The organism is Pantoea sp. KPR_PJ (assembly GCF_041386365.1).
Taxonomy (GTDB): Bacteria; Pseudomonadota; Gammaproteobacteria; order Enterobacterales; family Enterobacteriaceae; genus Pantoea.
In genome coordinates this window covers 740,853-797,427 of record NZ_JABMIK010000001.1, presented here as the reverse complement: position 1 = coordinate 797,427, position 56,575 = coordinate 740,853, and the positions used below count along the sequence as shown (strand labels likewise).

Annotated in this window: 56 protein-coding genes and 1 pseudogene (2 of these 57 only partly in view); 36 read left to right on the top strand and 21 right to left on the bottom strand. The window is 56.2% G+C overall.

Features of this window, described 5'->3' with window-relative positions:
* The 5 genes from HP564_RS03780 to HP564_RS03760 all read left to right on the top strand — a co-directional run.
* Positions 1-493, top strand: partial view of a FadR/GntR family transcriptional regulator gene (locus HP564_RS03780; protein ID WP_371240290.1) — the 3' portion only. Its footprint begins 203 nt before the window's first position; only the last 493 of its 696 coding nucleotides appear in the window; its start codon lies beyond the left edge, outside the window; the stop codon is at positions 491-493.
* Positions 490-1,371 (top strand): 2-dehydro-3-deoxygalactonokinase, encoded by an 882-nt coding sequence (locus HP564_RS03775; protein ID WP_371240288.1) that lies wholly within the window; start codon positions 490-492, stop codon positions 1,369-1,371. Before HP564_RS03780 ends, HP564_RS03775 begins: the two co-directional genes overlap by 4 nt.
* Positions 1,355-1,972 carry a 2-dehydro-3-deoxy-6-phosphogalactonate aldolase gene (locus tag HP564_RS03770; RefSeq protein ID WP_371240286.1) on the top strand — a complete coding sequence of 206 codons (618 nt, stop codon included), beginning with the start codon at positions 1,355-1,357 and terminating at the stop codon, positions 1,970-1,972. Before HP564_RS03775 ends, HP564_RS03770 begins: the two co-directional genes overlap by 17 nt.
* Positions 1,969-3,117: a galactonate dehydratase gene (dgoD, locus tag HP564_RS03765; protein ID WP_371240284.1), complete on the top strand. Its 1,149-nt coding sequence runs from the start codon at positions 1,969-1,971 to the stop codon at positions 3,115-3,117. The genes HP564_RS03770 and dgoD overlap by 4 nt, the downstream gene beginning before the upstream one ends.
* Positions 3,118-3,268: 151 nt before the next feature.
* Entirely contained in the window at positions 3,269-4,588 is a 1,320-nt protein-coding gene (locus HP564_RS03760) for an MFS transporter (RefSeq protein ID WP_371240674.1), read from the top strand.
* A 52-nt stretch (positions 4,589-4,640) separates the two neighbouring features.
* Here the strand turns inward: HP564_RS03760 and HP564_RS03755 are convergent, their stop codons facing one another.
* The 3 genes from HP564_RS03755 to HP564_RS03745 form a co-directional block, all read right to left on the bottom strand.
* Complete coding sequence (locus HP564_RS03755) at positions 4,641-5,621, bottom strand: LacI family DNA-binding transcriptional regulator (protein ID WP_371240282.1); 981 nt, start codon at positions 5,619-5,621, stop codon at positions 4,641-4,643.
* A gap of 182 nt (positions 5,622-5,803) precedes the next feature.
* Positions 5,804-6,868, bottom strand: a complete 1,065-nt coding sequence (locus tag HP564_RS03750; RefSeq protein ID WP_371240280.1) for a sugar phosphate isomerase/epimerase family protein — start codon at positions 6,866-6,868, stop codon at positions 5,804-5,806.
* A 16-nt stretch (positions 6,869-6,884) separates the two neighbouring features.
* On the bottom strand, positions 6,885-8,123 hold the full coding sequence (locus HP564_RS03745; RefSeq protein ID WP_371240278.1) for an MFS transporter: 1,239 nt from the start codon (positions 8,121-8,123) through the stop codon (positions 6,885-6,887).
* A gap of 267 nt (positions 8,124-8,390) precedes the next feature.
* Between HP564_RS03745 and HP564_RS03740 the strand changes: the two genes are divergently transcribed.
* Complete coding sequence (locus HP564_RS03740; protein ID WP_371240276.1) at positions 8,391-8,555, top strand: hypothetical protein; 165 nt, start codon at positions 8,391-8,393, stop codon at positions 8,553-8,555.
* An 89-nt stretch (positions 8,556-8,644) separates the two neighbouring features.
* Positions 8,645-8,893, top strand: a complete 249-nt coding sequence (locus HP564_RS03735) for a YqjD family protein (RefSeq protein ID WP_371240274.1) — start codon at positions 8,645-8,647, stop codon at positions 8,891-8,893.
* 70 nt (positions 8,894-8,963) lie between these two features.
* Here the strand turns inward: HP564_RS03735 and HP564_RS03730 are convergent, their stop codons facing one another.
* Positions 8,964-9,161 (bottom strand): DUF1289 domain-containing protein, encoded by a 198-nt coding sequence (locus tag HP564_RS03730; RefSeq protein ID WP_371240273.1) that lies wholly within the window; start codon positions 9,159-9,161, stop codon positions 8,964-8,966.
* A gap of 269 nt (positions 9,162-9,430) precedes the next feature.
* Positions 9,431-10,633 (bottom strand): FAD-dependent oxidoreductase, encoded by a 1,203-nt coding sequence (locus HP564_RS03725; RefSeq protein WP_371240271.1) that lies wholly within the window; start codon positions 10,631-10,633, stop codon positions 9,431-9,433.
* 148 nt (positions 10,634-10,781) lie between these two features.
* Here HP564_RS03725 and HP564_RS03720 point away from each other — a divergent pair, with 148 nt between their 5' ends.
* Complete coding sequence (locus HP564_RS03720) at positions 10,782-11,546, top strand: SDR family NAD(P)-dependent oxidoreductase (RefSeq protein ID WP_371240269.1); 765 nt, start codon at positions 10,782-10,784, stop codon at positions 11,544-11,546.
* A gap of 15 nt (positions 11,547-11,561) precedes the next feature.
* Positions 11,562-11,849, top strand: coding sequence for a hypothetical protein (locus HP564_RS03715; protein WP_371240267.1), 288 nt, complete (start codon positions 11,562-11,564; stop codon positions 11,847-11,849).
* Between the two features lie 17 nt (positions 11,850-11,866).
* Here HP564_RS03715 and HP564_RS03710 read toward each other — a convergent pair whose 3' ends face one another.
* Both HP564_RS03710 and HP564_RS03705 read right to left on the bottom strand, forming a co-directional pair.
* Positions 11,867-12,130, bottom strand: coding sequence for a hypothetical protein (locus HP564_RS03710; protein WP_371240265.1), 264 nt, complete (start codon positions 12,128-12,130; stop codon positions 11,867-11,869).
* 97 nt (positions 12,131-12,227) lie between these two features.
* Positions 12,228-13,682 carry a sugar porter family MFS transporter gene (locus HP564_RS03705; RefSeq protein WP_371240263.1) on the bottom strand — a complete coding sequence of 485 codons (1,455 nt, stop codon included), beginning with the start codon at positions 13,680-13,682 and terminating at the stop codon, positions 12,228-12,230.
* 357 nt (positions 13,683-14,039) lie between these two features.
* On the opposite strand from HP564_RS03705, the gene treZ reads away from it, so the two are divergent.
* The 4 genes from treZ to HP564_RS03685 all read left to right on the top strand — a co-directional run bounded on the left by treZ (position 14,040) and on the right by HP564_RS03685 (position 20,991).
* Positions 14,040-15,827: a malto-oligosyltrehalose trehalohydrolase gene (gene treZ, locus HP564_RS03700; RefSeq protein ID WP_371240261.1), complete on the top strand. Its 1,788-nt coding sequence runs from the start codon at positions 14,040-14,042 to the stop codon at positions 15,825-15,827.
* Positions 15,824-18,322: a malto-oligosyltrehalose synthase gene (gene treY / locus HP564_RS03695; protein WP_371240259.1), complete on the top strand. Its 2,499-nt coding sequence runs from the start codon at positions 15,824-15,826 to the stop codon at positions 18,320-18,322. Before treZ ends, treY begins: the two co-directional genes overlap by 4 nt.
* A 64-nt stretch (positions 18,323-18,386) precedes the next feature.
* Entirely contained in the window at positions 18,387-20,462 is a 2,076-nt protein-coding gene (gene glgX, locus HP564_RS03690; RefSeq protein ID WP_371240257.1) for a glycogen debranching protein GlgX, read from the top strand.
* A gap of 343 nt (positions 20,463-20,805) precedes the next feature.
* Entirely contained in the window at positions 20,806-20,991 is a 186-nt protein-coding gene (locus HP564_RS03685; RefSeq protein ID WP_371240255.1) for a general stress protein, read from the top strand.
* Positions 20,992-21,208: 217 nt separating this feature from the next.
* Here HP564_RS03685 and HP564_RS03680 read toward each other — a convergent pair whose 3' ends face one another.
* Both HP564_RS03680 and uraH read right to left on the bottom strand, forming a co-directional pair.
* On the bottom strand, positions 21,209-22,513 hold the full coding sequence (locus HP564_RS03680; RefSeq protein ID WP_371240253.1) for a hypothetical protein: 1,305 nt from the start codon (positions 22,511-22,513) through the stop codon (positions 21,209-21,211).
* A gap of 209 nt (positions 22,514-22,722) precedes the next feature.
* Complete coding sequence (gene uraH / locus HP564_RS03675) at positions 22,723-23,145, bottom strand: hydroxyisourate hydrolase (protein WP_371240251.1); 423 nt, start codon at positions 23,143-23,145, stop codon at positions 22,723-22,725.
* A 282-nt stretch (positions 23,146-23,427) separates the two neighbouring features.
* On the opposite strand from uraH, the gene HP564_RS03670 reads away from it, so the two are divergent.
* The 4 genes from HP564_RS03670 to HP564_RS03655 all read left to right on the top strand — a co-directional run bounded on the left by HP564_RS03670 (position 23,428) and on the right by HP564_RS03655 (position 25,354).
* Complete coding sequence (locus HP564_RS03670; protein ID WP_371240249.1) at positions 23,428-24,045, top strand: TetR/AcrR family transcriptional regulator; 618 nt, start codon at positions 23,428-23,430, stop codon at positions 24,043-24,045.
* 161 nt (positions 24,046-24,206) lie between these two features.
* On the top strand, positions 24,207-24,410 hold the full coding sequence (locus tag HP564_RS03665) for a hypothetical protein (protein ID WP_371240247.1): 204 nt from the start codon (positions 24,207-24,209) through the stop codon (positions 24,408-24,410).
* A gap of 298 nt (positions 24,411-24,708) precedes the next feature.
* Complete coding sequence (ycgZ, locus tag HP564_RS03660; RefSeq protein WP_371240245.1) at positions 24,709-24,948, top strand: regulatory protein YcgZ; 240 nt, start codon at positions 24,709-24,711, stop codon at positions 24,946-24,948.
* A 136-nt stretch (positions 24,949-25,084) separates the two neighbouring features.
* A complete protein-coding gene (locus HP564_RS03655) occupies positions 25,085-25,354 on the top strand; it encodes a hypothetical protein (RefSeq protein ID WP_371240243.1) in 270 nt (89 codons plus the stop codon).
* A gap of 33 nt (positions 25,355-25,387) precedes the next feature.
* On the opposite strand, the pseudogene umuC reads toward HP564_RS03655, so the two are convergent.
* Positions 25,388-26,506, bottom strand: a pseudogene (gene umuC / locus HP564_RS03650) (translesion error-prone DNA polymerase V subunit UmuC); the annotation flags it as partial.
* Between the two features lie 125 nt (positions 26,507-26,631).
* Between umuC and HP564_RS03645 the strand changes: the two are divergent.
* Positions 26,632-27,228, top strand: a complete 597-nt coding sequence (locus tag HP564_RS03645; protein ID WP_371239623.1) for a recombinase family protein — start codon at positions 26,632-26,634, stop codon at positions 27,226-27,228.
* A gap of 117 nt (positions 27,229-27,345) precedes the next feature.
* Here the strand turns inward: HP564_RS03645 and HP564_RS03640 are convergent, their stop codons facing one another.
* Positions 27,346-28,251, bottom strand: a complete 906-nt coding sequence (locus HP564_RS03640) for a LysR family transcriptional regulator (protein ID WP_028722792.1) — start codon at positions 28,249-28,251, stop codon at positions 27,346-27,348.
* A 98-nt stretch (positions 28,252-28,349) separates the two neighbouring features.
* On the opposite strand from HP564_RS03640, the gene HP564_RS03635 reads away from it, so the two are divergent.
* Genes HP564_RS03635 through arsH form a run of 4 tightly spaced genes read left to right on the top strand, consistent with a single transcriptional unit; the run spans position 28,350 to position 31,200 of the window.
* Complete coding sequence (locus HP564_RS03635; protein WP_014606056.1) at positions 28,350-28,877, top strand: GNAT family N-acetyltransferase; 528 nt, start codon at positions 28,350-28,352, stop codon at positions 28,875-28,877.
* A gap of 41 nt (positions 28,878-28,918) precedes the next feature.
* A complete protein-coding gene (locus HP564_RS03630) occupies positions 28,919-30,100 on the top strand; it encodes an MFS transporter (protein WP_371239620.1) in 1,182 nt (393 codons plus the stop codon).
* 48 nt (positions 30,101-30,148) lie between these two features.
* Complete coding sequence (locus HP564_RS03625) at positions 30,149-30,481, top strand: helix-turn-helix transcriptional regulator (protein WP_028722790.1); 333 nt, start codon at positions 30,149-30,151, stop codon at positions 30,479-30,481.
* A 5-nt stretch (positions 30,482-30,486) separates the two neighbouring features.
* On the top strand, positions 30,487-31,200 hold the full coding sequence (gene arsH, locus HP564_RS03620; RefSeq protein WP_028722789.1) for an arsenical resistance protein ArsH: 714 nt from the start codon (positions 30,487-30,489) through the stop codon (positions 31,198-31,200).
* Positions 31,201-31,266: 66 nt separating this feature from the next.
* Here arsH and arsC read toward each other — a convergent pair whose 3' ends face one another.
* The 4 genes from arsC to cadR all read right to left on the bottom strand — a co-directional run bounded on the left by arsC (position 31,267) and on the right by cadR (position 34,194).
* Positions 31,267-31,695, bottom strand: a complete 429-nt coding sequence (arsC, locus tag HP564_RS03615; RefSeq protein ID WP_028722307.1) for a glutaredoxin-dependent arsenate reductase — start codon at positions 31,693-31,695, stop codon at positions 31,267-31,269.
* A 43-nt stretch (positions 31,696-31,738) separates the two neighbouring features.
* Complete coding sequence (locus tag HP564_RS03610; RefSeq protein WP_019106253.1) at positions 31,739-33,028, bottom strand: arsenic transporter; 1,290 nt, start codon at positions 33,026-33,028, stop codon at positions 31,739-31,741.
* Between the two features lie 90 nt (positions 33,029-33,118).
* Entirely contained in the window at positions 33,119-33,472 is a 354-nt protein-coding gene (locus HP564_RS03605) for a metalloregulator ArsR/SmtB family transcription factor (protein WP_028722306.1), read from the bottom strand.
* A 263-nt stretch (positions 33,473-33,735) separates the two neighbouring features.
* Positions 33,736-34,194: a Cd(II)/Pb(II)-responsive transcriptional regulator gene (gene cadR / locus HP564_RS03600; RefSeq protein ID WP_033755771.1), complete on the bottom strand. Its 459-nt coding sequence runs from the start codon at positions 34,192-34,194 to the stop codon at positions 33,736-33,738.
* A 193-nt stretch (positions 34,195-34,387) separates the two neighbouring features.
* Between cadR and HP564_RS03595 the strand changes: the two genes are divergently transcribed.
* On the top strand, positions 34,388-36,904 hold the full coding sequence (locus HP564_RS03595) for a heavy metal translocating P-type ATPase (RefSeq protein ID WP_371240635.1): 2,517 nt from the start codon (positions 34,388-34,390) through the stop codon (positions 36,902-36,904).
* A gap of 312 nt (positions 36,905-37,216) precedes the next feature.
* Here HP564_RS03595 and HP564_RS03590 read toward each other — a convergent pair whose 3' ends face one another.
* Positions 37,217-39,340, bottom strand: a complete 2,124-nt coding sequence (locus tag HP564_RS03590; protein ID WP_371240633.1) for a tyrosine-type recombinase/integrase — start codon at positions 39,338-39,340, stop codon at positions 37,217-37,219.
* Between the two features lies 1 nt (position 39,341).
* Positions 39,342-40,325, bottom strand: coding sequence for a tyrosine-type recombinase/integrase (locus HP564_RS03585; protein ID WP_371239615.1), 984 nt, complete (start codon positions 40,323-40,325; stop codon positions 39,342-39,344).
* 140 nt (positions 40,326-40,465) lie between these two features.
* Between HP564_RS03585 and HP564_RS03580 the strand changes: the two genes are divergently transcribed.
* The 10 genes from HP564_RS03580 (at position 40,466) to HP564_RS03535 (ending at position 49,236) form a co-directional block, all read left to right on the top strand.
* On the top strand, positions 40,466-41,197 hold the full coding sequence (locus HP564_RS03580; RefSeq protein WP_371240241.1) for an SDR family NAD(P)-dependent oxidoreductase: 732 nt from the start codon (positions 40,466-40,468) through the stop codon (positions 41,195-41,197).
* A gap of 374 nt (positions 41,198-41,571) precedes the next feature.
* On the top strand, positions 41,572-42,018 hold the full coding sequence (locus HP564_RS03575; RefSeq protein ID WP_371240239.1) for an NUDIX hydrolase: 447 nt from the start codon (positions 41,572-41,574) through the stop codon (positions 42,016-42,018).
* A gap of 343 nt (positions 42,019-42,361) precedes the next feature.
* Positions 42,362-43,321 carry a LysR family transcriptional regulator gene (locus HP564_RS03570; protein WP_371240237.1) on the top strand — a complete coding sequence of 320 codons (960 nt, stop codon included), beginning with the start codon at positions 42,362-42,364 and terminating at the stop codon, positions 43,319-43,321.
* A 356-nt stretch (positions 43,322-43,677) separates the two neighbouring features.
* Positions 43,678-45,132: an NAD(P)-binding domain-containing protein gene (locus HP564_RS03565; protein WP_371240235.1), complete on the top strand. Its 1,455-nt coding sequence runs from the start codon at positions 43,678-43,680 to the stop codon at positions 45,130-45,132.
* Positions 45,129-45,611 carry a CMD domain-containing protein gene (locus HP564_RS03560; protein ID WP_371240233.1) on the top strand — a complete coding sequence of 161 codons (483 nt, stop codon included), beginning with the start codon at positions 45,129-45,131 and terminating at the stop codon, positions 45,609-45,611. Before HP564_RS03565 ends, HP564_RS03560 begins: the two co-directional genes overlap by 4 nt.
* The gene (locus HP564_RS03555; RefSeq protein WP_371240231.1) at positions 45,608-46,174 is read left to right on the top strand and encodes a peroxidase-related enzyme; all 567 of its coding nucleotides are present in this window, start codon (positions 45,608-45,610) and stop codon (positions 46,172-46,174) included. The genes HP564_RS03560 and HP564_RS03555 overlap by 4 nt, the downstream gene beginning before the upstream one ends.
* 12 nt (positions 46,175-46,186) lie before the next feature.
* Positions 46,187-46,924, top strand: a complete 738-nt coding sequence (locus HP564_RS03550) for an amino acid ABC transporter ATP-binding protein (RefSeq protein WP_371240229.1) — start codon at positions 46,187-46,189, stop codon at positions 46,922-46,924.
* A gap of 19 nt (positions 46,925-46,943) precedes the next feature.
* Complete coding sequence (locus tag HP564_RS03545) at positions 46,944-47,759, top strand: transporter substrate-binding domain-containing protein (RefSeq protein ID WP_371240227.1); 816 nt, start codon at positions 46,944-46,946, stop codon at positions 47,757-47,759.
* Positions 47,760-47,838: 79 nt separating this feature from the next.
* Entirely contained in the window at positions 47,839-48,528 is a 690-nt protein-coding gene (locus tag HP564_RS03540) for an amino acid ABC transporter permease (protein ID WP_371240672.1), read from the top strand.
* A gap of 15 nt (positions 48,529-48,543) precedes the next feature.
* Positions 48,544-49,236, top strand: coding sequence for an amino acid ABC transporter permease (locus tag HP564_RS03535; RefSeq protein WP_371240225.1), 693 nt, complete (start codon positions 48,544-48,546; stop codon positions 49,234-49,236).
* Positions 49,237-49,578: 342 nt separating this feature from the next.
* On the opposite strand, the gene HP564_RS03530 is transcribed toward HP564_RS03535, so the two are convergent.
* Positions 49,579-50,079, bottom strand: coding sequence for a hypothetical protein (locus HP564_RS03530; protein WP_371240223.1), 501 nt, complete (start codon positions 50,077-50,079; stop codon positions 49,579-49,581).
* 533 nt (positions 50,080-50,612) lie between these two features.
* On the opposite strand from HP564_RS03530, the gene HP564_RS03525 reads away from it, so the two are divergent.
* The 3 genes from HP564_RS03525 (at position 50,613) to ampC (ending at position 53,070) form a co-directional block, all read left to right on the top strand.
* A complete protein-coding gene (locus HP564_RS03525; RefSeq protein WP_371240221.1) occupies positions 50,613-51,104 on the top strand; it encodes a lysozyme inhibitor LprI family protein in 492 nt (163 codons plus the stop codon).
* Positions 51,105-51,287: 183 nt separating this feature from the next.
* Positions 51,288-51,626: a cupin domain-containing protein gene (locus HP564_RS03520; protein ID WP_371240219.1), complete on the top strand. Its 339-nt coding sequence runs from the start codon at positions 51,288-51,290 to the stop codon at positions 51,624-51,626.
* A 274-nt stretch (positions 51,627-51,900) separates the two neighbouring features.
* Positions 51,901-53,070, top strand: a complete 1,170-nt coding sequence (gene ampC / locus HP564_RS03515; RefSeq protein WP_371240217.1) for a class C beta-lactamase — start codon at positions 51,901-51,903, stop codon at positions 53,068-53,070.
* Between the two features lie 272 nt (positions 53,071-53,342).
* On the opposite strand, the gene HP564_RS03510 is transcribed toward ampC, so the two are convergent.
* The 3 genes from HP564_RS03510 to HP564_RS03500 form a co-directional block, all read right to left on the bottom strand.
* The gene (locus tag HP564_RS03510) at positions 53,343-54,023 is read right to left on the bottom strand and encodes a VIT family protein (protein WP_371240670.1); all 681 of its coding nucleotides are present in this window, start codon (positions 54,021-54,023) and stop codon (positions 53,343-53,345) included.
* 214 nt (positions 54,024-54,237) lie between these two features.
* Positions 54,238-55,482, bottom strand: a complete 1,245-nt coding sequence (locus HP564_RS03505) for an aromatic amino acid transporter (RefSeq protein ID WP_371240215.1) — start codon at positions 55,480-55,482, stop codon at positions 54,238-54,240.
* 722 nt (positions 55,483-56,204) lie between these two features.
* Positions 56,205-56,575: the end of a zinc-binding alcohol dehydrogenase family protein gene (locus HP564_RS03500; protein ID WP_371240213.1), read on the bottom strand. Its footprint extends 589 nt past the window's final position; the window shows 371 of its 960 coding nt (coding positions 590-960); its start codon lies beyond the right edge, outside the window; it ends in the stop codon at positions 56,205-56,207.

Genomic DNA, 56,575 nt, shown 5'->3' with positions numbered 1-56,575 from the left:
CTTTGTGACGCAGCGCAGCCAGTGGAATTTTCTCGACAGCGATGTCCTGCAATGGTCACTGAAACACGATCAGGATCCTCGTCTGATTGCCGCCATGAACGAGGTGCGCAATCTGGTTGAGCCGCAGATTGCCCGCTGGTCGGCGGAACGTGCCACCTCCCGCGATCTGGCTAACATCGAGGCGGCGCTTAACGATATGGTCGCGCACCATCACGACCGTGAGGCTTTTAACCGGGCGGATATTCGTTATCACGAAGCCGTGCTGGAGTCAGTGCATAACCCGGTACTGCAGCAGCTCAGCGTTGCCATCAGCTCTTTGCAGCTGGCGATATTTGAGCGCACCTACATGCCAGACAGCGGCAATATGCCAGACACCCTGCGTGAGCATAAGGCCCTGTTTGAGGCGATTCGCCATCAAAAGCCCGATGAGGCCGAGCAGGCGGCACTGACCATGATCGCCAGCTCAACACAGCGACTTAAGGACATTCATTGAACAGCTATATTGCGATCGACTGGGGTTCGACCAACCTGCGAGCCTGGTATTACCACGACGGCGTCTGCCAGCAGGCACGGCGCTCTGAATCGGGTATTACGCGTTTAAATGGCAGAACGCCGGCCGAGGTTTTCCATGCGGTCACGGAGGGCTGGCCGGTTGATGATCTGCCCGTGATCATGGCTGGCATGGTCGGCAGCAATGCGGGCTGGATGAATGCCCCCTATCTGCCCTGTCCGGTCTCGCTGGAGGATATCGCCTCACACCTGACCCGGGTAGAACAGCGCGGCTGGATTGTGCCGGGGCTGAGCATTCATGCCGAGGATAATGTGAACGTGATGCGCGGCGAAGAGACGCAGCTGCTGGGTGCCGCCCGGCTGCTTCCCGCCTCCTGTTACGTGATGCCCGGCACGCACTGCAAGTGGGTCAGCGAGGCGCAGCGCCAGATTGTCTCCTTCCGCACGCTGATGACCGGAGAGCTGCACCACCTCCTGCTTAACCACGCGTTAATCGGGACAGGCTTACCTGAGCAGGTTGCAGACGCAGATGCGTTTCGCCAGGGGCTGGAGACAGGCGTGCACGACCGCAGCATTTTGCGTCGGCTGTTTGAAGTCCGTGCGGCGCACGTTCTGGGCGTGCGTCCGCGCGAATCGGTCAGCGAGTTTCTTTCCGGCTTACTGATTGGTCACGAGGTGGCACTGATGGCGGAGACGTTTGTCGAGGAAAAGACGGCCCCCTTAACCCTTATCGCCGGTCCTGCACTGGCCGAACGCTATCTGCAAGCGATGGCGTTGTGCGGCCTGCCAGCTCAGCGGCTGGACAGCGATCGGGCTTTTCAGCACGGGATCAGGAGCATTGCCAATGAACTGGATTACTGAGTTGCCGCTGATTGCTATTTTGCGCGGCATTCGTCCCGACGAGGTTGAAGCGCACGTCGGTGCATTAACTGAGGCAGGTTTTGACGCCATCGAGATCCCGCTGAATTCTCCTGACTGGGCGCGCAGCATAGCCCATCTGGTGACAACATATGGCGACCGCACGCTGGTGGGGGCGGGTACCGTACTGACGCCCGGCCAGGTGGATCAGCTGGCCGCGATGAACAGCAGGCTGGTGGTGACCCCAAATACCGACGCCGCGGTGATCCAGCGCGCCGTGGCGCAAGGGATGACGGTGGCAGCGGGCTGCGCCACGGCCTCAGAAGCCTTTGCGGCGATCCAGGCCGGGGCGCAGGCGCTGAAAATCTTTCCCTCTTCCGCCTTTGGACCGGACTACATCAGAGCGCTGAAAGCCGTGCTGCCTGCGGATGTGCCCGTCTTCGCCGTCGGCGGCGTGACGCCGCAAAACCTTCGTGCGTTTCTGGCTGCGGGATGCGTGGGCGCAGGACTGGGCAGCGATCTTTATCGCCCCGGCCAGCCGGTTTCACGTACTGCAGAGCAGGCACGCGCTTTCGTTGCAGCCTATAAGGAAGCCATATCATGAAAATCACCCGAGTCACCCTCTATCGCTTACCGCCGCGCTGGCTGTTTCTCAGGATTGAAACGGATGAAGGCGTAACGGGCTGGGGAGAGCCGGTCATTGAAGGACGGGCAAGAAGCGTCGAAACGGCGGTTCATGAGCTGTCAGACTATCTCATCGGCCAGGATCCGGCACGCATCAACGATCTATGGCAGGTCCTGTACCGTGGTGGCTTCTACCGTGGCGGCCCTATTCTGATGAGCGCAATCGCGGGAATCGATCAGGCGCTGTGGGATATCAAAGGCAAGGTGCTCGGCGTACCGGTCTGGCAGCTGCTTGGCGGCCAGGTTCGCGACACGATTAAGGCCTACAGCTGGGTAGGCGGCGATCGCCCTGCCGAGGTTATCGCCGGCATTCGTAAAATGCGTGAAATCGGTTTTGACACCTTTAAGCTTAACGGCTGTGAGGAGATGGGCATGATTGAGAGCTCGCGTCAGATCGATGCCGCCGTCAGTACCGTCGCGCAGATTCGGGAAGCATTTGGCAGCGAGATTGAGTTTGGCCTGGATTTCCACGGTCGCGTCAGTGCCCCGATGGCCAGGATCCTCATCAAAGAGCTTGAGCCCTACCGTCCGCTGTTTATTGAAGAGCCGGTGCTGGCCGAACAGGCGGAATACTACCCGCGCCTGGCCGCTCAGACGCATCTGCCGATTGCGGCGGGCGAACGCATGTATTCGCGTTTTGAGTTCAAGCGCGTGCTGGAAGCGGGCGGTCTGGCTATCCTTCAGCCCGATCTCTCCCATGCGGGCGGCATTACCGAGTGTTATAAAATCGCGGCGATGGCAGAGGCGTATGACGTAGCGCTGGCCCCCCACTGCCCGCTGGGCCCGATTGCCCTTGCCGCCTGCCTGCATGTCGATTTTGTTGCGCGCAACGCGGTGTTTCAGGAGCAAAGCATGGGCATTCACTACAACCAGGGGGCCGAACTGCTGGACTATGTTGTGAATAAGGAGGACTTCAGTATCACGGGCGGACACTTCTCACCGCTCAACAAACCTGGTCTTGGCGTGGAAATAGACGAGGCGCTGGTGGCGGAACGCAGTCAGCATGCCACAGACTGGCGCAATCCACTCTGGCGCTTCCCGGACGGCAGCGTCGCCGAATGGTAGCGCGCGTCTGAAACCGGCAGACCCTACAACCTGCTGCCGCATCAGCGGCGTCTAAAACGATAAACACATTACCTCTTAACCTACCCTGCGTGAGCCGTGGGCAAGCCTGCTGCTGCCCAAATCCGGCAAAGCGCCAAACGAGGTCGACATGATGAATACCGATCTGCATGCCTCTACACTCAGGCAGTTAAATACAAAAATAATCCCTTTCATCGTTATCTGTTATTTCGTCGCCAATCTGGACAAGACCAATATCTCTATTGCCGCGCTGCAAATGAATGCTGACTTAGGCTTGTCAGCCAGTATGTATGGCCTGGGCGTCGGTATGTTTTATGTCTCCTATATTTTGTTCGAAATCCCGAGCAATGTGATCATGACCAAAGTCGGCGCGCGCCGCTGGATCGCGCGCATTATGGTGACCTGGGGCATCGTCAGTATGGGCATGGCGTTTGTGAACAGCGCGAATCAGCTTTACGTGATGCGGTTCCTGCTGGGCATGGCGGAAGCAGGGTTTGCCCCCGGCATTATCTACTATATCTCCTGCTGGTTTCCGAAAAGTCACCGCGCTCGCGCCATGTCGTTCTTTTATATGGGGTCGGTTGCCGCGTCCATTATCGGCCTGCCTGTTTCAGGTGCGCTTCTGAATATGAACGGGATCGCTGATATCGCCGGCTGGCGCTGGCTGTTCGCGCTGGAGGGGTTCCCCGCCATCGCGCTCGGCGTGCTGGTGTTATGGCGTCTGCCCGATTCGCCTGACCACGCGGCCTGGCTTTCCCCGCAACAAAAATCCTGGCTGCGCCAGCGTCTGCAACAGGACAATGCCGGGGTCGAAATCAGTGAAAATCACGCGTGGCTGAGCGCGCTAAAAAATAAAACCGTGCTGCTGCTGAGCCTGGTCTGGTTTCTGCAGGCGTTTGGCTCCATCGGCATTACCCTGTTTATGCCGTTGATCGTCAAGAGCATGGCCGCCGGTCAGAGCAATGTCGTTATCGGCCTGCTCTCCGCGGTGCCGTTTGCGCTGGCCTGCCTGTTTATGTATCTCAACGGCCGCCATTCCGATCGCACCCATGAACGCTCATGGCATATGGGACTGCCCCTGATCTTTTCGGGCCTGTCGCTGGCCCTGGCGATCTATTCCGGCAACCTGCTGGTCGCCTATTTTCTGCTGGTGCTTACCGTAGGCTTTAACTTTGCGCTGACACCGGTTTTCTGGGCCGTTACCACGGAAAAACTGGCCGGGGTGGCCGCCGCCGCGTCTATTGCGTTTATCAATACCGTGGCGAATTTTGTCGGTCTGGGGCTGCCCCCCTTGCTCGGCAAAATTAAAGATGTGACCAACAGCTATCACTCTGGACTACTTATTGTGGCCGCCGCGCTGATTATCGGTGGGGTCATCGGCATTCTGATTTCGCGCCCCTCACGCCGTGCACTCAAGCCGCTTTCACGGACCGAAGCCGGTAGCAGACAGTGACAGCAGCACCCGGGAGCAGGTGGCGCTGCCTGCTCCCGACGTGGGGCTTGCACTAGGCGCTGGCACGTTCGATCAGATGGCCCTGCATAATTCTGCGCTCCGGCGCAGAGTCGGGCTGGCTAATTTTTTGCAGCAGCAGCCTGCAGGCATGACGTCCAATATCACGCGAGGGCTGCGCCAGCGTGGTCAGGGGCGGCGAGACCATTTCCGCCAGTTCGGTGCCGTCAAAACCGGCAACGGCTATGTCGTCCGGTACGCGAAGCCCTGCCTGCTGGATGGCCGCCATCGCTCCGGCGGCAAGCGTGTCTGACACCGCAAACACCGCATCCGGGCGTGCTTTCTCTTGTAACAGCGCCATCATGGCTTGCTTACCCGCGCTGAAACTCAGCTCTGTGGCATAGCTGATGGCTTGCCACCTCAGCTGGCAGGCTTCCAGCTGTTGCAGATAGCCCTGCTGACGCAGCCGGGCATATTTATAGCTGAGGTCATGGTTTATGAGCGCAATGCGCTGGTGCCCTTTTTCAGCCAGATAGTTCACCATCCGCTGCGCGGCATCGCTGTCATTGATCCCCACGCAGGAGATATCCCCCGCATCAGCATACTCTGCGCACTGTACCCACGGCGTGCTGGCAATAAGCTGGCTCAGCTCCGGTAGTTTACTGAAGGCATCCATCGTGATGATGCCCTCGACAATTTTTCCGGAAAGCAGTTGCAGGCTGGAGCGGGATCGTGCGATCTCTGAGCCGGAATTACAGAGCAGAATACGGTAGCCGTTCTTTTCCGCCTCCTCTTCAATCCCTTTGACCACCTCAGCACAGAATGGGTTGGAGATATCCGACACCAGAACCAGAATCATAAAACTGCGAGCGGTGCGCAGCTGGCGTGCCAGCAGATTAGGCTGGTAGTTATTCTCTTTGATCGCCAGCAGGACTTTTTCGCGATTGCTTTCCTTTACCGTGCCGCTGTTATTCAGCACGCGTGATACCGTCGCGACGGAAACGCCCGCCAGCCGAGCGATTTTTTGAATGGACATGGCAGCAGCTCAGGCTGTATGAGGTGACAGGCAGGCTATCATAAAACCCGGTGAACAATAAGCGCGCCCGGCGTGCTGGCCTGCATTCGCTATCGCCTCCGCGTCAAGGTTATCCCCCGGTTCAGGCCTCTGCTCTGCTCCGGGGTGATGACATCGCTGCCGGTAAGGGTGACAGACCTCATTTACTTCTCCTGTTGCAGGCCAAGCTGGGCGCGTATATCAGAGAGATCGCCCTGTTGCGCGGCGAACGCGTCGAAGGCGCGATCGGCCACCGGAATAATGTGGCGCTGAATAAATCTGGCACCCTCGCGGGCACCGGTTTCACTCTCTTTCAAACAGCACTCCCATTCCAGCACCGCCCAGCCGTCATAATCGTACTGGGCCAGTTTGCTGAAGATGCCGTTGAAGTCGACCTGGCCGTCGCCCGGCGAGCGAAAGCGACCGGGGCGATCTATCCAGCGTTGATAGCCACCGTAAACCCCGCTGCGACCATTCATCAGATATTCGGCATCTTTAACGTGAAACGCTTTAATGCGCGGATAGTAGCAATCGATAAAGTGCAGATAGTCCATGTGCTGAAGCAGCAGATGGCTGGGATCAAACAGAATGTTGCAGCGCGGATGGTCATCCACCGCCGCCAGGAAGCGCTCAAAGGTGACGCCATCATGCAGATCTTCACCCGGATGCAGTTCAAAACAGAGATCGATACCGTGGCGGTCAAACTCATCCAGTATCGGCCGCCAGCGGCGTGCCAGCTCAGCAAATGCCGCCTCCAGCAGCGCCGGGTTGTGCGGCGGCCAGGGGTAGACATAGGGCCAGGCGAGTGAGCCGGAAAAGGTCGCGTGTGCGGCCAGTCCGAGCTGTGCCGAGGCCACCGCCGCCTTTTTCACGCGCGCAACGGCCCAGGCCGTGCGCGTTGCGTTATCGCCGCGCACAGATGCCGGAGCAAAGCTGTCAAAGGCGATGTCATGTGCCGGATGCACGGCAATAAGCTGCCCTTCAAGATGCGTCGATAGTTCACTGATCACCAGCCCATGGGTCGCCAGCAAGGCGGTGACCTCATCGCAATAGGCCTGACTGGTTGCCGCGCGATCCAGGTCGAAGATAGCGGGATGATGACAGGGAATTTGCAGCGCCCGATAGCCGAGCCCTGCCGCCCACTGCGCCAGCCCCTCCAGCGTATTAAACGGGGCCTGCTGCCCGATAAACTGCGACAGAAAAATGCCTGGTCCCTTGATCGTTTTCACATCCACCTCCCGTTAATCAGGCCGCTTCATCCCGGTATTTAAAGGTGAAGAGGAAAAGAATAGCGATCGCCGCTGCCCCAACGGCCGGGATCCACCAGAAAAGCGCCCAGTTTTCTGCCGTGCCCCGATCGGCCACCAGCCGGTTGTAAAGCGCCCCAGAGAGTTGCGAGCCCAGTAACATGCCGATGCCGTAGGTAAACATCACCACCATGCTCTGCGCCTGGCCTTTGACTTTCTCTCCGGCAATCCGGTCGGTGTAGATAAAGCCCACCACAAAGAAGAAGTCATAGCAGATCCCGTGCAGCAGAATGCCCAGATAGATCAGCGCGCGCCCCTCGTCCCCCATGCCCGTTGCAAACAGCGCATAGCGCACAAACCAGGCCGCCATACCGATTAGCAGCATGTATTTCACGCCAAGGCGACGAAAGAGCAACGGGATGATCAGCATAAAAAAGATTTCAGACATCTGGCCAAAGGACATGGCAGTGCTGACATTGGTGACTCCGGCATCGGCCAGCCACGACGCGGTATAGGCATAGTAAGTTCCCAGCGGAATGGAGATGAGCGTGGCGCACAGCGCAAAGACAAAAAAGTGACGAATTTTCAGCAGTGCAAAGGCATCCGCACAGAAGAGATCGCGTACTTTCAACGGTATCCCTTTGGCCGGTGCTGGCGTGTGGGGCAGCGTCAGGCTGTAAATCGCCAGCACCACCGAGCAGGCTGCGGCCAGGGTGAAAATTGTGGCGCTGGCAGCAATACCGGCGAAGCCGATAAAGATACCCGCCACGATCCAGCCAAGGGTGCCGAATACCCGCACCACCGGAAAACTTTTATCGCTGCTGGCGAGGCTGTGAAAGGCAATGTTATTGGCGAGTGCCAGAGTAGGCATAAAGCAGAGCGTGTAGCCAAACAGCAGTGCCATGAGCAACGCGCCATTTTCAGCCATTAACGCCGAGGGGACAAACCAGAGCAGCACCGCGCCCGCGAGATTCATCACCGCCATCACCTTTTGCGACGGGAAGAACCTGTCTACCAGCATCCCCAGCACGAAGGGAGACAGAATGGAAGCAACTGGCCCCGCTGAAAAAGCATCACCAATCAGCAGTGACATATTGTGCCGGGTCATCACCAGCCCCAGCGTCACCGACCAGCTTCCCCAGATAAAAAACTGCATAAACATCATCAGCGAGAGCCGGGGTATCAGTAACCGCTGCTGTTTCACTATGCTTTCACTCCCCGTGACTGCCGTAGCCATACAGACCTCACTTAAAAAAGTAATCGATTACATATCGTGAAATGCAGGGTAATTGATGCCACATAGCGGCGCTGATGGTGCGATCACAGTTTGCATATTTTCCGTACACACGGCGTTCAGTCTGCCCGGTTTACGTCGTCAGAAAAGCGGATATGCATCTCGCTGCTCAGCGCCCTCCGCCTGACTGAAGCCTTCTCTTACTGCATTTGCTGCCTGCCTGTTTGCCCGCTACGCTTTGAACGAACGTTTTTTCGCCAGGAGAGACAAATGAAACAGCTGGTAATGATTTTTTTGCTGGGTATGGGCGCGCTTGCCGTCACCGCCTGCGCGCCACGTCCGCATGACGCACCGCCGCCGCCACACCCGCCCAGCGGGCAACATCCTCCGGGTGCACCTGGCGGTAGCGGTCCGGTCGGCCAGCCCCAGTCCTGAAGTGAAAAAGGGAATAAAAACGTAAATGCCCAGCATAACCGTCGGGCTTTGCTACGCTTTACAGAGTGCTAACCCAAAGGAGACGAACTATGTCAGGAAAAATCGAAGATACCGTTAAAGAACTTGCCGGTGCCGCTGAGCAGCAGTGGGGCGAAGCCACCGATTCTCCGCGTCATCGCGTTCGCGGTGCAGCGCGTCGTTATTCAAACCAGGCGTCTTACGCTGCGCGCGACGCGGCGGACTGCATTAAAGATCAGGTGCAGTCAAACCCTCTGGCTGGCCTGGCCGTAGCCGGTGCCGTTGGCGTCGTAATCGGCTTCCTGCTGGGTCGTAAGTAATCCAGTTCGCCTCCTCGCATTCTGCGGGGAGGCAGGAAACCGGCGCTTTGCCCCTGCCCGGCTTCCTGTTTCACGACTTATCGTTCGGCTTCCGGTTCTGCCGTAACAGCCTCATCCGGCCTTGCAGCGCGCCTGCAAGGGCTTTTTGCCGGCAGGGGGTCAGCTTACGCCACTTCTGCGCCTCTTCGCGGATGCGTCCGCCTCCTTCACACCAGCCGCTTTTCCCGTTAAACCTGCACAAATCAACACAGGGCGATTTTATTGCCACAGGTCACCTCTTCAGTCAGCCATTCGCTTTCAGCCAGTCAGTCTACATCAGCACATAGACTTTCTGGTATGTGGTACCCACGCTGCCAGTGTTTATCCTCTGCCTCGTCCTCTGTCAGCGTACTGGCTTCTGGCTGACGCTGGGCCTCTCCTGCGTGCTGACCGTTGCGCTTTTTGTGCTGTAGGCGCTTCTGCTTAAGCGCTGTGGGATAAGCCTGTTGTAGCCGCTGCTGCGCATCATTTTTAGGGCGTGTTGCCGCCTGTTCAGCTTCAGCGCGCCCGGATCGCGCGCGGTTTTTCCATACGGAATCCCAGCCCAATCAGGCGACCAATAATAAAGCGCAAAAATGGCCATTTGCGCAGCATACCCGGCATCGGGTTTTTCCCGCCCGCGTCGGGTCTTTTGCGGCTCATTTTGATTTGCAGAAACTGGGTAGCCACGGTAGGAAACTGCCGCCGCTTTTGCACCTGCGCCAGATCGCGCAGTCTTACCTTACCGCGCCGCAGCGGCCCGGTGAGATAGTTGGCGGCCGCCACTGCATCCTGAATCGCCAGATTGACGCCTACGCCGCCGATGGGCGACATGGCATGTGCGGCATCCCCGATGCAGAGCAGACCGGGCCTCATCCACTTATCCAGCCGATCGATCCGAATCGACAGCAGCCGGATCTGCGACCAGTCGCGGAGCATGCCCAGCCTGTCAGCGCTGAAAGGGGCAACGCTGGCAATGCGCTGGCGCAGCGCCTCTATGCTTGTATGTTGTAACGATTCAAACTCACCCTTTTGAATCGTCAGGCCGCACTGCCAGTCATCGCCACGATCGATAACGATGAAATTATTGCGCGGCCCACTGTGGCCCGTGCCCATTACCGGATCGCCCGGCTGCTTCTCCAGCTGAAACCAGATAACATCGCGCGGTGAGCCAAACGACTGGCCCACCAGCCCCGCTTTTTCTCTGACCGCCGAATGGCGCCCGTCCGCACCAATGACCAGCTGCGCGCGAACAGTAAGCGGCTCCCCGTTGTGCTGCGCAGTCACGCCGCACACGCGGCCCTGCTCAACAATCAGATCGCTGAGCACCGTCGACGGCAGCAGCCTGAAGCCCGGAAAGGCCGCGCACTCGCTGGCAAGAAAATTCAAAAAATCCCACTGCGGCATAAAGGCGATAAAGCGGCAGCGCACCGGCAGGCGAGAAAAATCAGCCATCGTCACCTCTTCCCCTCCCATCTCGGCCTGTAGCGTCTCTGCGCGCTGGTGCGGCAGCGCCAGCAGCCTGTCGAGCAGGCCGAGATGGTGCATGACCTCCAGCGTCGAAGGGTGAATGGTGTCGCCACGAAAATCGCGCAGGAAATCGGCATGTTTTTCGATGACCACGACCTGCAGGCCCGCGCGCGCCAGCAGATAGCCGGTCATCAGCCCGGCCGGGCCGCCGCCGACAATACAGCAGTCAGCGGAGAGCGTGTGTAATGACATAAAAACTCCCTGGTTATCGCCTCAGTGTAGGCCAGCCGTCAGCCACTAAACAGCGACAGGTTGCAGGGTTATTGTCGCCCGACTTGAACCTTTCCATCTGGCTGCCAGGCTTAAAGGTAACGTCAATTACCCACACTAAGGAGAGAGCATGTCGAGATTTACCGGAAAAGTCGTGGTGGTGACCGGCGCGGGATCGGGTATTGGTCAGGCGACGGCGCAACAGTTTGCCCGTGAAGGCGCGGCGGTAGTGCTGGTGGGTCGAACCCGGGAAAAACTGGAAAAGAGCCTCAGGCTGCTGGCGCAGGGCGATCATCTGGTTGCGCCGTGCGACGTCGCGGAGGTGGACCAGGTTAAGGCGCTGCGCGACCGCGTAGCGGAAAAATATGGCCGCGTTGACGTGCTGGTGAACAATGCGGGCAGCGTGGTGCAGGGGCGCATCCATGAGGTCAAACCGGACGACTGGCATCAGCTGATGAAGGTCGATCTGGATGGCGTCTACTACTGCATTCACTACTTTATGCCCGATCTGCTGAAAACCCGGGGCAACGTGGTTAATATCTCGTCGGTGTCGGGCCTGGGCGGCGACTGGGGAATGAGCGTCTACAACGCAGCCAAAGGCGCGGTGACCAACTTTACCCGTTCGCTGGCCATGGACTATGGCAGCGATGGCGTGCGTGTTAACGCTGTCTGCCCCGGTTTTACCTTTACCGATCTCACCGCAGAGATGAAAGAGGACAAGACGCTGCTGGAACGCTTCTATGACCGCATTCCGCTGGGCCGTGCCGGCCAGCCTGATGATATCGCCAGCGCCGTGCTGTTTATCGCCAGCGATGATGCGCGCTATATCACTGGCGTCAACCTGCCGGTCGACGGCGGTCTTACTGCCTCTAACGGGCAGCCCAAACAGGCGTAACGCCGAGGAGAGAAGATGAACCAGGACTATCTGATTTTTGGTGCAGGCTATCATGGCGAGGTAAAGAGCCTTGAGGCGGGCCAGGTGGAGATAGAGGTCGAGATTAAAGCGCCCGACGAAACAGAGAGCAGCACCTCGCCCAACCGCGAAGCTCTGCAACACTATACGCTGCCCGTCACCGTCATCGCGGTAGACGGCAAGCGCTATAACGTCGCCACGGAAGAAAATCCGAGCGAAGATGAGGTGAAAGAGGCGGTTACCCGCTGGCAGCCACAGCCGATTCAGGCTGACGAGCTGCTGTAATCCGCCGGGGCGCGGCATCACTCCGGTGCCGCCGCCTCCGCACGCTGTCGCTCTACCAGTACCAGCGGACACTTTTTTACTTTGCAGGCGTGGCTATAGGCCAGCGCACAGACCGAACAGAGATCCCCTTCTGACTCATATTCATACTCCGTAAAATAACGGACGCCAGCACGCTGCGACTGTGCGGCGCGGAACGACGCTTCTGCCAGAATCAGGTCCAGCTCACGGAAGGTCAGCGCGGAGGGATTGTGAAATCCCACTTTGATGCGATAAGTAGCCATAGCAGGATTATTCCCGGACGGGAGCTGATGGGCCAGACGGTAATAGTATTTGGTGTGATAGCTGCGGATTATCAGCGAGATAATCCGCAGCCGGGGCTTATGCCGCGTCGCGTGCGGGCGTCGTGTCTGTTTCGCCAAAACGCTCACGCATCAGCGTTTCGATCTGCTCCAGCGATTTCCCGCGCGTTTCCGGCAGCATGATGGCAACAAACGCCAGCGAGGCTACGTTAATCACCGCAAAGATAAAAAAGGTATTGTTACCCGCCAGTGACAATAGCGGGGGAAAGGCAAAGGCGACCGCCGCGTTACAGACCCACTGGAACGATACCGCCGCCCCGGTCAGCACGCCGCGTACCTTCATCGGAAACAGCTCTGACATCAGCAGCCAGTAGACCGGCGAGATACACATCTGCATAAAGAACAGGAACAGCATAATACAGGCGAGCGCCAGCAGGCTCTGCGTCATGTTCTGCGGCATAAAGACCAGCACCGATCCCAGCGCCAGCTGTGCGGCAATGACCACGCCAAGTCCGGTCATCAGCATCGGACGACGGCCAAATCGCCCGACCGCCCGGATACCCGCCATGACCGCCAGCACAGAGACCACCCCGTTACCGATAGTCGCCGCGATCGAGGCGCTGGTGCCCATGCCGGTCGTTTTCAGAATGATCGGCGTGTAGTACATAAAGGCATTGACGCCGGTAAACTGGATAACAATCCCCATGCCCGCGCCCAGCAGCAGCAGACGTACCACCCACTTCTCGCGCAGCAGCTCGCCAGCCGACGGGCCGCGCGCGGCTTCACGCGCCTGCTTACGCATCGCCGCCATCTCTTTGCGCACCTCACGCGGGGTTTCACGGAGCTTTCTCATGATGCGCATCGCCTCTTTGATGCGCCCTTCCGCCACCAGCCAGTGCGGCGACGCGGGTACAAAAAAGGTGCCGATGAACAGCAGGGCGCCAGGGATCATCGCCAGTGCCAGCATATAGCGCCACATCTTCGGGTCATGTAGCAGGTAGCTCATCAGCGCGCTGACGACATAGGCCAGCAGCTGGCCAGAAACGATCATCAGCTCATTGCGGCTCACTAATGGTGCACGATGACGCGGACCCGCGATTTCGGCAATAAATACCGGAACGGTGGAAGAGCCGCCGCCCACCGCGATCCCCAGCAGTAATCGCATGGCAACCATTACCTCCACGTCAGGCGCAACGGCGGTGCCGATCGCACCCGCCACAAAAATCAGCGCCAGGCTACGCAGGGTAATGCGGCGGCCAAAGCGATCCGAGACGTAGCCGCTGAGAAAGGCCCCCACCGCCGCGCCAAAGATCAGTGACGACGTGACCAGTCCTTCGGTAAAGGGGGTGAGATCCAGACCGCCCTGGTCGGGCGGCAGCGTCATGTAGGGGAGCGCGCCGGAGATAATGCCGGTGTCGTAGCCAAACGCCAGCGCCCCCATCGTCGCCACCAGAACGACAAAAAACAGTCGCTGGCGTACGGTATCGGCTGAGGGTGCGCCGCTGTCGGTTGATTCAGGTTTAGTCTGATCCACATTCACTCCATGAAGGTTAACGCCCTGAATTTGCCCATAATTTAGCCAACCCAGGTAAGAGTACCAAGTATAGATGCACTTTTTAATTTGTGACGGCGATCACCTGTTTTTCTCGCAGTGTTCCTCCTCCCTGCCCGCTCCCTCTCCGGCAACTCTGCCAGCGTGAACTATGATTGATTGGCGTATGGCGTCAGAGTAAGCCAGCGTCGGTCGGCCCGCAGGCTGGCGCGGCAGACCAGCCCTCTCTGCTGATGGCGCTCCATACCGGTTTCCGTCTTACCCTTTGCTTCTGCATCGCCGGCCGCGCGCCGCGCGGTGTGGTTTATCGATCACATTTGATTCAGACGAGGTTATTGAATGGAGTCAGTATCATTTACCAAAAGCTGGGGCGCCGAATATGTCGCCAGCGATGCCGTTCGCTTTCGTCTCTGGGCTCCGGGTCAAAACAGCGTCAGCCTGCGCCTCAATGGGCAAGACACGCAAATGAGCCCGGCAGAGAATGGCTGGTTCGAGCTGCTCTCAACCGGGGTCGCCCCCGGCAGCGAATATAACTTTGTACTGGCCGATGGCACGGTGGTGCCCGATCCCGCCTCACGTGCGCAGAAAGAAGAGGTCAACGGCCCGTCGCTGGTGGTCGATCCTGAACACTATCGCTGGCAGCATACAGAGTGGCAGGGACGTGCCTGGGAAGAGAGCGTGGTGTATGAGCTGCATATCGGCACCTTCACGCCGCAGGGCACCTTTCGGGCGGCCATTGACAAGCTCCCCTATCTGGCCGATCTCGGTATCACGATGATTGAGGTGTTGCCCGTTTCACAGTTTGGCGGCAACCGCGGCTGGGGCTATGACGGTGTGCTGCTCTATGCGCCACACGCCGCCTACGGCACGCCTGACGACTTCAAGGCTTTTATCGATGCGGCGCACGGCCACGGCCTGTCGGTGGTGCTCGATATTGTACTTAACCACTTTGGGCCAGAGGGCAACTATCTGCCGCTGCTGGCACCTGACTTTTTCCATAAAGAGCGCGTTACGCCCTGGGGGGCCGGTATCGCCTACGACGTTGACGCGGCGCGTCGCTATATTGTTGAAGCGCCGCTTTACTGGCTACAGGAGTACCGCCTCGACGGGCTGCGCTTCGACGCCATCGATCAGATTGAAGATACCTCCGCGAAACATGCGCTCATCGAGATTGCTGAACGCATTCGCGCAGCAATTACCGACCGGCCGATCCACCTCACCACCGAGGACAGCCGTAACGTCATTTTTCTCCATCCGCGCGATGAAAACGGCAACACCCCGCTCTTCAGCGGCGAATGGAATGACGATTTCCACAATGCGATTCACGTTTTCGCCACGGGAGAAACCCACGCCTACTATCAGGATTTCACACCCCATCCGGAAAAATATGTGGCACGCGTGCTGGCAGAAGGGTTTGCTTATCAGGGCGAGGTGTCGCCGCACAGCGGCGGGGCGCGCGGCGTTGACAGCCGGGGGCAGCCGCCTGCTGCCTTTGTCGACTTTATCCAGAACCATGACCAGGTCGGCAACCGCGCGCTGGGCGAACGCCTGATCTCTCTTATCGGCGCGGAGCGCAATAAAGTGCTGCTCGCCACGCTTCTGCTGTCGCCCCATATTCCGCTGCTGTTTATGGGCGAAGAGTATGGCGAAACCCACCCTTTCCTTTTCTTTACTGATTTCCATGGCGACCTTGCCAGAGCGGTGCGTGAAGGCCGGGCCAAAGAGTTTGCCGGTCACGCCGGACATGAAGGCGAAAGCGTGCCCGATCCCAATGCCGAAGAGACTTTTATCCGTTCAAAGCTCGACTGGCAGAAGCTGGAAAGTGAGGAGGGTCGCGCCTGGCTGGCGCTGTCGCGCAAACTGCTGGCGCTGCGTCAGCAGCATATTGTACCGCTGCTGGCCTCGGCAGGTGGCCACAGCGGTAAAGTGGAGCACAGCGCAGAGGGCTTTATCCAGGTGAGCTGGCACTTCCCGGCGGGTACGCTGTCGCTGGCTCTCAATACTGGCGAGACGCCGCAGCCGCTGCCCGAACAGCCCGGTGAGACCCTTTTTGCCTGGCCGGAGCAGAGCCGCGATCTGCCGCAAAACGCTATCGTCGTACGCCTGCATAAAGGAGACGCGCAATGACCATTCCCGCTTCGACCTATCGCATTCAGTTCCGAAACGGCATGACTTTCGCGCGCGCGGCGGCGCTGGTGCCCTATATCAAACGGCTGGGCATCACGCATCTTTACGCGTCGCCGATTTTCACCGCCACCCGCGACTCGACCCACGGTTATGACGTGACCGACGCCAATGAGATCGATCCCGCTATTGGCGGCCGTGCCGGGTTTGATCAGCTGGTTGAGACGCTGAAGCAGGCGGGCCTTGAGCTGATCATCGACATTGTTCCCAACCATATGGCCGCCTCGCTGGAAAACGCCTGGTGGCGCGATGTGATTGAGCACGGTGAGCAGAGCCGCTATGCGCACTACTTCGACATCGACTGGTCACGCCGCCTGACGTTACCTTTTTTAGGCGACACCTTTGAAGCGGCACTGGAAAACGGCGAGATTACCCTCAAAGCCGATCCGCAGAGCGGTAAACCGGCACTGGCTTACTATGAAAGTTTCTACCCGCTGTCGCCCGAGAGCTGGCAGGGAAAGGAAGCGGAAGTGCTGGCACTGACCGATAAGGCGCAGATTGCCGCGCTGCACGACCGTCAGCCCTGGCGACTGATGTCGTGGCGCGACGCGCCGCGCGACCTCTCCTACCGTCGCTTTTTTGAAATTACCGGCCTGGCGGGCGTGCGGGTGGAAGATCCCGAGGTCTTTGCCGACAGCCACCGCCTGATTCTGGAGCTGGTGCATTCCGGCGCGGTCAGCGGCCTGCGCGTGGATCACGTCGACGGACTGGCCGATCCCAAAGGCTACCTGGCGCAGTTGAGCCAGCACGCGGGCCCGGCCTGCTATATCACGGTAGAGAAAATCCTCGGCGAAGGCGAGCAGCTTCCGGCGGACTGGCCGGTCTCCGGCACCACCGGCTATGAGTTTATCGCCTCGCTCTCCGACGCGCTGGTGGATGGCCGCCAGGTCGCTGCGCTGCGCCAGGCTTATGACCAGGCGATCGGCGAGCCGGTGGATATGCGCGCTGAACTGCGCGACGCCAAGCAGCTGATGGCGGATAAAAACTTTGAAGGTGAATTCACCACGCTGCTGACGCTGGCGGGCACCATGGCCAGCGCGTCTGAAGTGACGCTGATGGAGAGCGATCTGCGCGCCGCGCTGCGTGAGCTGCTGGTGGCGTTTCCGGTATATCGCAGCTACGGTACGCCTGAGGGAATGCCTGAGGAAGGCACCGCGCTGCTCCAGCGCGTCGCGGAAACGGTGCGTCGCGACGCCCCTGGCCTGCAGCCTGCCGCTCTCGACTTTCTGCTGCGGATCCTCAATGCAGAATGTGATCCGACGCTGGCTCAGCAGGCCACCACTTTCCGAACCCGCTTCCAGCAGTTAACCGGTCCGCTGATGGCGAAATCGGTCGAAGATACGCTGTTTTTCCGCCAGCATATGGCGCTGGCGCTGAATGAGGTCGGCGCGGAGCCGCTGCCGCGCGCCTTTTCACTGGCCCGCTTCCATGACGACATGCAGACGCGCCTGGCGCGCCAGCCTGACGGCCTGAGCAGCACCTCGACGCATGATACCAAGCGCGGGGAAGATGCGCGTGCGCGCCTCTATACCCTGACCGAAGCGCCGCAGCGCTGGGCAGAGAATGTTGCCCGCTGGCAGCAGATAAACCGCGATGCGGTGGTTCAGCTCAACGACGGCCCTGCGCCGGAACCGGCGGTAGAGTGGATGCTTTATCAGGCGCTGGCGGGCGTCTGGCCTGCCTCCGGTGCACCCGATGCCGAGGCGCTGGCGGCCATTGAGCCGCGCTTTATCGGCTTTGTCGAAAAAGCGCTGCGCGAGGCAAAGCTACGCACCAACTGGGCGGATGGCAATGACGACTACGAGCAGGCGGTACTGAATTACGCGCGACGCCTGCTCTCGCCGGCAAACGCCAGCTTTTTGGCGGACTTTAGCCAGGCGCTGCTCCCCTTTATCGCCGCTGGCCTGGTCAACTCTCTCAGCCAGACGGTCATCAAGCTGACCGCGCCTGGCGTGCCCGACATTTATCAGGGCAGTGAAGCGCTGAACTTCAGCCTGGTCGATCCCGATAACCGCCTTGAACCCGATTTTGCAGCGCTGCAAAAGATGCTGGATATCACCAGCGACTTTGCGACGGCGGAAGGCTGGCACAGCGGGCAGCTTAAACAGCAGGTTATTGCGACGCTGCTGCCGCTCCGCCAGCAGCATGCGGCGCTGTTCCGTCACGGCGACTATCTGCCGCTGGTGGTCAACGGCAATGAGGCCTCTCACGCCGTGGCCTTTGCCCGTGCTGATGGCGAACACGCTCTGATTGTGGTGGTTCCGCGCCTGGCTTTTGCCCGCCAGCGCATCAGCGAAGGCACCGCCATTGCCCTTAAAGCCCCGCTGGCGCAGCGCCGCTACCGCAATATTTTCACAGGAGAAATGTGTGACCTGACCGACCGGCTTAGCCTTGTTGCGCTTAACAGCGGCGCTCCGCTGGTACTGATTAGCGCCTGACAGAAAAAAGATGTCATTCATCGCGTTGTGTGTGGATAGCGTTTTACTGAATGGAGAAAGATAAATGTCTCAGGGTACACATTTTGAAATTACCTCAGGTTCGGGCCATCAGTTAGGTGCCAACTATGATGGTGAAGGCGTTAACTTCGCTATCTTTTCTGCCCATGCCGAGCGCATTGAACTCTGCCTGTTTGATGAGAGCGGTCAGAATGAGATCGCCCGTCTGGAGCTGCCAGAGTTTACCCATGAAGTGTGGCACGGCTATGTGCCGGGGCTGAAGCCCGGCGCGCTTTACGGCTACCGCGTTTACGGTCCTTACGATCCGGAAAATGGCCATCGCTTCAATCCCAATAAGCTGCTGATCGACCCTTACGCGCGTGAGCTGGCGGGCGATATCGCGTGGAACGAAGCGCATTTCGCCTACGATCTGCTGCATGAAGATAAAGATTTGACCTTTGATACCCGCGACAGCGCCCCCTTTATGCCCAAGTGCCGCGTTATCGACCCTGACGAATTTGACTGGCAGGACAATAACCGTCCAGATATCGCCTGGCCGAATGTGGTCATTTACGAGACGCACGTTAAGGGCTTTACCCAGCTGAACTCAGCGCTGCCAGAGGCGCTGCGCGGTACCTACGAGGGCATGGGCCATCAGGCCACCGTCGACTATATCAAGAGTCTGGGCATTACCTCGGTCGAGCTGCTGCCGGTGCACTGGTTTCCGGACGATCAGCACCTGCTTGATAAAGGACTGAAAAATTTCTGGGGCTACAACTCTATCGGCTTCTTCTCCCCTGCGCCGCGCTATTACGGTCCGCGCGGTATTCAGGGCTTCCGCGATATGGTGCGCGCCTTCCACGACGCTGGCGTAGAAGTGATCCTTGACGTGGTCTATAACCACACGGCCGAAGGCAATGAGCTTGGGCCGACCCTGTCGTTTAAAGGGATAGATAACTTCTCTTATTACCGCACCCTGCCCGATCAGCATCGTTACTACATCAACGATACCGGCACCGGCAACACGGTGAATACGTCACATCCGCGCGTCTTACAGATGGTGCTGGACTCGCTGCGCTACTGGGCCGAGTCGATGCATATCGACGGTTTTCGTTTCGACCTTGGCACCATTCTTGGCCGCGAGCCGGAAGGGTTTGACCAGCGCGGCGGCTTCTTCGATGCCATCATGCAGGATCCGGTGCTGTCAAAGCTGAAGCTGATTGGCGAGCCCTGGGATATCGGCCCTGGTGGCTATCAGGTGGGCGGCTTTCCGCCAGGCTGGGCGGAGTGGAACGATAAATATCGTGATACGGTGCGCGAATACTGGAAAGGCGACAATGTTTCTACCGACTTTGCGGCCCGTCTGCTCGGCTCCGGCGATCTCTACGATCAGCGCGGTCGTCGTCCCTGGGCCAGCGTTAACTTTATCACCGCCCATGACGGCTTTACGCTGAACGACCTGGTGTCTTACAACGAAAAGCACAACGAAGAGAACGGCGAAGATAACAATGACGGCCACAACGATAACCGCTCATACAACTATGGCGCGGAAGGCCCGACCGAGGATGAAGGTATTAATGCCGTGCGGGAGCGGCAGAAGCGCAACTTCCTTGCGACGCTGTTTTTCTCGCACGGTACGCCAATGCTGCTGGCGGGCGACGAGTTTGGTCGCAGCCAGCTGGGGAACAACAACGGCTACTGTCAGGACAGTGAGATCTCCTGGGTGCACTGGGACAATCTGCCTGCCAGTGCAGAGGCGCTGCGTGAATTCACGCGTCACGTGATCCGCCTGCGTGCAGAGCAGCCGCTGCTGCGCCGCGAGAGCTGGCGCGACGGCATGGAGATTAAGTGGTTCAACGCGGGCGGTGGCTTCCAGCAGGCGGAGCAGTGGGAGGAAGGCTCTACGCTGGGGGTCTATATTGGCCGTCCCGATTTGCAAACCGAAGCGGGCATCTGGCATGACGTGCTGATGCTGATTAACCCCTTTGAAGGTACCGTACCGTTCCGTATTCCGCAGTTTGGCGAAGGCGGTTGGGTGCTTGAGCTGACCACGTCTGATAACGATAACCGTGGGCTGGTCATCACTAAAGAGAAGGATTTTGAGCTGGAAGGCCGCAGCCTCGCGCTCTTCAGACGGCCCTGATTCCGTGCTGTGACAGCCTGTGCCGTGCCCGTTCCGTCGGGCACGGTTTTTTTTCGCCCTTTATACTGCTGAGCTGCCCATAACATTATTTATGTGACATGCTTCACATTTTTACGTCATCTGTTAATTTGTACAACTAACTTCATTGTTGTACAAAAATAAAAAAAATCCCTTTTTGTGCCGGACGATTAGAAAAGAAAACATTAGGAAATCATTATTTCTCTCATTGAAAACCCATAAGTTTCATACAAAATGACACATTGCAAAATATGCCACTCCTCCACATAGTTAATGCGTATTCAGTTTCTTTTTAATTATTTTGTTTTTATAGAGAGGAATTCGTATGACTCAGCATCGTGGTGGAGCAGGTAATTTTGCCGAAAATCTGGAAAGAGCTCGCGAAGCAGGAAAGAAAGGGGGCCAGATGAGCAGCGGCAACTTCAAATATAACCGGGAACGTGCGGTGGAAGCGGGTCGGGCAGGTGGCAAGCTCAGCCGCCGCTCAGCGGCAGATAAAAGTTCCAGCTAATGTTAAAGCAGCCGGGAGTTGATGCCCGGCTGCTTTATTAAAAAAGGCTACGCGATAATTCCGCATACGGCGTAAAGTTCCTGATGTTTTACCCCCCCCCCTGCTTCTGACAGCGTCACTCTGACTATTTATCCCTCTCCAGCTTCTGGCGCACTAAATAAAACACCAGCCTTATTCAGAGTGGGTAAATATATTTCCCCTTCAGGAAAACCTGCCGTTACGCTTTATTTTTCAGTCGGGATTCGCGCGCAAAAATAAAATGCAGCATGCTACTGCACGCGTGCGCCTGCGGATCCAGCACGCGATTCAACACACTGACATAGTCCATCACCAGCCCCGGCGTCCACGTCATGCCTTCGGCTCTGCTGCGGATCAGGCTCAGCAGCCAGAAGTCAGGGTTTAGCAGCGCTTCGTAGCCGCGATTTCCCAGCAAGCCTTCTGTGGCAACGTCCAGCGCCTGTATCACGGTGGTTGAGCAGTTGCGCGAGGTCAGATTGTAACGACAATCCCCGCGATGCCTTGCCCAGTAATGGCGCAGCGCCTGCTGATTATAGTGCCGCAGCGACAACCGCTTATCTGGCAGGCACCCGTTTTTTATCTCCCGCTCAAGTGACTCCTGATGAAAGCCTGCTACGTCATTCTCTTCGCGTGCATGTAGCATCTGTAAAAAGCCGCTGAGGTGGCAGGTCAGATCCTCAACCGGATAGAGGCTGACATAGAGGCTTTCGCCCATCTCCAGTGCGGTATGGCCCGTTGAGACCTTTCCGCGATGGTCGATAGCCGCAACCCAGCGGTCAAAACCGGGACGGCGTCCCACTACACTCCCCGATCCCAGCGGCGTCCAGATATAGATTTTGAGCGGCGTGCTGGCTGGCTCACCCGCATAGGGCGAATGCAGATAATCCAGGCCGTGTGGCCTGCGCAACCCTTTACGGGTAAACAGCGGCAGTGCCGCCACGCTGGTATTGGGCGATAGCGTGCGGACCTGCCAGGCCATCTGAAGCAAGGAGAGTGCCCAGGCCAGCAGCAGGATCGCAAACCCCAGCGGGATAATAATGTGATGTGGCAGCGGCCAGTCCATGATAATCAGCAGGCTGAATAACCACTCCGCCCCACCCGTGGCCAGCTTATATTGCCAGCGGCGGCAGCGCATCAGACTACAGGAGATAATGCGAAAACCCCCGTCAAAGATAAAGGCGGTGGCGAACAGCCAGGCCAGACAAACGCCTTTCATCTGTGGCGCAGCCAGCAGAATGCCACCCAGCGCGATCAGCACAAACGCCTTCATTTTTGCCTGCCAGCTGTCTGATGTCATCAGGCGAGCGCGCCAGACCTGCATAACGCCCTCAGCGCTCAGGAAAAGACCCAGCAAGCAGAGCGGTATCAGCAGCGTGCTGTGAACCAGCATATCCAGCACAATGCCTGCGCTGGCGGCCAGGCAGAGCAACCCGCTAAGCAGCAGCCATGGACAGCTGGCGCGTAGCGCCGGGCCGCCCATTAATAAAAAAAGCAGTCGCAACAAAGCCGTACGCCCCTGTCAAAACGTCTTACCCCAGTTTGTCTTGTTGGATGTCCGGTGGCATGGAACGTTCCTTTCCCGGCGGGTCATATCCTTATCGTTGACGATTGGTTGTGTTAGTGAGCGCAGCGTACGTCAGAAAGATTAGTTTTCGCTTAATCTTCAGGACAAAAAAAAAGCCTGAAGCAGTTTAGCGCTTCAGGCCGTGTGAATCAGTTGCCGCGGTAGGTTGAATATCCGTATGGGCTCAGCAGCAGTGGAATGTGGTAGTGCTGGTTGCTGTTATCAAGCGTAAAGATCACCGGGATCTCCGGGAAGAAGGTTTTCTGTTTTACGCCCGCGTAGTAGTCGCCGGTTTTAAAGACCACTTTATATTCCCCCTGCTCCGCCTGCTTACCTGCGGGATAGAGCGCGCTGATGCGGCCATTAGCATCGGTTACGCCGGTTGCCAGTTTCACCCAGTTACCGTTCTGGTTTTGATCCAGCTCGACCGCCACGCCAGGCGTCGGAATGCCAGTCTGCAGATTCAGAACGTGTACGCTGATGGCATTTTTCATTGCAGCCGGTTCCGCTGCGGCGGCAGAGAAAGCACAAGCCAGAAGGGCCGCACCCGAAATCGTTAATACATTTTTCATAAGTCATCCTTTTTTTATGTTGACGCGTTCAGCCTAAACCAGCCGCCGGGCGATGGCCTGATTTCACGCTGCGTATCTGAAATTTCTGAGACGCCCCCGGCTCCCCTTTTTGCGCCAGCGCCTGTCAGCCAGTAAAAATTATTCTTTTGTGCGTTTACTGGCTGCATGCACTCTCTGATGGATAAGGCATTTTGTTTCGCTTTACAGAAAACTGTTTTTTTATTTTTCACGGCGCGCTGTGCTTATGGTAATTTGGCGGTAAACAGGCTATTAATTTTATCTATGACGCTACCCAAGATACCCGCCGCTCCCGCTAAAGAACGCGGCAGGCCCAGAGCCTTCGATACGGACAAAGCCCTCGATAACGCCATGATCGTCTTTCGCCAGAAAGGTTTTCATGCCTCATCGGTCAGCGATCTTAGCGAGGCGATGGGCCTCACCGCTGGCAGTATCTATAAAGCGTTTAAAGACAAGCGCACCCTGTTTTTACGCGTATTTGAGCGCTATATTTCGGTGCGGAATGCGGATTTGCGCCTGCGCCTGCAGCACTGTCCAGACGGCAGAGCGCGTATAGCAGAGCTGTTGCAGTTTTACCTCGACTCTGCCGTCGAGATCGAAGGGCGCCGCGGTTGCCTGGTGGTGGGCAGTACCGTTGAGCTACAAAGCCTGGACGACAATCTTTCCGAACTGGTGCGTCAGGCCGTACTGCGTAACCGCAACTTTCTGGTCTCACTGATCGAGCAGGGCCAGGAAGATGGCTCCGTCTCTCCTGCGCTGAACGCGGAAACCGCTGCGGGTTTACTACTCTGTGTGGCATTTGGTATGCGCGTAGTAGGTAAAGTTCAGGATGTGACTAATGGAGCAGAAACGATTAAGATGCTCCTCAGTATTCTGGATTAGTTTATTTACCATATTAGGAAATAAACGTTTCCTAAATATAAGGTGCGCAGATCGTTCTACCTGAAGCGACAGTTTTCTGTGCCCTTTTGGACTAAACCGTAACAGAGATAATGCGCTTAAAATGATGATCGTCTTGCTTTTAACGCGTTTCAGGAGGCAGATTGCAGCATAATGGGCCTGCTGATAACGATGAAATTTATGCCCTGCTTGGCCGTGTCGTCACGCAAATTCTGCAGCCTGGCGAGTCACTTCCTCTGCAGGAAATTATCGGCGCACTCTACCGGACGGGCCGTCGCTCTGGCGATCCAGAAATCCAGGCCGCCTGTGAACGCGCCATTCGCTTGCTGATGGACAAATTACACTGATTTCTCTGCGCGCCCGCAACGTTTAGCTGATGCTGGACCTGGCTTAAACCGATCTCTTGGCGTGCTACCTGAACATTAATTTTGCTTCAGCCTTTTTTTAGTACCGGAAATCTGTACAGACTCGCTTTTTATTGACCCCGGTTTTAACGTAACGCGTTGTTATTGCTGAACGGAAACAGGAAGATAAAAATTAAGCGAAAGCGCACATGTAATCCTGTACAAGCATAAAAAAATTGTATAACTTTAACGCTGGCTTAACTGACCATATTTTAATCACGCGAACAAGTAAGGGTTGCTTATGCGCCAGAACGATACCACTTCGACCACATCCAGTGATATTGCCCAATATTTTAATAAAGCCGTTCTTCCTACCGAGCAGGAAACCCTGGGCCAGATCGTGGTAGAGATCCTGCGTGCAGGTGATGCCCTTAACCGGAAAACACTCTGTGCCAAATTGCTGACTCGCCTTGAGCAGGCTACCCATCCTGAAGAACAACAGCATTATCAGAAATTAATTGGTCTGTTATTTGGTCGTTGAGCCTGATTTGCCGACCTGCCATGGCATTCATGGCGTGACCGCAGCATGATTTACCGCGGAGCCTGTCAGGCAGAATATTCGCCCTCAGGGTTCTAATCTGTCCAGCAGGTAAAACACTGTATTAAGAGATGCGGGTATGTACAGAAGTAAAATTGAAAAACTGACTGATTATGTGACTGGCGAAGCCGTTGCTGCGCTGCTTGAGCAAAACGCCTCTATTTCAGGCGCATCGCTGGCGAATCGCCTGAAAGTGATGGCTATGACAGAAACAGACAGCGATCGCCAGCAGGCGCTGGCGCTGGCGCTGGCCGAAGTATGCCGGGAGCTTCCTTCAGCCCGTGTCGGCGCAGAGCCGACGATGCACAATCTGGGCGTGCGCGCGTCGGCAGGGGCGAAAAAGCAGTAACGGTGCGTTGCACCCTTTATGGCGTTCGCTCGGTTACTTCACAACAGGCAGATCGGCAAAGCGGGTGGTGTAGGCGGGTGACAGCATTTCTCGTTTCATCGCCCAGCGTTTCTCCGTTCCCTGTCCGGCAAACCAGAGCGTGCCCCTGCCCTGTTGATTAATGCGATCGATAACCTGCATCAGCGCCTCGCTGTTCGCGCGTGGCCCGCAGGGATCAAACAGCTGTAGCTGTGCCACACCCTGGCTAAAAAAATCTCCCAGCATCACTCCTGCCTTCATATAGCGATAACCGTCGAGCCAGATGCGATCAAGGGCGTCCGTTGCCACCCGGACAATATCGCGCGTATCGTTCGTCGGCGTCAGCAGCTGTCCCGATGCCTGATTACCGTAACAGGCCTCGTTTTCAGCGTGGGGGCTGGTTTTAACAAACACGGCGATTTGACGGCAGTACTGCTTTTCCTGGCGCAGCTTTTCTGCCGCGCGCTCCGCATACTGGCAGACTGCCTGCCGCATTTCGTTGTAATCCGTGATGCGCGTACCAAACGAACGTGAGCAGACAATCTGCTGTTTGGCTGCCACCTCTTCCAGTTCAAGGCAGGGCTCTCCACGCAGCTCGCGTACCGTACGCTCCAGTACGACATTAAAATGTTTGCGCATGACCCATGTTGAACTTTCCGCCAGCTGCAGTGCCGTGTTGATGCCTAACTGATGGAGCTTTTTGCTCATCCGGTCCCCCACGCCCCACACCTCCTCGACCGGCACCAGCGCCATTAGTTTGCGCTGCCGCTCCGTCTGCGAAAGATCGACAACGCCTTTCGTACCCGGATATTTTTTTGCCGCGTAGTTAGCCAGTTTCGCCAGAGTTTTAGTTGGCGCGATGCCGACGCCGACGCGAAGATGTGTCTCACGCCAGACGCGATCTTTGACATCGTGACCAAAGTCCTCAAGCGGCTGGCAGAAGCTGACGCCGCTCAGATCGAGAAAAGCTTCATCGATACTGTATATCTCTACCGCAGGCGACATCGCTTCCAGCGTCGTCATAACCCGATAGCTCATATCAGCGTTTATGTGGAATGGAAAATCTACAAATTTTATCAGTGCTGCTGTGTCTGGATAGGTTGAACAGAAAGGAGGTACTGTATGTCTAGTTAATACCAGTACTTATACTAAACCGACCGGTTTCGTACATGTAGAATATAGTCTGTCCGAAAGTTAGTGTTTTTAATTTCGGACATACGCTATAATAAGTACACCTATTTCGTACATAAAGTAACTACATGTCACGAGTTTTTGCCTACTGCAGGGTATCGACCCTCGAACAGAACACTGAAAACCAGCGTCGTGAAATCGAAGCGGCTGGCTTTGCCATCAGACCCCAGCGACTGATTGAAGAGTACACAAGTGGTTCAGTCGCGGCTGCTGAACGCCCTGGATTTATGCGTCTCCTTGATCGAATGGAAAACGGAGACGTTTTAATCGTAACGAAGCTGGATCGCCTCGGGCGAAACGCCATGGATATCAGAAAAACCGTTGAGCTACTTTCTGCGTCAGAAATACGGGTACACTGCCTGGCGCTGGGAGGGGTAGACCTCACCAGTCCGGCCGGAAAGATGACAATGCAGGTAATCTCGGCGGTTGCTGAATTTGAGCGCGATCTGCTACTTGAACGTACACATGCTGGTATTGCGCGGGCTAAGGCATCCGGAAAGCGTTTCGGCCGCCCGCCGGCTCTGGATGACGAACAAAAGAAAGCGGTGTTCTTGCGTCTTAGTGAAGGGAAGAGTATCAGCGCGATCGCCCGCGAATTTGACACCACACGGCAGACCATTTTAAGAGTGAAAGCGATAATGGAAGACGCTGATGCTCGTTCATGAGTTGCTTTTCTGCGTATGTCCGCTTTGTGCCAGAAGCGGACGTTGGTAGCTGGTAAAAGCTGTAGTGATACTTCGCCGGAGAGAGTAGACCTGTCCGGTTTAGATATCGAAGAATATTTATCTGATTTCGTTTTTTGCAAAACTGCTGTTTAGGTTTTTCAGCACTTCATTGATACCTCTGCTTACAATCCGGTCTTCCCGCATGACTGTCCCGAGAGTCCGGTGAAGAGAGGGCGTCACAGAGTAAAGATCGAGCCCCGATCTTTCCTCAATGCATGCAACGGACATTCTGGGAACAATGCTGTAGCCAAGACCGGCACGGACCATTCTTTTAATAGCTTCGATACTGCCAAGCTCCATGACCGGGCAGGCAATATGTCCCGTCTCCCGGAACCACTGGTCAATCAGGGCGCGTGTCCCGCTTCCCGGTTCAAAGATAATCAGCGGCAGCGGCAACAAAGCGCCCGGATTCCATATTTTCGCACTCGGCTCTGATGCATCCTTTTCCATGATGACAACAAACTCATCCGTACCCAGCGGGATGATGCTCAGGTTTTTACCTGCAGCTGGCAGAGTCACCAGGCCAATATCTATACGATTTTCCTCCACGCCCCGCACTATATCGGAAGTGTTACCTGTGCGTACGTCCACCTTCAGCAGGGGATGGGCCTGCCGCAGTTGCTGTAGTAAGGGGGGAAGTAAATGAATACAGGCCGTTGCGCCTGTGCCAACAGTAACAGTGCCGGTTATCTCATCAGAATGCTGGCACACCGATTCAACTGCTGTACTTACCACTGCATCAATTTTCATGCTGTGCTCAACGAGAGTCAGCCCGGCTGGCGTGGGCCTTACTCCCCGGCTGGTTCGCTCAATAAGCCGGACCTGAAGCGCCTGCTCCAGTTGTCTTATATGCAGGCTCACTGCCGGCTGCGACAGACCAAGTGCTTCAGCCGCCCCGGAGAAACTGCCCCGGCTGACGACCAGTCTGAAAGTAGCCAGGTGATCGAGGTTCAGGTTTGCCATGCCAAAATTTTCCTTATGCCGCTGATAAGTCCTGCTGCCTGTCTGAAATTGTTCATTCCGGTTAGTCTCTGCTTATGACCGCAGAAGGAGCCGTACCGATGGAAATAACCGAAGCAGATGAACGACATATTCCTGCCATCCAGCAGATTTATGCTTATCACGTATTGCATGGCACCGCCACTTTTGAAACTGAACCGCCGGATCCGGCTGAAATGACAGCCCGCCTGAAAAAGGTGCGTGCAGCAGGACTGCCCTGGTTTGTGGCTGTTGAGGACGGCAATGTCCGCGGATACTGCTACCTGTCACTCTACCGGGAACGGTGTGCCTACAGATTCACCCTGGAGAATTCTGTATATATTGCCCCCAATTTTCAGGGCCAGGGGATCGGAAAAAAGTTGTTATTGAGTGCGGTCACATGGGCAGAGGACCGTAGCTTTCGCCAGCTCGTGGCCGTAGTTGGAAACAGCGAAAATAGCGCCTCTCTTGCCCTGCATCGCGCGGCAGGCTTCAGCATTACAGGAACGCTCAGATCTGTGGGCTTCAAGCACGGACGCTGGCTTGATACGGTCATCCTGCAGCGTACGCTCGGGCAGGGCGACGCCACATTTCCGGAGAGCACGGGTTGACTGACGGGTATCTGACAGGCCGCACCATTTTCTGCATTGGCATGACGCAGCTAATCAACTGGGGTATCACATTCTATATGCCGGGGGTCTTCGGGACCGCCATCATGTCGGAGACAGGCCGGTCACCAGTTGTGACATTCTCCGGGCTGACTATTGCCATGCTTGTTATGGGGCTTGTCTCGCCACTTACCGGCCCCCTTATAGCACGTACCGGCGGGCGTACGGTAATGATGGTGGGAACCTTCGTCATAGTCCTCGGTTGTTTTCTGATGGCTTTTACCCATTCAACCACATCGTGGGTTGCCGTCTGGCTCCTGATGGGAGCTGGCATGCGACTTGCCCTGTATGATGCCGCATTTGCGCTGCTTGTAGAAATTGCAGGCGCAGAGGCCCGCCGGGCAATCACCCTGGTCACACTGCTGGGTGGTCTCGCGTCAGTCGCGTTCTGGCCTGCTGGCGCTGCGCTACTGCACTTTACCGACTGGCGGCATGCCATTATCGTTTACGGCTGTGCAGGCATTGTCAGCCTGCTTTTTTTGACCACCGTTCCGGCAGGTTATCGGCGTCAACCTCCCGTTGCCGGGCAGCCCGCTCTTCAGGCGATCGGACCAGCAGAAGACCGGAAAGCCTTTATCAGCGGCCTGTGGTACGCCACGTTGATAGCGCTGATAAGCTTTGTTTCCACCGGCGTGTCCGCTCATTTTCCTCAGATACTGGCCGCTTATGGTATGCCCGCCGTAGCGGGTATGTTGTGGGGGATGGGACAGGTGAGCGCCAGACTGCTGGACGTGGCTTCCGGTGCACGTACTTCAGCGATCCGTCTGAGCCTGTTTACCGGCATTATTCTGCCATTATGCTTTTTGGTTGGCCTTGCAGGGAATGTTACCCCGGTGGCTACAGCCATCTTTATTCTGAGTTACGGGGCTGTAAACGGACTGAGTACGATCATTAAGGCCGTCCTGCCTCTTGTGCTGTTTGATCCGCAGCAGTATGCCCGTAAAACAGGCTTACTGCTGTCACCCGCTTTTTTGCTCGCGGCGCTCGCGCCGTCAGTTTACGCCATACTGCTGGAGCAATACGGCACACCCGGCACGCTGCTTTTATCTGCCATCCTTACCCTGTTCATCACGGCGATTTCCATAGTGATCTGGCGTCGTCATCCTTCCTCTGCTGGACCGAACCGGGATAAGGGCGAGCCATCCATTCCGGGGAAAAATATTTGACGCTGATTATATTTCTATTATTCTGGAAATATAGTTCAAGGAGGGCGTATGGATTTAAAAACAGCAGCAAATGCGCTTCGGGAGCTGGGGCACCCGACCCGTCTTAGCGTATACCGGGAGCTGGTGAGAGCGGGTCATGACGGCCTGCCAGTCGGTGTTCTGCAGAAGCGCCTCGGTATTCCGCCCTCCACGCTCAGTCATCATATTTCGGCGCTGATGTCCGCGGGCCTGATCAGCCAGGAACGGCAGAGCCGTACCTTGTTTTGCAGACCTTGCTATACGCAGCTTGAACAACTGATGGCCTTTCTTACAGAGGAATGCTGCGCAGGCAGTAGCTGCAGCCTGTCACCCGCGACGACTCACAAAGAGACCTCATTGTGAATAACATGAACGATACCCTGAAAAATGTTGATACTTCACTCCTGGACGTGCCGCTGACGGAAGATAAGCTGAGGGCTGCAGAAGTGGCGCACCCGCCCCGCATTCTGATGCTCTACGGCTCGCTGCGGGAACGATCTTATAGCCGGCTGACGACGGAAGAAGCCGCCCGGCTGCTGACGGCAATGGGTGCAGAGGTCAAAATTTTTAATCCGTCCGGTCTGCCGCTGCCTGATGATGCCCCTGAAACGCATCCCAAAGTTGTGGAACTGCGCGAACTGGTTCTCTGGTCGGAAGGCATGGTATGGTGCTCCCCGGAGCGTCACGGCGCTATGACCGGCATCATGAAGGCGCAGATTGACTGGATACCGCTGACGTCAGGTGCGGTTCGCCCGTCGCAGGGAAAAACCCTGGCTGTCATGCAGGTCAGCGGCGGCTCGCAGTCTTTCAACGCAGTTAATCAGATGCGCATTCTGGGGCGCTGGATGCGTATGATTACTATCCCGAATCAGTCATCCGTGGCAAAAGCCTGGGCTGAATTTGATGAAGATGGTCGCATGAAGCCTTCGCCTTACTACGATCGCATCGTGGACGTAATGGAGGAGCTGATGAAGTTCACTCTGTTGACGCGCGGGCGCAGTGACTACCTGACCGATCGCTACAGCGAAAGGAAAGAAAGTACCGCGCAGCTCTCTGAGCGGGTTAATCAGCGCAGTATATGAAAAAAGCCGGCATCTGCCGGCTTCTGTTTTTGCGTCTCCCTTCCTGCCGGCAGCACACTGAAAAAATCAGTGGCTCATCCGGTTTCCGTGTTCATCAATGACTTTTTCGCCGTCCTCTTTCGTAAATGCTCCCTGCTGCGGGTCAGGCAGAATGTCCAGAACCGCTTCAGACGGACGACAGAGTCTTGTGCCGAGCGGCGTCACAACCACGGGGCGGTTTATGAGGATAGGGTGAGCCAGCATCGCATTCAGCAGTTCATCATCGTTGAACCGGTCTTCTGCCAGCCCCAGCTGCTCATACGGCTCTGTATTTTTGCGCAGCAGGGCGCGTGCGCTAATACCCATATCAGCTATCAGCTTTTTAAGCTCGTCGCGGGATGGTGGCATCTCCAGATACAAAATCACTGTTGGCTCCACGCCACTGTTACGGATAAGCGCCAGAGTATTACGGGACGTTCCGCAGGCCGGATTGTGATAAATAGTGATATCAGTCATAAACGGTACTCCGTTAAGGAGCTGCACAGACGCAGCCCCGGGGTTAAGGTTGAAAAGACAGGCGCAGGGCCAGCGCCGCCAGCGTCACAAAAAGTACCGGCAGGGTCATCACAATGCCCACGCGGAAGTAGTAGCCCCAGCTGATGGTGATGTTTTTCTGAGCCAGCACGTGCAGCCACAGCAGTGTCGCCAGGCTGCCGATGGGTGTGATTTTCGGGCCGAGATCGCAGCCGATGATGTTGGCGTATACCATTGCCTCTTTCACCACACCCTGAGCCGTGCTGCCGTCAATCGAAAGCGCGCCAACCAGCACGGTAGGCATGTTGTTCATTACGGAAGAGAGTGCCGCAGTCAGGAAGCCGGTGCCAAGTGTGGCACCCCAGACGCCGTGCTCAGCAAAACGGTTCAAAGCAGCAGAGAGGTAATCCGTCAGGCCGGCGTTACGCAGGCCATATACCACGAGGTACATGCCCAGCGAGAAAATGACTATCTGCCAGGGCGCGCCTTTCAGCACTTTGCGGGTGTCGATAACCTGTCCTTTTTGGGCAACCAGCCAGAGAACAAACGCCCCTACCGCTGCTACCAGGCTGACCGGTACTCCAAGGGGCTCAAGGCCGAAAAATCCGACCAGCAGCAGAAGTAAAACAAACCATCCGGCCCGAAAGGTGCGCATGTCGCGTATAGCTTCCGCTGGCGCTTTCAGCTTCGCCAGGTCATAGGTTGCCGGGATCTCTTTGCGGAAAAACAGATGCAGCATCACCAGCGTAGCCACCACGGAAGCAATATTCACCGGCACCATGACGGAAGCATACTCACTGAAGCCCAGCTTAAAGAAGTCCGCCGTGACGATGTTGACCAGGTTCGACACGATTAGCGGCAGGCTGGAAGTGTCAGCGATAAAGCCCGCTGCCATTACAAATGCCAGCGTGGCAGCCGGACTGAAGCCCAGCGCCAGGAGCATGGCAATAACGATTGGCGTCAGGATAAGCGCCGCGCCGTCATTGGCGAACAGCGATGCCACTGCCGCGCCCAGCAGAATAATATAGGTGAACAGCAGTCTTCCTCTGCCGCCTCCCCAGCGGGAAACATGGAGTGCTGCCCACTCAAAAAAGCCGGACTCATCTAACAGCAGGCTGATGATGATGACCGCAATAAACGTGGCCGTCGCATTCCAGACAATCTGCCATACGGCAGGAATATCACCGATATGCACCACGCCGGTCATTAGCGCCAGAGCGCCCCCGATAACGGCACTCCAGCCAATACTCAGTCCTTTCGGCTGCCAGATAACCAGTACCAGCGTCAGAACAAAAATCGCACCCGCCAGAAACATATACTCTCCTTTAATACTGCACCTGTCAGGCCTGGCGCAGAGAACTTAAAAATATACATATGGGAAAACACATATGAATAGTTAAAAAATTTAAATGCAGATTGGCTTGCCGTTGGTGGTTACATTGTCCCGCTCAGCCTGCTGGCTGAGCTGCAGGATGTCATCCCGCTGGCACAGATAAGCCTGTTCAATTACAGCTGCCGCCCAGACGGGCATATGAGGTGACAGTCGGTAATGAATCCACTTGCCATCACGCCTGTCGATAAGCAGACCGGCGTCCCGGAGTAACGCAAGATGACGGGAAATTTTTGGCTGAGATTCTCTGAGAGTAGTTGTGAGTTCGCAGACGCAAAGTTCTCCCTTTTCCCGCAGCAACAGCACCAGACTGAGCCGTGTTTCGTCAGAAAGCGTTTTGAAAAGCTGTAGAGGATTAAGCTGAAGCATTACAACTCCTGTTTAACAAACAGTGAGCAGTATCGCTAAGTAGGGGGTAGCGAGCAACTATACATTCGGTAAAACATATATTTTTGGTGGTTTTTTATCTTGCAGGTCAGATATAGAGTACGTCGATAAATAAGTTGTAATCGATCAAGGTCCGCTCCTCGCTCATAGCGGACCTCCAGCTCAGTCAGCATGTCCGCTCTGTGCCAGAAGCGGACGTTATCTTTTAATTAAAACGGCTCGTTACAGAGCCTGCTCTTAAAAAATTAATGCGGATGGCTGCCGGCAAGATGGCCAGAAGAAATAACGGGAAGGACATCATCCGACTCATCTGCCTGCTCCAGTTCGCGCAAAATGCCACAGTCGCGCGTTGCACGGTTGGCGTTACAATGACTCTGCAGCTCGCACAACTGCGTTTCCAGCATATTAAGTTCACGAATACGGGCCTGTACATGAAGAAGGTGCTCGTTTATCAGGTCGTTAACCATACCGCAATCTGCATCAGGCTGACTGCGTGCCTGCAGCAGCACCCGGATTTCTTCATGGGTCATATCCAGCGCCCGACAGCGGCGGATAAACATCAGTCTTTCCAGATGGGCACTGTCATAGTGACGGTAGTTATTTGCCTGGTCACGTAATGCTGCCTGCAGCAGCCCCTCACGCTCATAATAACGCACCGTCTCTACCGGACAGCCTGCCTGCCGGGCCAGTTCGCCAATTTTCATAACTTTTTCCTTGTACACTTGACCCTGTAGTTACTTCAGGGTCTTTAATGCCAGTATATGCTATGAACGAGATAAAAACATGAGTGACTGCTGTAGTAATAACAAGTGCGGTTCTGCCGCGTCCGGAGAGCGGACATCCGTCAGCTATACCTCTGCTGCCACGGCAGACGCCTCCGGAAAAACTTCGCAAAAAATGGCTGATGCCTCACCGGACTGTTGTAGTGCCGGAAGCTGCTGTTCATCGGAGAGTCTGAGTCAGCCTTCCGGGCCAGTGGCAGAACGCGACGGGAGCGATAGCGTTCAGACACGTCTGCGCATCGTGCAGATGGACTGCCCGACGGAAGAGACGTTGCTTCGTAAAAAACTCACAAAACTGTCTGACGTCAGTGAGCTTGAATTCAATCTGATGCAGAGGGTACTTACCGTGACCCACTCGCCGCAGGCACTGGAGCCGGTACTACAGGCGGTGCGCTCTCTGGGTTTTGACCCGGAACTGGCTGATAAAGTCACCCGGCCTGCCGGCATCAGTTGTTCAGGCAGCAAAGCGGAAAGCGCCTGCGGTTCCTGCTGCGCACCTGCGGCTGTCACTTCCGGTGAGCTGCAGGCACAGCAGTTGACCGCTGACGGAGTGCGTACCAGCATCCGCATCAGGCAGATGGACTGCCCGGTAGAAGAGGGCATGATCCGTAAAAAGCTGGACGGTATGTCGGCCGTTAAGGAGCTGGATTTTAACCTTATGCAGCGCGTTCTGACGGTCGTTCATGCACCGGGTACGCTGGAGCCGGTTCTGGCCGCCATTCGTTCGCTGGGCTTTGAACCTGAGCTCTCTGACAGCAGCGGGCGGCACGCGGCTACTGAGGAAAAGAAAAATCCCTGGTGGCCGCTGGCACTGGCCGGCGTTGCGGCAGCGGCCGCCGAAGCTATGCACTGGACAGGCATGCCGGAATGGCTGGAAGCAGTTCTGGCCCTGGCCGCTGTTGGTGCCTGCGGCCTGTCTACCTACAAAAAGGGCTGGATTGCGCTGCGTAACGGCAATCTGAATATTAACGCCCTGATGAGCATTGCTGTAACCGGGGCGCTGGCGCTCGGGCAGTGGCCGGAAGCCGCCATGGTAATGGTGCTGTTCACGATCGCGGAACTGATTGAGGCGAAGTCTCTTGACCGCGCCCGCAATGCTATTGGCTCCCTGATGACGCTGACGCCTGAAACAGCCACGATTCAGCAGCCGGACGGTTCCTGGACAGTGGCAGATGCCAGATCTGTACCCCTTGACAGCGTGGTCCGGGTAAAACCGGGTGAGCGTATCGCCCTTGACGGCAGGGTTGTCCGAGGCAGGACCAGCATCAATCAGGCACCCATTACCGGCGAAAGCCTGCCGATCGAAAAAGGAGAAGGCGATCCGGTTTTCGCCGGGACGGTTAACGGCTCCGGTGGTTTTGAATACCGGGTAACGGCTGCTGCCGGAAATACTACACTCGCACGCATCATTCATGCCGTGGAGGAGGCCCAGGGGGCAAAAGCCTCTTCGCAACGCTTTGTTGACCGCTTTGCACAGGTTTATACCCCCGTGGTGTTTGCAATCGCGGTTGCGGTTGCCATCCTCCCGCCACTGATGGCAGGTGAAAGCTGGCACGAGTGGGTTTATAAGGCGCTTGTCATGCTGGTTATCGCCTGCCCCTGCGCGCTCGTCATTTCCACGCCAGTAACTATCGTCAGCGGCCTGACGGCGGCAGCCCGCCGGGGGATCCTGATTAAAGGTGGCATTTATCTTGAAGAGGGCAGAAAACTGAAATGGCTGGCGCTCGACAAAACTGGCACGCTGACGCACGGTAAACCTGTACAAACGGATGTGATTATCTATACCTGGGTTGCCGAAGATGAAGGCCGCAGACTGGCTGCGAGTCTGGCGGGTTACTCCGATCATCCGGTTTCGCAGGCCGTGACGGCAGCATTAGAGGGTTCGCAGCGTTATGACGTTGAGCGCTTTGAAGCTCTGCCGGGCCGCGGGGTGCGGGGTGTCATCAATGACAGAACCTACAGCCTCGGGAATCTGAGACTGGCTGAAGAAACGAGCAGCTGCCCGGAGACTGTCAGGGCGACGCTCAGGGAACTGGAGTCCGCTGGTAAAACGGTCATCCTGCTCTGTGACAGTCATCAGGTACTCGGGCTGTTTGCAGTGGCAGATACAGTCAAAGAAAGCAGTCGCGAAGCGGTGAGCCAGCTGCACGGTCTGGACGTCCGGACACTCATGCTGACCGGAGACAATTCGAGTACAGCGCAGGCCATTGCCGTTCAGGTCGGTATCGATGAAGCCCGGGGTAACCAGTTGCCTGAGGACAAACTGCGCGCCATTGAAACACTTACGGCTCAGGGTACCACTGGCATGGTAGGCGACGGCATCAATGATGCGCCGGCGCTGGCTCGCGCCGATATCGGCTTTGCTATGGGCGCGATGGGCACCGATACCGCCATCGAAACCGCTGATGTTGCCCTGATGGACGATGACTTACGTAAAATCCCTGCCTTTGTCCGGCTTTCAAAACAGACTTACAGCATTCTGGTTCAGAACATCGTTATGGCAATTGGCATCAAAGCAATATTTCTGGCCCTGACCATTGCCGACATGGGAACCATGTGGATGGCTGTATTTGCCGATGTGGGTGCAAGTCTGCTTGTTGTGGCAAACGGCCTGCGCCTGTTGCGTAAATAGCTGGTTATTATGTTGCCCGCTGGCTAACGGCGGGCAACGTCTGCTTTTCGCTCATAGCGGACATTTAGCATCTTCATGAAATGATCGCGCTACGTGAATTCTGTTGAAAATCCTATGTGATTCCCACAAAGCGTAAAAATTTGGCCGGGTATACCCTAATGTCATACCCTGAAATCATCCATTTTACCTTTAAGTCATTACTTAAAAGTCATACCTTCTTTTGTCATAACTTAAAAGTCAGTGGTGCGCTCCCCATCGGGTGACGAAATTTTATGAATTGTCACGTCCGTCTTCGAGACAATTCAGCTTGAATTATTTGTCAGGCTTTAAACTTAGCTTTTTCAGCGCCATTTCAACTTTTTCAGCGTCCTGCTCTACGATAGCTTTCTCATCAGGCGTAAGCGGAACTTCTTCAAGGTAACGCTTGATTGATGACTTACTCTCGAGTATCAGACCACGGGCGCTTTCCTTCATCAGGTTAAAATCACAGCCAATGCAAGCCATCCGGTGAGGGCAGCTGCTCCAGAAGGGATTCGTGCAGTACGAATCGCCCAGATCATAATACTTCGCGGGTCCGGTCAGGCTGGCGGCTTCGGGATCGTGGTCAATCAGCACGCTTATCATGTGAGCGACCCTGTCTGCTTTGACGAACGAGGCTGCCAGTTGAGTCGGGCGAATACGCAGATAATGCATGGTGGACTGAGGCGTTGAATGGCCCGCCCACTGCATCAGCTCGTACAGCGACATGCCCTGCGGGACGCTGGCCAGCGCGGTCACCGCTGAGGCCCGCCCCCGGTGGCTGGTTATCGTTCCGCCGCTGTCTTCTGACGGCACGCCCGCGCGCGCGCAAAGCATCGGTATCAGCGTGCGGTTAAGAATGCCACCGCCGGCAGGCTTACCGCGGTACTGAAACAGAAGCCGGACTTTCTCACCGGTCCGCTCGTCGGCGAGCAAAGCCTGTTCTGCCGGACGTTCATTCAGCCAGATGTCGACGTATTTTTTCACCACAGCCGCCACCGGTTTAGCAAAGGCTTTTGAGGTTTTTCCGGCAGGGATATGCAGGTAGCACAGGGTTCCTGCCGGGATTATACTACCGTCGTCCTTCACGATATCGTCCGCCTGCAGCGCGATGCACCCGGTGGTCAGACGGAGCAGTTCGTTCTTCCTCACCCCCGCATGGGTCCAGATGACGGCCATCGCCTGCAGCATGGCAAGCGGATAATGTATTTCAGTGAGCAGGTCTTCCTGACGCAGATTGAGGCTTGCCCAGATGAGCTTGAGCCAGACCGGATCGTCGATTACCCGGGGATTGACGCCGCGCCGGAAGAGGGGCGTGTCCGGTGTGGAAAGATGACGGGCAGGGCTGAAGCGCAGGCGACCCCAGCCCCAGTTTTCGTAATCGATCATAAAACGGCGCAGCGAATAGATAAAATTCGCCCTGGAATGCGGCATCATGGGCTCGCCGGAGCGCACCGACCTCCGGGTGCCTCTTTCCGTGCCCAGCTGCAGTTCGTCCACGTTCATCCGGCCTACCGCCGCGATGAAACTGGCGCAGGTCTCCATCGTCCAGTCTGCCGGTTCCCGCACCTCCGGATGCTCCCGGGCTAGCCAGAGGCCGCAGCGTAGAGCAAAACTGTACTGGGTTTCGCGGGTGCGCGGCCTGAGCACTGACGTTTCCCGCCAGCGCCGGCACCAGTGCACCCAAGCCGGATTGATTCCTTCTACCGGCTTTTCATACCATTTCGTGTAGTTTCGCATCCTCATCGGGGCGCTGAAAATGCCCAGCGCGGCAAGTGCGTGTGAAACGCGGCCGACGTAACGGGATATCCCCTTGTCTGTCCCGCTCTGCGCGCGCCAGAGGAGTTCAGGCGTAAACGTCTCCAGCCTTGGATCCCGGTTCATAATCATCAGCGTGGCCAGTATGCCTGATACATGATTTTTCTGGCTGGCCGGGGCATAACCCAGCGACGTCAGCGTATCCGTAAGCCGGTCCAGCTCCTGATGATAAAAAGCCTGGCCGAAGATGGCAGAGGCGTAGAGGGCGGGTTTGCGTATATTGGGGAGGCTGAGCGGATCATGAAAGCCCGCCAGATGCCATGTAAAGGCGGCCATTAACGGGCGGCCCTCTCGGATTTCCCGGCAGAGCGTCAGCCAGCGTTCCTGCGGCCAGAACCAGCAGGGAGTACCGGATACATGCATTTCTCGCAGCAGTCTGGCTATGATCAGTGCGGTGACTTTGCTACCGCATCCGCTTCCGGCGGCAATGTCTGTCAGCGGCCTGATGAAGTCAGGCGCAGGCTTCATCCGCAGCATAGCGGACCGACTGCCGGAGCTGGCCAGCGTCGTTCGTTCAGCGGAGGTCAGAGACCTTTCAAGCCGGTATTCAGTCATGTCGAAAGGACGCCAGCTGCTTTCAATCGGTGTGTGTGGGCTCATGTTATTTCTCCGGGCTGAAAATAAGGTTCGCCATCTTGATATCTGCCGTTTCAATTGCACCGGCCATCCTGGCGGCAAGATCCTGTCCCGACAGGTGGATATAAATCTGTGTGGTAGCCGGATCGCGGTGCCCCGCATAGGTCGCGAGCTCGTGCAGCTTCCAGCCTGCGCGGGCCAGATGCGTCAGCCGCAGGTGCCGGAAGGTATGGGTTGAGATGTCAGGCATTCCGGATCCCAGCGCCCACTTCCGGACCGTTTTGCTCCAGGTCCAGAAAGAAAGCGGCGCGCCCTGATTACGATCGGACGCGGAACGGAACAGGGCACCCCGGGCGATCCCGCTCTGCTTCATCTGCATAAGATGGGCCGCCAGCACGGGCACGACTGCCGGGCTGTAACAGACAATACGCTCCCGCCGGCTCTTGGTGGTTTCTGCCCGGATGCGGATGAGCCGGTGTGCGAAATCGAAGTCTTCGATTCTCAGCGAGGTGATCTCAGACCGCCGCAGCGCGCCGTAGTAAGTTAATGCCAGCATCAGGCGGTCACGGAGCGGGGAAGCTGCGGCATGAAAAAGGAAAGACTGCCACTGTACATCGTCAGGAATGCGCGGCAGCTTTACGACTCGGGGAATCAGTCCCCGGCCGGAACTCAATATGCCGGGGGGGCCGGATCGGGGCAGTGGATTGACCGTGCAGAGGTCCAGATAAATGAGAAAGTCATACCAGAGTCGGATCGCAGACAGGCGAAGCTGAAGCGTGGCGCTGGCCGCAGGGAAAGGCATACCGGGTAGCTGAGGGCTGATGTAAGCAGCCACATCTTCAAACCTGGCTTTTTCAGGTTCAATACTGTGCTGGCTGCAGAATTCAAAATAATGGCGAAGGGCATTACGGTAGGCTGTGAGAGTGGCCTGCGCCCGCCCCAGATTGGATAACAGTTTCAGCCAGCGTTCTGCCAGCAACAGGACGTGTTCATTCGGTGGGATCAGCATTGCATTCACCTCTGTCAGCAGTATTGCTGCTCAAAGTTTACTCAGCTAATGTTGCATTCCACTTAACTTACTAAAGTGCGTAATTGTTATTAAGTATACAAATTATATTATCTGCTTTCCATCCTGACGGGAGTAAGCAGATGAGTCGATTAGCGAATAAAGTTGCCCTGGTTCTTGGCGGGGCAAAAGGCATTGGCCTGGCTATCAGTCAGCGATTTGCCAGTGAAGGTGCAACCACCTGGCTGACCTCACGCCGCAATGAGGAGCTGGAAGCCGCCAGCCACACCCTGACGGGTATCGCCAGGCCACTACGTGCGGATGTCAGCCAGATAAGCGAACTGACGCGGATAGTTGATTTAATCAAGACTGAGTCGGGCCAGATAGATGTGCTGGTCATCAACGCCGGAATGGCAGAATACGCGACGGTTGATGACGTTACCCCGGCCCATTTTGATGCGATTTTCGGCCTGAATGTGCGCTCACCGCTTTTTGCTATGCAGGCAGCGCTTCCCCTGATGAAGGAGGGCGCGAGTGTCGTTTTGATAGGGTCGATTGCCGATGTGATTGGTACGCCGGGGTATGGCGTATACGGGGCCAGCAAAGCAGCTCTGCGCTCTTTTGCCCGCACATGGACACATGAACTCTCGGCGCGTGGCATCCGCATTAATGTTGTTGCTCCCGGTCCCGTCGACACAGAGATGATGCTTGCAGCCTCTGAAGAACTACGTAATAAGTTAATCAGCGCTATTCCGTTATCAAGAATGGGCAGGCCTGAAGACGTTGCCAGTGCTGCACTGTTCCTGGCAAGTGATGAGAGCAGCTATATCGCTGGCGCAGAAATCTGTGTGGATGGCGGGATGACACAGGTATAAATATCGTTCAGTTTGACTCACACCAGACACATGCCGAATGAGAGAGGGACCGGGTGACCACCCGGTTCTGTTATTAGCCGGAACGGCTACGCTCTGGTTCCCGTCATTCAGGTATCCCTGTAAACAGACGCGGATGATCGAGCGAATGCGGCGGATTATGGCTACGCTGGCCTGCTCCCCGTGACTCAGTCAATCTGATTCAAGATGGTCGCTTCTGGCTCAGAGTGGGATCACAGGCGGGCCGGTGTCCGCTACAGGCGAGCAGCGAACGTTGAGTGAGAGCAAAGCGGTAAGAAAAAGCAGCCGCGTAAAGCGATTCAGACGCAATTTATGTTTATATCAATACGTATTCAGGCTTTTTTTGCGGGAGATATATGCGCATTCGACAATCGTCTCGATTAATCATTCTTTCGCCTGAACATCATGTTCTGCTTTTTAAATTCTGTCACCAGGACGGTGCCCTGAGGGGAGACAGATACTGGGCGACTCCCGGGGGTGGGCTTGAAAAAAATGAATCTTTTGAACAGGCCGCTTTACGCGAATTATTTGAAGAAACGGGTTTGAAAAGAACGTCAGCCGGGCCGCAAATCGCGTCCCGGACCTTCACAATGAGGCTACCGAGTGGGGAGACCGTACTGGCTGAAGAGCGTTTCTTTATCATTATTGCAAATACAGTAGACCCTGACCGCTCAGGGTGGAGCAGCAATGAAAAGGACGTCATTTGCGATCATCGCTGGTGGGCAAAATCAGAGCTCATCCACACCCGAGAGACCGTTTTCCCTCGCGATTTAATCATCAACATACTTGAAACACGTCAGTGAGATCCTCGACGTTAACTGCACCCGGAGATCCTCACTGTTCGCGTCTGGTACATCTCCCCCTCTTCGCTGCAAGCGCTGAGATCGCCGGGGCTCTGACACGGCAGAGCCGGGTGAAAACCAGGCGTAAGTCCTGTCTTGTCTCGCTCCCGACAGCGCCGCGCGAGCCTGGTGGCCTGTCCGGCAGAGTGATCCTTTTAACACGCACTTACCGGCCTGAGTGAACGGCATAACCCCGTCAACGGCGTCCAGCACGCGATTTTTCTCACGGTGGCTAATTTACCCGACTCTCTCTATGATGGGTTTTTATCGGGAACGATCAACGATTTAGGGAATTTTGCTCGCGATGACTTTATTAAATGATCTCGATCTGCGTCAGCTGGAAGCTTTTTCAGCGGTAATCTCCGCGGGCAGCGTGACCGCAGCGGCTAAAGCGTTGAACCGCTCGCAGCCCGCTGTTTCCCGCCTGATTCAGGAGTTAGAGCAGTCGCTGGGCTATCCCCTGTTTATTCGCAATGGCCCACGCATTCATCCGTCAGAAGAGGCGTTACAGCTGCATCAGTATGTGCAAAAAGCGCTGCTTTCATTGCAGCAGATCCGCTTACGTGCACAGGAAATTGCGCATCAGCAGCATCGCCCCCTCAGCATTGCGGCTACGCCCGCGCTGGCGGCCGGATTGCTGCCACAGGCGCTGGCCGCGCTGAATCTGCAAAACAGAGTGCAAATCATCAGTGAATCGGCCGAACAGACGGCGCATGCGGTGATCACCGCAGAGGCTGATATCGGTGTATGCAGTTTGCCGCTGGAGCATCATGCGGTGGAGCTGCACTGGATTGGGCAGTCGCAGTGCGTGGTTGCGCTACCGGAAGATGATGAGCTGGCAGCACAGGATGCGCTGTCGCTGAGCCAGTTGGCCGGCCGCCGTTTGATTGCACCCTGGAGTCCGCAGCGCCTGCGAGGCCGCTATGAAAAAGCGTTAAAAAAGGTCAAAGCGCCGCTGCTGGAGACCATCGAGACCAACTCCTCGGCGAATATTCTGGGCTGCGTGCGGGCTGGATTAGGCGTGGCCATCCTCGAACCGGTTACAGGGTGGGGGATGCCGCTGGCAGGAGTAGCCATCCGTCCGCTTCAGGAAGACATTCCTTACTTTTTCGGCGTAATCACCCCACAAGGGCGCCAGATTACCAGCGCGGCGCAGGCGCTGGTAGAAGCACTGGCGGACGCCGCTGCGCAACTGCTGCCGGGGTTTGAACGGCTGACAGCCAGTGAGCATCCGCGCATTATGCGCATCATTAATCAGGATTGACGGCGGCGGGTAATAGACTCCTGCCTGAGCGAACCCTTTTCGTCTGCCGTCTTTGCAGTGGGGCGCCTGGCCATTCATCCGGACGCGACGTCTTTGCAATAATGCCTCTGTTTTCAGCGCTTATAACTTTTCCGGCATAAGATATAAGAAATCCATTGGTCAATTGCTGAGCGTTGTTCTTGACTCCGATCTGGCGCAAGAGGATTATGCGAAAACTTCGCTATTACTATGCGTATTTATGATTATTGTCCGCCTATTATGCATTATTACGATAATGAAGCGGACTGAACTATTGACGCATTTTAAACCGTTTTCGCTCGCTTTCCGGCGATCGCTGACACCAGGGAAATCGCTCTATGACGTATGCCGCCAAAGGTCTTGCTGCGCTGGAAGCTCAGCTTCAGCAGGACCTGGAGTTTCTCGAACTGCCCGCCAAATCCTGGGTACCGGAACGCACCTGTCAGGGTGCATCGGTACGCGATGTCGTGGTGATCGGTGCGGGTATGTGTGGTCTGGCCGCGCTCGCCAAATTACAGTTTACCGGCATCAACAATGTGATGGCCTATGACGCCGCGCCCGCAGGCCGTGAGGGGCCATGGATTACCTTTGCGCGCATGGAGACGCTGCGCTCGCCGAAGACGCTGCACGGCCCGGCACTGGGCCTGCCCCAGCTGACCTTCCGCGCGTGGTTCACGGCGCAGTGGGGCCAGGAAGCCTGGCAAGCGCTGGATAAAATCCCTAAAGCGCAGTGGATGGATTACCTGATCTGGTATCGCAAGGTGCTGAATCTGCCGGTACAAAACAACGTCCGTGTCAGCCATATCACCCAGGCCGAAGATCTCATTGCGCTCGATCTGGAGGGGGCGGAAACCGGCCGCGTCTACACACGCCGTCTGGTGCTGGCCACCGGGCGTTCAGGTCTGGGCGGTTTTGCCATACCCGATTTCCTGCAGGGCGTCGATCGCCAGTTCTGGGCGCATTCCGCCGATGAGATCGATTTTACGGCGTTGCAGGGCAAACGCGTGGCGGTGATTGGCGCAGGTGCGTCGTCAATGGATAACGCGGCTACCGCGCTGGAGCAGGGCGCAGCGGCGGTCGATCTGCTGATCCGTCGTAAAGAGATGCCGCGTATCAACAAGATGACCGGCATCGGCAGCCCGGGCGTGGTGCATGGCATGCATCAGCTGCCGGACGCATGGAAGTGGAAGTTTGTTGAATATACCGCTGCGACCCAAACGCCGCCGCCGCGTGCATCCACCCTGCGCGTCTCTCGTCATAGTAATGCGCGTTTTTTCCTCGATTGCGCCATCAACGCGGTCAGGGAGGAAGCCAATGGCCTGCTGATTGACACCACTCAGGGCGAGATGCGCTATGACTTCCTGATCGCTGCCACCGGCTTCACCAATGACTTCCACGGCCGCCCGGAGTTCGCTGCCATTGCTCCCCACATCCGTAGCTGGTTCGACGGTCGCTATCAGCCTGAAATGGGTAGCCCACGTCATAATCTGCTGGACGCGCCGGATCTGGGGCCTGCGTTTGAGTTCCGCGAACGGACGCCCGGTGCCTGTCCCGTGCTGGCCCATATCCACTGTTTCAACGATGCCGCAATGCTGACGCACGGCAAAGTCTCCGGCGATATTCCGGCAGTGAGCGCGGGTGCCGATCGTCTGGTACGCGGCATTGCTGCCTCACTGTTTGCTGAGGATGTCGAGCAGCACTACGCCAACTTACAGGCTTTTGACACCCCTGAATTGCAGGGCGATGAATGGGTGGATGCAACCCCGCGACTAAAACAGGAGAACGCGTTGTGAGCGACGCTATTGATCGAGCAGCCGGACTAACACCAGAAGAGGCGTTGTATCAGACACGCCGCCTGCGCCCTGAATTTGTAGAAGGCGCAGAAGCGTGCCGTCTTTCGGTGCTGACGCCGGAAGATGAACAGGGGTTACCTGCGGACTTGCGCGTGGCGCTGGCCCAGCGTATGGCAATGTTAAACCAGGATGCGCCGCTGCAACAGGCGTATCAGGCACAGCTGGCGACGTTAAACCCGTCGGAAGCGCTGCTGGCGCTGGCTGCCGGCGACGAGGTGAGCGAAGAGCCGCTGGCGACCATCGTTCGCCACGCTGACCTGGTGACGCAGCAGCCGATCAGGGCGACTGAACAGCACATTCGCCTGCTGGAGCAGGCGGGTTTAAGCAATCCGCAAATTGTTGCGCTCTCTGAACTGATCGCCTTTGTTAATTTCCAGACGCGCGTTGCGGCTGGCTTACGTTTGATGAGGTCCGCATGATTCCATCAGTTAATCTCAAGCCGCTGCACTGGCATCCCTATATCGCGCCGGTGGATGTTGAGCGGGCAACGCCTGCGCAGCTTGATGCGATGAAGGTGACGCCCTCTAACAAGAAAATTTCAGAGTACGTGCGAACGCTGGTACACGATCCAGAGAGCTACACCGCACGTACCGGATTGTTCAACGCCATCATGTATGTGGAAGGAGGGCTGGATCGTGCCGACCGTGAACTGGGTGCGCTCGGTGCATCTGTGGTTAACGGTTGCCGCTACTGTGCGGTGGTGCATGCGCGCCGTCATGTGCAGCTGGCCGACAGCGACGCCGTGGTCAGTGCCGTCTATTTCGACAGAGCGGATGCGTTAGGTGAACGCGACGCGGCGATCTATCACTTTGCCCGTCGTTTATCGGTGACACCTTCGGAAGCCCTGCCGGAAGACATTGCCGCGCTGCGCGCCGTCGGTATGAACGATCAGGAGATTATCGATCTGATCCACGCTATCGCCATCTTTGGCTGGGCCAACCGTCTGATGCATGTGCTTGGCTATGCCGATCTGCATAAATAAGGACTGCACCGGATGTTAGAACTGAACAATATTACGCTCGCTTACGGCAGCAATCCCATTTTGAGAGGCGTCGATCTGTCGGTGAAACGCGGCGATGTGGTGTCAATTATCGGGCCAAGCGGTACCGGGAAAACCACCCTGCTGCGCTGCATCAACTATCTGGCGAAGCCGTCAGCCGGGACGATTCAGCTCGATCAGATCCGCATGGATTATCAGTCACCCGACAAAGCGGCAATTCAGGCAATCCGCCTGCGCACCGCCATGGTCTTTCAGCAGTTTAACGTGTTTAAAAACATGACGGTGCTGGAAAACGTGATGGATCCGCTGCTGGTGATTCAGCGTAAAACCAGACAGCAAGCGCGTGACATCGCGGTGCAGGAGCTGGAGCGCGTCGGCCTGGGCGCCAGGCTCGATCACTATCCGTCACAGTTATCCGGCGGCCAGCTACAGCGTACCGGCATCGCCCGTGCGCTGGCCGTGCGTCCGGAGGTGATGCTGTTTGATGAACCGACCTCATCGCTCGATCCTGAACTGGTAGGCGAAGTACTTAAAGTGATTAAAGATGTGGCCTCATCCGGCATTACCTCGCTGCTGGTGACGCACGAAATGCAGTTTGCGAAAAGCATTTCGAATCGAATCGTGTTTATGGATCAGGGAGTGGTAGCGGCTCAGGGGACGCCAGCAGAGATGTTTGATAACCCTGCGCTGCCGCGCCTTGCCCAGTTCCTCAACTCAGAAAAAGCATTCTAAAATAAAAGGAATCAAAGACATGCCTGCAATCAAAACGATATTACGCCGCCTGGCCGCGCCGGGCATCATCGCGCTGGCCCTGTTCAGCGGCAATAGCGTCGCTGACGCCGTACGCACCATTAAAATTGCCACCGCAGCAGAATCCAAACCGCTGTCATGGGGTGCGATTGGTCATGAGCCGCAGGGTTACGAGCCGGACGTGCTGAGAGCCATCAACGCCAGACTGCCCCAGTACAAATTTGTGATGGAAGGCGCGGCTGATATCGCGCAGGAAACCGGCCTGGTGACCGGCAAATATGACATGGCGACAGGCGGATATTATAAAGCGCCTGCGCGCAGTAAACAGTTCCTGATCCCGGATGCACCTGTTGGTGCCAGCCTGATGAAAATCTATAGCCGCAGCGACAGCCAAATCAACAGCATGAAAGATCTGGTGGGTAAGAATATCGTGCCGGTAACCGCAGGCGGCGGCGTCTATAAGTTCGTCACCCAGTGGCAGCAGGATAACCCGAACGACAAGATCACCATCAAAGCATCCAGCGCCGGTGTGCCTTACCCGGATCGCCTGAAAGAAGTACAGAACGGTAAATATGACGCACTGATCCTGCCTTCAAATCTGGGTGAACAGACGGTCATCGACAACCAGAAGCTGGCAATTAAAGCCAGCGAGCCGGTGGCAATCAACAACACCTACGTGTTGATCCACCGTTCTGCCGAGAATCAGGCGCTTAGTGATGACATCAACACATCCCTGCAAGCGCTGAAGGCGGACGGCACGCTGGATAAGCTGTCGCAGAAATGGTTTGGCGAAGATGTGACGAAGTACATGAAGTAACAGATTCACTGCGCCCGGCGTTGAGCCGGGCGCATGCTGTCCCTTTTAGCAGGAGTGTTTCACCGTGAATCTATCCTCCATGATTCCAGAACTGCTGTCGGCGCTGCCTTTGACGCTCGGCATTATGTTTGTGGCGATGATTGTCGGGTTCTTTCTGGCGCTCATCGCGACGTTTTTCCGCGTGCGCCGTATTCCCGTGATTAGCCAGCTGGCCGATCTTTATGTTTCTTACGCGCGCAGCGTGCCCGTGGTGCTGCAGCTCTTTGTTGCTTTTTACGGCATGCCTCTGATTACCGATCACATTGGCTTTGGTGACGTCTTTTCGGCCAACGTGGCGGCGATGATCGGCCTGAGCCTCTATCACGGCGGTTATCTGTCGGAAGTGATACGTCCGGCCTACCTTGCGGTTGAGCGCGGTCAGCACGACGCCACCGAAAGTCTTGGCTACAGTTTCCGCCAGAAAATGCTGCGCGTCATTGGTCCACAGGCGCTGCACTATGCGCTACCGGGCTACGGTAATGCCATTATCTATCTGATACATAACGTGGCGCTGGTGATGTACATCGGGGCAGCAGATGTGATGGCGACTGCGCACCTGATCATGGAACGCGACTACAACCAGTATCAGTTTGGCACTTATCTGGTGCTGGCCGTGCTCTATTCCCTGCTGTGCGGGGTGGCGTGGCTGGTTATCCGCCTCTTTGAACAACGTCATGCGAAGTACAGCTCGAAGTCTGCGCCGCGCGTGAAGTTGACCACCAGTGTCTGAGTAAGGGAGAAAACCATGTTTGATGCGGAGGTTTTACTGCCGGACTTCTGGAGCATTCTTGATGCTGTGCCGGTAACGCTGCTGATGGCGGTGACGATCTTTATCTGTTCGACGCTGTTGGGCGGGCTGTTTGCGTTTATTGAGCATCGTCGCATGCCGGTGCTGCGCCAGTTGGTTATCGCTTACAAAATCGCTTTCAAAGGCGTCCCCATGGTCGTGGTCATTTTCCTCGCCTATTATGGCCTGCCACCGGCGCTGCACGTCGTTGCCACGCTGTTTGGCGTGGAGGTGAATGCCCACTCATTGCCGAACTGGGTGATCATTATTGTGGCGCTGAGTGCCTGCGTAGCGGCATTCCAGGCTGAAGTCTGGAAGGGGGCGCTGAACTCGTTTGACAGCGGACAATCAGATGCTGCCTTGTCGCTTGGCTACAGCGGAGGACAACTGTTTCGTCGGGTGATGTTCCCGCAGATTATCGTGGCGGCCATCCCCGATCTGGCAAACGCTTTTATGGTGATCATGAAAGCCCTGTCGCTGGCGTTCGCCATTGAAGTGGTTGATATCTTTGCTCAGGCACAATTAACAGCAGCGCTGAACTTTTACTATCTGGAAGCTTTCCTGATTGCGGCCGTGTTCTATATGGTGATTGCCTACATCGTCACCAGGATTGCCGACAAGATTGAGGCAGCATTGCGCGTGCGCACCTGATGATCATCGCACGGGAATAAGAGAGCAGCCTGAAGCTGCTAACCGCGATCCCGCCAGGATGCTGGCGGTACCCAAATCCGGAAACGTGCTGTTTCCGGATTTTTTTATGCCGCTCCGTCAGCCCCAAGAGATCGTCGCTTGCAACGATGTTCAGGGCGTTTTTTTCACCGGCTGGCGTTAAAAGGGAAACCGTTCAGGCAGGAGGGTAACCGACAGGGGTGACAGAGAGAAGAAAAGCGGCAGAGCAATGTTTTCCTGTTCACCGTGCGCTGCCGGGGTGGAATAGCGTCTGAGCGTTGAACATCTCCTTCAGGCGAGAAAAGGAGTCTCGCGTTCATCTTTTCATACTTGCCTGAGGAACTGCTGTATCTCGTCACGGCTGGCCAGCCTTATCTGACTTTCGGGGGTAAATTTTGAAAACACAGCGAGATGACCCTGATAGCTGCTCGATCCCGTTCGTTTTTCATATAACGCTGCCCATTCCAGCAACGCTGCAAAATCGGCAGCCGTTCCCATATTTCTCATTCCACGGGCGTGGATGTTTTCAACACACTCCTCTGGCTCAGGAGTCAGCCAGATAATATGTGACGCGCAGTGTGCAATGTGATCGGCAATCCAGCCATAGACGCCTTCTATGATCCAGCGATCCTGGCGAGCTATCTCCCGCACATCATGAAGCACACGCGTTCGTTCCCGGGCCTGGCTATATCCCCCCGGTTCCCAGCAGAGCGTGTCCAAATCTGTCACAGGTAGCTGTTTACATTGAGATAAACGCGCTGCCAGCCAGCTTTTGCCAGAGCCGCTGTTTCCAGTGATCAGTACACGCTGTAACGTCTTTTTCATGCTCAGTGCCGGGGAGTAAGTGATAGCCAGTAGCAGATGATACGTAAAAATGACCTGGCCAGCTTTTCTTTTGCCAACATCAGCGCGTTATTAATCAAGGGCAATGCCTTTCAGCAACTGGCCATCCAGTTATTTTTCGATTCACTGCGACGTGCTACCAGTTGTTTCCTGCTTCATAGCGACAGCCCGTTCGTAACCGCCGCGAGTAAAAGGGCAGTTCGGTGCCCCCTGTCGGAGCCAGGGATACCGCGACGTCAGGCATTCATCGGGGCGTTCGTTCCCGGGGGCAGTCTGCCTGGCTAAAACGGTTAACGTCCGCTATTCGCGAAAAGTGAACTAGCACCCTGGCGGTGCCTGCTTTAGGCGAGCAGTAACCTTTTGCGCGGGCTTTTAAGACCGATGATGTTATGGCTGACATAGCTGGTGCTTCAGCAACCAGCAGCAGATGATGACGCAATCTCGTTCTGAAGTGTGTTTTTTGTCTTCAGGCTGGATTATTGTTAGCTGACCTGTAACTACCGATAAATTTTGCCATGACTCCACGACGCAGTTGCCTTATAACGCTCATTTTTTTAGCAGGATACGTTCTGCCCGGTCATGCCGACGACGCGCTGCCCGACAGCGTGCTGAGTGAGAATAGCGAAACGTTTGAGATAGCCTGTCCTGGCAATCCCCAGCAGACGACGATAGATATGAATAACTGCATGGGGACCAAACTCGATGCCGTTAAGTCAGTGGAAGCGAAATATGTAAATGCCGCCCGGCAGTTTATTTCGGAAGCGCAAGATAGCGAGACCCTGAAAGCCTTTGAGGCAGAAAACCAGGCGTGGGACGCCTTGATTGATAAGGCGTCACAGGCTACCGGCGTAAAATGGCGAGAAGGCACCATTCGTGGAGTTTTAGCGGCCGATCGTAGATTAGTTCTGACTGAAATGCGGATCCATAACCAGTGGCAGAACTGGCTGCGCTATGAAGATTCCACTCCGCCGGTGCTGCCGGAACCCCTTTTCAAACACGTCGAATAAGGTATGCGGAAGCGGTGCAGCAGGCAGGCGTCCATCAGTATTGCATTATCACGGCTGCACAGATGAAATCTGACCATTCAGCGTCGCAATCAAATAATGAATGAGCGCCTCTGTGAGGGATAAAGATTTCAGACGCCGATCTTTCAGAGGCGCAAGGCGTCACAGGCACAGAGGAGCAGGACAATGATTTCAAAGAATAATGCAGAGCATTATGTCTGGGGCGAAAATTGCGACGGCTGGTATCTGGTAAACCGTCAGGATATGCTTGTTATTCATGAGAAAATGCCTCCAGGCACCGCTGAAAAGCGACACTGGCACTCCGTCGCCAGGCAGTTTTTCTTTGTGCTTGATGGCGTACTTTCAATGGAATTAGACGGTGAGGTACACGCTATCAGCGCATCACAGGGGCTGGAAATTCCGCCGGGGTCGACGCATCAGGCCAGAAATGATACCGGGTCTCCCGTTGAGTTTATTGTGATCTCGCATCCCACGACGCGCGGGGATCGCTCTGACACGCCTTAGTTCTGCTGACCTCCTCTTATTCACGGCTCAGATCGGGCAGTATGCGAGACAAACGCGTTCATCAGCGGCTTCATTGCGCATGCTGAGCCGACTGCGGATGTAGAAGCACGTAAGGCGTCAGGTGGAAAAGAGCGGCGCATCCGGTTCTTGCTGAAGGTGTTGCCGGTGGTCTTCACGCCATGTGGTTGATTACTGATGGTATCTAAAAGGTGTGACAGAGAAGCTTCGTAACAGGGGCAGTCTCCTGTTTTTCTATAACAAAGGGTAGATCGCTATGAAAACTAACCTTGCCGTATGGTGTGTTATTGCTGCCCTGCCGATGACCTTTTCAGCCTGTGCTGCGCAAAAACTCATTTCTGACAGTGAAATAAAGCGCATTGTCGACCGCAACATTCATCTGCTGATGGAAAAAGAAACGATTCCGGGAATGTCGGTAGGCGTCATCTGCAACGGAACGGCGCATACCTTCAGCTATGGTCAGGCGGATCTACAATCGCATCTGCCCGTTACCGAAAATACCCTTTTTGAACTGGGTTCTGTGAGTAAAACGTTTACCGGTCTGGCTGGCGGCTATGCTCTAGTTCAGGGGATTGCCGACCTGAACGAGCCGGTGCGCAGCTACTGGCCGGCACTGCCGTTCATTCCCTGGCAGCAAATTCGACTACTGCATCTTGTCACGTATACTGCGGGTGGTCTTCCTCTTCAGCTGCCTGATTCAGTAAGCGACGAGCGCGCTCTGCAAACCTATTACCAGACCTGGCAACCTGAATTTGCTCCTGGAACCGTCAGGGCTTACTCCAATGCCAGTATCGGTTTAGCTGGAAAGCTGATGGTTGAAAGGAGCGGTCTGACATTTGAACACTATCTGACACGGTATATCCTCAGACCACTCAGGCTGGAGCATACTTTTATTCGCGTTCCCTCCGCTGAGGAAAAAAATTATGCGTGGGGTTACAGAAAAGGCGAACCGGTGAGAGTCTCTCCCGGTATGCTGGATGCGGAGGCATACGGCGTCAAATCAACGGTCAAAGATATGAACCGCTACCTCCAGGCCAATATGCAACCGGCAGGTTTGAATAATATGCCCTTACTGACACAGGCTATAGAGAAGGCACAAACCCGCTATTTTCTGACCAATGGCGTCTACCAGGGACTCGGCTGGGAGATCTATAACTGGCCTGTCGATCCGCAAACGATCATTAACGATAGTCGCAACGACGTTGCCCTGAAACCTCATAAAACCCAGGCGCTGGATCCGGCTCAGCCGCCATCCTCCGCTTCGTGGGTGCATAAAACGGGCTCCACCAATGGATTTGGCGCTTATATTGCGTTTATACCGGAGAAGGGGGTAGGCATTGTGATGCTGGCTAACAAAAGTTATCCGAATCCGGCCCGTGTGGAAACGGCTTACAGGATCATCAGTCAGCTGACACGACAACAATAAGCCTGCTGCGTCAGGCTCCACATCAGGCGTCCGGGTACGCTGTGACGGATAGGTTTGCGATCAAAACATCCGGCCATAACCCTGACTGGCCGCAAAAGGGCATACCGGGGCACTGCCGCATTTTCTCTTGCGCCCCCGCAGCCCTTGCCTGCGCACCTGCTCATAATGTGAGGGATCATCATTATTGATAGCCCTGTACATTGCGCGTGAGGCGCCTGGCCACCCCGTTGGCCAGGTCGCTGACATACCCTCTCATCCGCCAGGACAGAGGCTCAGCCAGCCAGATGGCCAAAAAGGGTTCCCGTTAAGCCGGATAACGCCATGGCCAGACTGCTCCAGAAGCTGACGCGGATCATGCTGCGCATCACGGGCGCCCCCCCCGCCCGGGCCGCTACCGCACCCAGAATAACCAGAGCCAGCAGAGCCGCGATAACAATCCCGGCTATGCCGGGAAGCGCTATAGCGGCAACAAAGGGAATGACAGCGCCAAGGGCAAAACTGCCCGCTGAAAACAGCGCTGCCTGAAAAGGACGTGCGCTTGAGGTATCGGAGATCCCCAGTTCATCACGCGTATGGGCATCCAGCGCATCATGCTTCATCAATGCGGTAGCAACCTCATGCGCCAACTGCCGGTTCAGGCCTCTTTGTACATAAATGGCGGCCAGCTCGTGCGTTTCCGCCTGATAGTTGTTTTCCAGTTCAGCCTGCTCTTCCGCGATGGCAGCGCGCTCAGTGTCCGCCTGTGATGAAACAGAAACGTACTCCCCCGTAGCCATGGACATCGCGCCCGCCACCATGCCCGCCACGCCCGCCAGAAGAATGCCGTGAGACGAACTGTTCGCGGCTGCTACGCCGGTAAGAAGGCTGGCAGTAGAAACTATCCCATCATTAGCGCCTAACACCGCTGCGCGCAGCCTGCCAGAACGTGAAATTTTATGCGTTTCTCCGTGGATCACGCTTCTTCTCCTCAGGGGTAACAGATGTTCCGGCGATTTGTTAGCCAGCCCTCATTATAATCACATTATGCGGGGCGAAATTCACTGCAACAAAGCGATGCACCACGCTCATTGCGCTGTGTGCATCACAACAGATTTCAATGACGGTCGTCTCTGGCACCATCAGCGACTCGGTAAAGCGACTGACGGGGCCATCAATGCGCGCTGCTGGCTAAAATACAGGCAATAAGTGAAATTCACTGAGCGTCCATGACAGAATATTCAGAACGGCGAATAGCATGACCATGCCCAGCTGCAGCCCATCCCACCGACCGTGTTGATAGCCTGAACAGGGACGCGACCGCATTTTTCGATGCAGCAGCCCAGGCACAATGACCGCCCAAAGTGTGGCAATTAACCCGGCATAACCAATTGCCGCGACAAAGCCATCCGGAAAGCGCAGAGAGAGACACAATGGCGGCAGGAACGTAAGCGCAGTGGCTTTGAGGCGGCCCGTTCGGGTGGTGGGAAGAGAGAGACGGTCGCTGATGTAATCCACCAGGCCCGCCGTTACCCCCACAAACGAGCTGATGACGGCAAAATGTGAAAATACAGAGAATAACAGCGAGAGTCCTGGCGTGTGACCCTGCAGCTTAAATGCGTGCATCAGCGCGGCAATGTCTCCACCTTCCCGGGCAATTTCCGGAAAGGAGGAACGGGGAAGGTTACCCATGGTGCAGAGCATCCAGAAAAGATAGATAACCAGTGCCATTGCCGTGCCTGCGCACAGGCATCGTTTCACGCGTCGATGATCGCCGTTGTAGTAGCTAATCAGCCCAGAAATATTTCCGTGATAGCCGAACGACGCGAGGCAGAACGGCACGATGCCAAGGATATAGGGCCAGTAGGCGGTGACAGAATGTTGACTGTCCAGCAGGTAGTCGACCCTGACTGTGGTAAATAATCCCCCAAACAGGGAGAGCAACAGAATAATCTTGGTAATAAGCAGAACCGACATGATCCGGCCGATGCTGCCGGTGCCTAACCAGACAATAGCGGCCACGATGCCAGTCAATATCACTTTGGCTTCTGACGATGAAACGTCTGTGCCGGTTAGCTGACTCAGGGAGTGTTCATATACGGGCCCGGTCGCTGAGATATAGGCATAGGTCAAAATGCCCAGCACAAAAATAAGGCTCAGGCCATTTGCCTCTGCCCAGCCGCGGCCCAGGACATCACGAACGATTTTGTCATAGCCGGTGTCCAGAGGATAATGCTGACTTACGCGGTGAAACATCAGGCCGCTGATCAACATACATATCCAGCTAAAAGCCAGTACCAGCAATGACCAGCCAAACCATGCGCCTGCCATCACCACGGGCAGAATGAACATTCCTGCACCTACAACCGTGCCGCAAATGATGGTTGCCCCCCAAAATACCGAGGGAGAACGCCTCGAAATGGCTATATCTGACATATGGGTTTCCTGAAGAGAAAAATTTAGCGCTGAAGAATAGCCTTTCTGACGGGGGCATGGCTAATTAACTCAGGCCTCTTTTGGGTCGCCCAGTTAAAAAATAAACGCACTGTTTGGGAAATAGCCGCAGCGATATGCCGCCGTCGTCTGTTTATGATTCAGGGCAAGATCGTCAGACTTTTCGCTCACCGGCACAGAGATGACTCAGGTGGCGATAGCCAGGGGAAGGCTGTTTTGTGCAGGTTGCGTCAGAGGGGATTGTTTGTGTTGTTCAGAGTAAATACCACAGCCATAAAACGCAGAGCAGAACACCGCGCGGAAAGGGCTGGAAATTCTGATAAGTAACCGCGTTCTGCAACGCTACAGATATCAGCCCTCTCAAATTTCAGGTCGAAACAGACGCTGTGCCAGCCGCGCATAACGCTTTCAGAGCGGTGAAAACCATCTTCCTTCGTTACCCTGTCACCGACCGGCCGAAAACACACCCGAAAATACTCACCAGCGTTATCCTCTGCCTCATTGTTGTCCAGCGATGCCAGAGTCAATTCGTCGGCCGTCGGTTCGCTACACCGCCTGGCTGGCAGATAAGGATACCCGACGGAAAAAGTGCTCCTGAGCGCCAGCCATCCGGCAAGGGTAACGACTGGCGGCGCGGCCACGCTGCTGGCTTTCGCGCCGACGGGAACGCCTGGCGAGTATAAAAATGAGATTGCAAAGGGGCTTCAGGGCCTGATAACAATGCGGCCAAAGGGGGTTGCCGTCTCCGCGTACTCGTGAGCAGCGGCAGCCTCAGCCAGAGGAAAGCGGCGATCGATAACGACTCTCAGGCGGCCTGCGGCGGCAGCCTGCAACATCTCTTCAATGTGTGACCGGAGCGCAGGCTTCTCAAACAGCGGCCCCATAAATACGCCCATCAGCGTCTGGTTAGCCTGCATTGCCTGCCACAGATCGACGGTCAGGCCGCTGCCGCCAGCATTACCGACAAAAACAAGGCGGCCCTCCGGCGCGAGGGCTGCAAGCGAAACAGGCAGCGTCGTCCCGACAGGATCGATGACAAGGTCAACGCCGACGCCCTGGGTCAATTGCCTGACGC

Coding starts and splice junctions, on each gene's coding strand:
- HP564_RS03530 (WP_371240223.1), bottom strand. CDS start 50,079: ATGAAAAAGACGTTACAGCGTGTACTGATCACTGGAAACAGCGGCTCT.
- HP564_RS03610 (WP_019106253.1), bottom strand. CDS start 33,028: ATGTTTCTGGCGGGTGCGATTTTTGTTCTGACGCTGGTACTGGTTATC.
- HP564_RS03735 (WP_371240274.1), top strand. CDS start 8,645: ATGTCAGGAAAAATCGAAGATACCGTTAAAGAACTTGCCGGTGCCGCT.
- HP564_RS03630 (WP_371239620.1), top strand. CDS start 28,919: ATGACGCAGCTAATCAACTGGGGTATCACATTCTATATGCCGGGGGTC.
- HP564_RS03760 (WP_371240674.1), top strand. CDS start 3,269: ATGAATACCGATCTGCATGCCTCTACACTCAGGCAGTTAAATACAAAA.
- HP564_RS03520 (WP_371240219.1), top strand. CDS start 51,288: ATGATTTCAAAGAATAATGCAGAGCATTATGTCTGGGGCGAAAATTGC.
- HP564_RS03570 (WP_371240237.1), top strand. CDS start 42,362: ATGACTTTATTAAATGATCTCGATCTGCGTCAGCTGGAAGCTTTTTCA.
- HP564_RS03635 (WP_014606056.1), top strand. CDS start 28,350: ATGGAAATAACCGAAGCAGATGAACGACATATTCCTGCCATCCAGCAG.
- HP564_RS03655 (WP_371240243.1), top strand. CDS start 25,085: ATGTACAGAAGTAAAATTGAAAAACTGACTGATTATGTGACTGGCGAA.
- HP564_RS03540 (WP_371240672.1), top strand. CDS start 47,839: ATGATTCCAGAACTGCTGTCGGCGCTGCCTTTGACGCTCGGCATTATG.
- HP564_RS03575 (WP_371240239.1), top strand. CDS start 41,572: ATGCGCATTCGACAATCGTCTCGATTAATCATTCTTTCGCCTGAACAT.
- dgoD (WP_371240284.1), top strand. CDS start 1,969: ATGAAAATCACCCGAGTCACCCTCTATCGCTTACCGCCGCGCTGGCTG.
- HP564_RS03595 (WP_371240635.1), top strand. CDS start 34,388: ATGGCTGATGCCTCACCGGACTGTTGTAGTGCCGGAAGCTGCTGTTCA.
- HP564_RS03745 (WP_371240278.1), bottom strand. CDS start 8,123: ATGGCTACGGCAGTCACGGGGAGTGAAAGCATAGTGAAACAGCAGCGG.
- HP564_RS03555 (WP_371240231.1), top strand. CDS start 45,608: ATGATTCCATCAGTTAATCTCAAGCCGCTGCACTGGCATCCCTATATC.
- treZ (WP_371240261.1), top strand. CDS start 14,040: ATGGAGTCAGTATCATTTACCAAAAGCTGGGGCGCCGAATATGTCGCC.
- HP564_RS03770 (WP_371240286.1), top strand. CDS start 1,355: ATGAACTGGATTACTGAGTTGCCGCTGATTGCTATTTTGCGCGGCATT.
- HP564_RS03685 (WP_371240255.1), top strand. CDS start 20,806: ATGACTCAGCATCGTGGTGGAGCAGGTAATTTTGCCGAAAATCTGGAA.
- HP564_RS03550 (WP_371240229.1), top strand. CDS start 46,187: ATGTTAGAACTGAACAATATTACGCTCGCTTACGGCAGCAATCCCATT.
- HP564_RS03645 (WP_371239623.1), top strand. CDS start 26,632: ATGTCACGAGTTTTTGCCTACTGCAGGGTATCGACCCTCGAACAGAAC.
- HP564_RS03640 (WP_028722792.1), bottom strand. CDS start 28,251: ATGGCAAACCTGAACCTCGATCACCTGGCTACTTTCAGACTGGTCGTC.
- ycgZ (WP_371240245.1), top strand. CDS start 24,709: ATGCGCCAGAACGATACCACTTCGACCACATCCAGTGATATTGCCCAA.
- HP564_RS03565 (WP_371240235.1), top strand. CDS start 43,678: ATGACGTATGCCGCCAAAGGTCTTGCTGCGCTGGAAGCTCAGCTTCAG.
- HP564_RS03545 (WP_371240227.1), top strand. CDS start 46,944: ATGCCTGCAATCAAAACGATATTACGCCGCCTGGCCGCGCCGGGCATC.
- HP564_RS03590 (WP_371240633.1), bottom strand. CDS start 39,340: ATGAGCCCACACACACCGATTGAAAGCAGCTGGCGTCCTTTCGACATG.
- HP564_RS03710 (WP_371240265.1), bottom strand. CDS start 12,130: ATGGCTACTTATCGCATCAAAGTGGGATTTCACAATCCCTCCGCGCTG.
- HP564_RS03740 (WP_371240276.1), top strand. CDS start 8,391: ATGAAACAGCTGGTAATGATTTTTTTGCTGGGTATGGGCGCGCTTGCC.
- HP564_RS03725 (WP_371240271.1), bottom strand. CDS start 10,633: ATGTCATTACACACGCTCTCCGCTGACTGCTGTATTGTCGGCGGCGGC.
- HP564_RS03505 (WP_371240215.1), bottom strand. CDS start 55,482: ATGTCAGATATAGCCATTTCGAGGCGTTCTCCCTCGGTATTTTGGGGG.
- HP564_RS03755 (WP_371240282.1), bottom strand. CDS start 5,621: ATGTCCATTCAAAAAATCGCTCGGCTGGCGGGCGTTTCCGTCGCGACG.
- HP564_RS03715 (WP_371240267.1), top strand. CDS start 11,562: ATGAACCAGGACTATCTGATTTTTGGTGCAGGCTATCATGGCGAGGTA.
- arsH (WP_028722789.1), top strand. CDS start 30,487: ATGAACGATACCCTGAAAAATGTTGATACTTCACTCCTGGACGTGCCG.
- glgX (WP_371240257.1), top strand. CDS start 18,387: ATGTCTCAGGGTACACATTTTGAAATTACCTCAGGTTCGGGCCATCAG.
- HP564_RS03720 (WP_371240269.1), top strand. CDS start 10,782: ATGTCGAGATTTACCGGAAAAGTCGTGGTGGTGACCGGCGCGGGATCG.
- HP564_RS03625 (WP_028722790.1), top strand. CDS start 30,149: ATGGATTTAAAAACAGCAGCAAATGCGCTTCGGGAGCTGGGGCACCCG.
- cadR (WP_033755771.1), bottom strand. CDS start 34,194: ATGAAAATTGGCGAACTGGCCCGGCAGGCAGGCTGTCCGGTAGAGACG.
- HP564_RS03585 (WP_371239615.1), bottom strand. CDS start 40,325: ATGCTGATCCCACCGAATGAACACGTCCTGTTGCTGGCAGAACGCTGG.
- uraH (WP_371240251.1), bottom strand. CDS start 23,145: ATGAAAAATGTATTAACGATTTCGGGTGCGGCCCTTCTGGCTTGTGCT.
- ampC (WP_371240217.1), top strand. CDS start 51,901: ATGAAAACTAACCTTGCCGTATGGTGTGTTATTGCTGCCCTGCCGATG.
- HP564_RS03525 (WP_371240221.1), top strand. CDS start 50,613: ATGACTCCACGACGCAGTTGCCTTATAACGCTCATTTTTTTAGCAGGA.
- HP564_RS03535 (WP_371240225.1), top strand. CDS start 48,544: ATGTTTGATGCGGAGGTTTTACTGCCGGACTTCTGGAGCATTCTTGAT.
- HP564_RS03580 (WP_371240241.1), top strand. CDS start 40,466: ATGAGTCGATTAGCGAATAAAGTTGCCCTGGTTCTTGGCGGGGCAAAA.
- HP564_RS03670 (WP_371240249.1), top strand. CDS start 23,428: ATGACGCTACCCAAGATACCCGCCGCTCCCGCTAAAGAACGCGGCAGG.
- treY (WP_371240259.1), top strand. CDS start 15,824: ATGACCATTCCCGCTTCGACCTATCGCATTCAGTTCCGAAACGGCATG.
- HP564_RS03605 (WP_028722306.1), bottom strand. CDS start 33,472: ATGCTTCAGCTTAATCCTCTACAGCTTTTCAAAACGCTTTCTGACGAA.
- arsC (WP_028722307.1), bottom strand. CDS start 31,695: ATGACTGATATCACTATTTATCACAATCCGGCCTGCGGAACGTCCCGT.